The 48,868-nt window shown below is 33.7% G+C and carries 52 protein-coding genes and 3 pseudogenes; 13 read left to right on the top strand and 42 right to left on the bottom strand.

Annotated elements, in window-relative coordinates; translation table 11 throughout:
- Positions 1-55: 55 nt before the first annotated feature.
- The 7 genes and pseudogenes from esaA to ACODS7_RS15335 form a co-directional block, all read right to left on the bottom strand.
- Positions 56-1,996, bottom strand: a pseudogene (gene esaA, locus ACODS7_RS15365) (type VII secretion protein EsaA); the annotation flags it as partial.
- 126 nt (positions 1,997-2,122) lie between these two features.
- Positions 2,123-2,419 carry a WXG100 family type VII secretion target gene (locus ACODS7_RS15360; protein WP_000918601.1) on the bottom strand — a complete coding sequence of 99 codons (297 nt, stop codon included), beginning with the start codon at positions 2,417-2,419 and terminating at the stop codon, positions 2,123-2,125.
- Between the two features lie 304 nt (positions 2,420-2,723).
- On the bottom strand, positions 2,724-3,152 hold the full coding sequence (locus ACODS7_RS15355; protein WP_098138600.1) for a GNAT family N-acetyltransferase: 429 nt from the start codon (positions 3,150-3,152) through the stop codon (positions 2,724-2,726).
- A 3-nt stretch (positions 3,153-3,155) separates the two neighbouring features.
- Complete coding sequence (locus tag ACODS7_RS15350; protein ID WP_000846432.1) at positions 3,156-3,521, bottom strand: cupin domain-containing protein; 366 nt, start codon at positions 3,519-3,521, stop codon at positions 3,156-3,158.
- A 12-nt stretch (positions 3,522-3,533) separates the two neighbouring features.
- Positions 3,534-4,019 (bottom strand): GNAT family N-acetyltransferase, encoded by a 486-nt coding sequence (locus ACODS7_RS15345; RefSeq protein WP_000222835.1) that lies wholly within the window; start codon positions 4,017-4,019, stop codon positions 3,534-3,536.
- A complete protein-coding gene (locus tag ACODS7_RS15340; protein WP_098629213.1) occupies positions 4,016-4,576 on the bottom strand; it encodes a 2'-5' RNA ligase family protein in 561 nt (186 codons plus the stop codon). The genes ACODS7_RS15345 and ACODS7_RS15340 overlap by 4 nt, the downstream gene beginning before the upstream one ends.
- Positions 4,577-4,582: 6 nt before the next feature.
- On the bottom strand, positions 4,583-5,149 hold the full coding sequence (locus ACODS7_RS15335; protein WP_001181853.1) for a GNAT family N-acetyltransferase: 567 nt from the start codon (positions 5,147-5,149) through the stop codon (positions 4,583-4,585).
- A gap of 154 nt (positions 5,150-5,303) precedes the next feature.
- On the opposite strand from ACODS7_RS15335, the pseudogene ACODS7_RS15330 reads away from it, so the two are divergent.
- Positions 5,304-5,911: pseudogene (locus ACODS7_RS15330) on the top strand (DUF1648 domain-containing protein).
- A 36-nt stretch (positions 5,912-5,947) separates the two neighbouring features.
- Here ACODS7_RS15330 and ACODS7_RS15325 read toward each other — a convergent pair.
- Positions 5,948-7,075, bottom strand: a complete 1,128-nt coding sequence (locus tag ACODS7_RS15325; RefSeq protein ID WP_243168759.1) for a metallophosphoesterase — start codon at positions 7,073-7,075, stop codon at positions 5,948-5,950.
- 173 nt (positions 7,076-7,248) lie between these two features.
- Positions 7,249-7,671 carry a GNAT family N-acetyltransferase gene (locus ACODS7_RS15320; RefSeq protein ID WP_016081922.1) on the bottom strand — a complete coding sequence of 141 codons (423 nt, stop codon included), beginning with the start codon at positions 7,669-7,671 and terminating at the stop codon, positions 7,249-7,251.
- A 129-nt stretch (positions 7,672-7,800) separates the two neighbouring features.
- On the opposite strand from ACODS7_RS15320, the gene pdxR reads away from it, so the two are divergent.
- Positions 7,801-9,216 carry a MocR-like pyridoxine biosynthesis transcription factor PdxR gene (pdxR, locus tag ACODS7_RS15315; protein WP_088114943.1) on the top strand — a complete coding sequence of 472 codons (1,416 nt, stop codon included), beginning with the start codon at positions 7,801-7,803 and terminating at the stop codon, positions 9,214-9,216.
- Between the two features lie 90 nt (positions 9,217-9,306).
- On the opposite strand, the gene ACODS7_RS15310 is transcribed toward pdxR, so the two are convergent.
- Both ACODS7_RS15310 and ACODS7_RS15305 read right to left on the bottom strand, forming a co-directional pair.
- Positions 9,307-10,152 (bottom strand): YitT family protein, encoded by an 846-nt coding sequence (locus tag ACODS7_RS15310; RefSeq protein ID WP_000755126.1) that lies wholly within the window; start codon positions 10,150-10,152, stop codon positions 9,307-9,309.
- 180 nt (positions 10,153-10,332) lie between these two features.
- The gene (locus ACODS7_RS15305; RefSeq protein WP_243168758.1) at positions 10,333-11,541 is read right to left on the bottom strand and encodes a macrolide family glycosyltransferase; all 1,209 of its coding nucleotides are present in this window, start codon (positions 11,539-11,541) and stop codon (positions 10,333-10,335) included.
- A 552-nt stretch (positions 11,542-12,093) separates the two neighbouring features.
- On the opposite strand from ACODS7_RS15305, the gene ACODS7_RS15300 reads away from it, so the two are divergent.
- The 3 genes from ACODS7_RS15300 to ACODS7_RS15290 are packed head-to-tail and all read left to right on the top strand — an operon-like array spanning position 12,094 to position 14,589.
- A complete protein-coding gene (locus ACODS7_RS15300) occupies positions 12,094-12,972 on the top strand; it encodes a protein kinase family protein (RefSeq protein ID WP_098629215.1) in 879 nt (292 codons plus the stop codon).
- A gap of 23 nt (positions 12,973-12,995) precedes the next feature.
- Positions 12,996-13,883: a GNAT family N-acetyltransferase gene (locus ACODS7_RS15295; protein ID WP_016081927.1), complete on the top strand. Its 888-nt coding sequence runs from the start codon at positions 12,996-12,998 to the stop codon at positions 13,881-13,883.
- Entirely contained in the window at positions 13,876-14,589 is a 714-nt protein-coding gene (locus tag ACODS7_RS15290; protein ID WP_063547110.1) for a class I SAM-dependent methyltransferase, read from the top strand. Before ACODS7_RS15295 ends, ACODS7_RS15290 begins: the two co-directional genes overlap by 8 nt.
- A gap of 20 nt (positions 14,590-14,609) precedes the next feature.
- Here ACODS7_RS15290 and alr read toward each other — a convergent pair whose 3' ends face one another.
- On the bottom strand, positions 14,610-15,785 hold the full coding sequence (gene alr, locus ACODS7_RS15285) for an alanine racemase (protein ID WP_098629221.1): 1,176 nt from the start codon (positions 15,783-15,785) through the stop codon (positions 14,610-14,612).
- A gap of 171 nt (positions 15,786-15,956) precedes the next feature.
- Between alr and ACODS7_RS15280 the strand changes: the two genes are divergently transcribed.
- Positions 15,957-16,418, top strand: a complete 462-nt coding sequence (locus ACODS7_RS15280; protein WP_098629216.1) for a DinB family protein — start codon at positions 15,957-15,959, stop codon at positions 16,416-16,418.
- 8 nt (positions 16,419-16,426) lie between these two features.
- Here the strand turns inward: ACODS7_RS15280 and ACODS7_RS15275 are convergent, their stop codons facing one another.
- The 7 genes from ACODS7_RS15275 to ACODS7_RS15245 all read right to left on the bottom strand — a co-directional run bounded on the left by ACODS7_RS15275 (position 16,427) and on the right by ACODS7_RS15245 (position 22,587).
- Positions 16,427-17,608 carry an MFS transporter gene (locus tag ACODS7_RS15275; RefSeq protein WP_142333788.1) on the bottom strand — a complete coding sequence of 394 codons (1,182 nt, stop codon included), beginning with the start codon at positions 17,606-17,608 and terminating at the stop codon, positions 16,427-16,429.
- Between the two features lie 196 nt (positions 17,609-17,804).
- On the bottom strand, positions 17,805-18,350 hold the full coding sequence (locus ACODS7_RS15270; RefSeq protein ID WP_000378333.1) for a MarR family winged helix-turn-helix transcriptional regulator: 546 nt from the start codon (positions 18,348-18,350) through the stop codon (positions 17,805-17,807).
- Between the two features lie 149 nt (positions 18,351-18,499).
- Complete coding sequence (locus tag ACODS7_RS15265) at positions 18,500-19,276, bottom strand: Cof-type HAD-IIB family hydrolase (RefSeq protein ID WP_098629217.1); 777 nt, start codon at positions 19,274-19,276, stop codon at positions 18,500-18,502.
- Between the two features lie 6 nt (positions 19,277-19,282).
- Complete coding sequence (locus ACODS7_RS15260) at positions 19,283-19,873, bottom strand: histidine phosphatase family protein (protein WP_016081933.1); 591 nt, start codon at positions 19,871-19,873, stop codon at positions 19,283-19,285.
- An 89-nt stretch (positions 19,874-19,962) separates the two neighbouring features.
- Positions 19,963-21,210: a stage II sporulation protein P gene (gene spoIIP, locus ACODS7_RS15255; RefSeq protein WP_016081934.1), complete on the bottom strand. Its 1,248-nt coding sequence runs from the start codon at positions 21,208-21,210 to the stop codon at positions 19,963-19,965.
- Complete coding sequence (locus ACODS7_RS15250) at positions 21,188-22,156, bottom strand: SPFH domain-containing protein (protein ID WP_016081935.1); 969 nt, start codon at positions 22,154-22,156, stop codon at positions 21,188-21,190. The genes spoIIP (ACODS7_RS15255) and ACODS7_RS15250 overlap by 23 nt, the downstream gene beginning before the upstream one ends.
- Before the next feature lie 2 nt (positions 22,157-22,158).
- Positions 22,159-22,587, bottom strand: a complete 429-nt coding sequence (locus ACODS7_RS15245) for an NfeD family protein (protein WP_016081936.1) — start codon at positions 22,585-22,587, stop codon at positions 22,159-22,161.
- A gap of 276 nt (positions 22,588-22,863) precedes the next feature.
- Here ACODS7_RS15245 and ACODS7_RS15240 point away from each other — a divergent pair, with 276 nt between their 5' ends.
- Positions 22,864-24,081, top strand: coding sequence for an MFS transporter (locus tag ACODS7_RS15240; RefSeq protein ID WP_243168757.1), 1,218 nt, complete (start codon positions 22,864-22,866; stop codon positions 24,079-24,081).
- 50 nt (positions 24,082-24,131) lie between these two features.
- Here the strand turns inward: ACODS7_RS15240 and ACODS7_RS15235 are convergent, their stop codons facing one another.
- The 5 genes from ACODS7_RS15235 to spoIIP (ACODS7_RS15215) all read right to left on the bottom strand — a co-directional run bounded on the left by ACODS7_RS15235 (position 24,132) and on the right by spoIIP (ACODS7_RS15215) (position 28,930).
- Positions 24,132-25,607, bottom strand: coding sequence for an amidase family protein (locus tag ACODS7_RS15235; RefSeq protein ID WP_098629219.1), 1,476 nt, complete (start codon positions 25,605-25,607; stop codon positions 24,132-24,134).
- 180 nt (positions 25,608-25,787) lie between these two features.
- On the bottom strand, positions 25,788-26,234 hold the full coding sequence (locus tag ACODS7_RS15230; protein WP_043935065.1) for an NUDIX hydrolase: 447 nt from the start codon (positions 26,232-26,234) through the stop codon (positions 25,788-25,790).
- Positions 26,235-26,257: 23 nt separating this feature from the next.
- Positions 26,258-26,998: a M15 family metallopeptidase gene (locus ACODS7_RS15225; RefSeq protein WP_043935064.1), complete on the bottom strand. Its 741-nt coding sequence runs from the start codon at positions 26,996-26,998 to the stop codon at positions 26,258-26,260.
- 11 nt (positions 26,999-27,009) lie between these two features.
- Positions 27,010-27,507: a GNAT family N-acetyltransferase gene (locus ACODS7_RS15220; RefSeq protein ID WP_016081941.1), complete on the bottom strand. Its 498-nt coding sequence runs from the start codon at positions 27,505-27,507 to the stop codon at positions 27,010-27,012.
- Positions 27,508-27,775: 268 nt separating this feature from the next.
- Positions 27,776-28,930: a stage II sporulation protein P gene (gene spoIIP, locus ACODS7_RS15215; RefSeq protein ID WP_243168756.1), complete on the bottom strand. Its 1,155-nt coding sequence runs from the start codon at positions 28,928-28,930 to the stop codon at positions 27,776-27,778.
- 88 nt (positions 28,931-29,018) lie between these two features.
- Between spoIIP (ACODS7_RS15215) and ACODS7_RS15210 the strand changes: the two genes are divergently transcribed.
- Positions 29,019-29,315, top strand: a complete 297-nt coding sequence (locus ACODS7_RS15210) for a hypothetical protein (protein WP_043935063.1) — start codon at positions 29,019-29,021, stop codon at positions 29,313-29,315.
- A gap of 4 nt (positions 29,316-29,319) precedes the next feature.
- On the top strand, positions 29,320-29,637 hold the full coding sequence (locus ACODS7_RS15205) for a hypothetical protein (RefSeq protein ID WP_048565052.1): 318 nt from the start codon (positions 29,320-29,322) through the stop codon (positions 29,635-29,637).
- On the opposite strand, the gene ACODS7_RS15200 is transcribed toward ACODS7_RS15205, so the two are convergent.
- The 6 genes from ACODS7_RS15200 to ACODS7_RS15175 form a co-directional block, all read right to left on the bottom strand.
- Complete coding sequence (locus tag ACODS7_RS15200) at positions 29,598-30,164, bottom strand: DUF1572 domain-containing protein (protein WP_016081945.1); 567 nt, start codon at positions 30,162-30,164, stop codon at positions 29,598-29,600. The genes ACODS7_RS15205 and ACODS7_RS15200 overlap by 40 nt on opposite strands.
- Positions 30,145-30,474 carry a chaperone CsaA gene (gene csaA, locus ACODS7_RS15195; protein ID WP_048565053.1) on the bottom strand — a complete coding sequence of 110 codons (330 nt, stop codon included), beginning with the start codon at positions 30,472-30,474 and terminating at the stop codon, positions 30,145-30,147. The genes ACODS7_RS15200 and csaA overlap by 20 nt, the downstream gene beginning before the upstream one ends.
- Before the next feature lie 66 nt (positions 30,475-30,540).
- A complete protein-coding gene (brnQ4, locus tag ACODS7_RS15190; protein ID WP_444546500.1) occupies positions 30,541-31,878 on the bottom strand; it encodes a branched-chain amino acid transport system II carrier protein BrnQ4 in 1,338 nt (445 codons plus the stop codon).
- 456 nt (positions 31,879-32,334) lie between these two features.
- Complete coding sequence (gene cbpA, locus ACODS7_RS15185) at positions 32,335-32,982, bottom strand: cyclic di-AMP binding protein CbpA (protein ID WP_089170850.1); 648 nt, start codon at positions 32,980-32,982, stop codon at positions 32,335-32,337.
- 176 nt (positions 32,983-33,158) lie between these two features.
- On the bottom strand, positions 33,159-33,803 hold the full coding sequence (locus tag ACODS7_RS15180) for an HXXEE domain-containing protein (protein WP_016081948.1): 645 nt from the start codon (positions 33,801-33,803) through the stop codon (positions 33,159-33,161).
- Between the two features lie 8 nt (positions 33,804-33,811).
- Complete coding sequence (locus ACODS7_RS15175) at positions 33,812-34,399, bottom strand: TetR/AcrR family transcriptional regulator (RefSeq protein ID WP_048565055.1); 588 nt, start codon at positions 34,397-34,399, stop codon at positions 33,812-33,814.
- 345 nt (positions 34,400-34,744) lie between these two features.
- Here ACODS7_RS15175 and ACODS7_RS15170 point away from each other — a divergent pair, with 345 nt between their 5' ends.
- From ACODS7_RS15170 to ACODS7_RS15160, 3 genes are all read left to right on the top strand, one after another.
- Positions 34,745-35,614 carry a hypothetical protein gene (locus tag ACODS7_RS15170; RefSeq protein WP_000055272.1) on the top strand — a complete coding sequence of 290 codons (870 nt, stop codon included), beginning with the start codon at positions 34,745-34,747 and terminating at the stop codon, positions 35,612-35,614.
- A 207-nt stretch (positions 35,615-35,821) separates the two neighbouring features.
- Entirely contained in the window at positions 35,822-37,129 is a 1,308-nt protein-coding gene (locus ACODS7_RS15165) for a hemolysin family protein (protein ID WP_016081950.1), read from the top strand.
- Between the two features lies 1 nt (position 37,130).
- Entirely contained in the window at positions 37,131-37,613 is a 483-nt protein-coding gene (locus ACODS7_RS15160) for a DUF456 domain-containing protein (protein ID WP_016081951.1), read from the top strand.
- A 24-nt stretch (positions 37,614-37,637) separates the two neighbouring features.
- Here the strand turns inward: ACODS7_RS15160 and ACODS7_RS15155 are convergent.
- The 4 genes and pseudogenes from ACODS7_RS15155 to cls form a co-directional block, all read right to left on the bottom strand.
- Positions 37,638-38,248: pseudogene (locus tag ACODS7_RS15155) on the bottom strand (NAD(P)-dependent oxidoreductase).
- A 101-nt stretch (positions 38,249-38,349) separates the two neighbouring features.
- Positions 38,350-38,529 carry a hypothetical protein gene (locus ACODS7_RS15150; RefSeq protein WP_001045960.1) on the bottom strand — a complete coding sequence of 60 codons (180 nt, stop codon included), beginning with the start codon at positions 38,527-38,529 and terminating at the stop codon, positions 38,350-38,352.
- A 226-nt stretch (positions 38,530-38,755) separates the two neighbouring features.
- A complete protein-coding gene (locus ACODS7_RS15145) occupies positions 38,756-39,220 on the bottom strand; it encodes a spore coat protein (RefSeq protein WP_089170848.1) in 465 nt (154 codons plus the stop codon).
- Between the two features lie 31 nt (positions 39,221-39,251).
- Positions 39,252-40,436, bottom strand: a complete 1,185-nt coding sequence (cls, locus tag ACODS7_RS15140) for a cardiolipin synthase (RefSeq protein WP_243168753.1) — start codon at positions 40,434-40,436, stop codon at positions 39,252-39,254.
- 160 nt (positions 40,437-40,596) lie between these two features.
- On the opposite strand from cls, the gene ACODS7_RS15135 reads away from it, so the two are divergent.
- On the top strand, positions 40,597-40,683 hold the full coding sequence (locus tag ACODS7_RS15135) for a YjcZ family sporulation protein (protein ID WP_000505094.1): 87 nt from the start codon (positions 40,597-40,599) through the stop codon (positions 40,681-40,683).
- Positions 40,684-40,809: 126 nt separating this feature from the next.
- Here ACODS7_RS15135 and ACODS7_RS15130 read toward each other — a convergent pair whose 3' ends face one another.
- From ACODS7_RS15130 to cotH, 8 genes are all read right to left on the bottom strand, one after another.
- Complete coding sequence (locus tag ACODS7_RS15130) at positions 40,810-41,316, bottom strand: acyl-CoA thioesterase (RefSeq protein WP_000141164.1); 507 nt, start codon at positions 41,314-41,316, stop codon at positions 40,810-40,812.
- A 119-nt stretch (positions 41,317-41,435) separates the two neighbouring features.
- On the bottom strand, positions 41,436-42,305 hold the full coding sequence (locus tag ACODS7_RS15125) for a TIGR03943 family putative permease subunit (protein ID WP_243169179.1): 870 nt from the start codon (positions 42,303-42,305) through the stop codon (positions 41,436-41,438).
- Positions 42,306-42,308: 3 nt separating this feature from the next.
- Positions 42,309-43,205: a permease gene (locus ACODS7_RS15120; RefSeq protein WP_016081955.1), complete on the bottom strand. Its 897-nt coding sequence runs from the start codon at positions 43,203-43,205 to the stop codon at positions 42,309-42,311.
- Between the two features lie 198 nt (positions 43,206-43,403).
- Positions 43,404-44,345, bottom strand: coding sequence for a magnesium transporter CorA family protein (locus ACODS7_RS15115; protein ID WP_000932389.1), 942 nt, complete (start codon positions 44,343-44,345; stop codon positions 43,404-43,406).
- Positions 44,346-44,678: 333 nt separating this feature from the next.
- Positions 44,679-46,058, bottom strand: a complete 1,380-nt coding sequence (locus ACODS7_RS15110; RefSeq protein ID WP_016081956.1) for a putative polysaccharide biosynthesis protein — start codon at positions 46,056-46,058, stop codon at positions 44,679-44,681.
- A gap of 97 nt (positions 46,059-46,155) precedes the next feature.
- Positions 46,156-46,758: an undecaprenyl phosphate transporter UptA gene (gene uptA, locus ACODS7_RS15105; RefSeq protein ID WP_000880690.1), complete on the bottom strand. Its 603-nt coding sequence runs from the start codon at positions 46,756-46,758 to the stop codon at positions 46,156-46,158.
- A 104-nt stretch (positions 46,759-46,862) separates the two neighbouring features.
- Positions 46,863-47,480 carry an NUDIX hydrolase N-terminal domain-containing protein gene (locus ACODS7_RS15100; protein WP_016081957.1) on the bottom strand — a complete coding sequence of 206 codons (618 nt, stop codon included), beginning with the start codon at positions 47,478-47,480 and terminating at the stop codon, positions 46,863-46,865.
- Between the two features lie 104 nt (positions 47,481-47,584).
- Positions 47,585-48,661 (bottom strand): spore coat protein CotH, encoded by a 1,077-nt coding sequence (cotH, locus tag ACODS7_RS15095; protein ID WP_000937999.1) that lies wholly within the window; start codon positions 48,659-48,661, stop codon positions 47,585-47,587.
- Positions 48,662-48,868 lie beyond the last annotated feature (207 nt).

Genomic DNA, 48,868 nt, shown 5'->3' with positions numbered 1-48,868 from the left:
GAATAACGTTTTTTGACACTTGGGGGTAGTCTTATTTCTTAAGTTGATGGGCATGAGGTTTCCCCCCTGTGTCTGGATTTCCTCCTGTATCAGGTTTTCCTCCTGTATCAGGTTTTCCTCCCGTATCAGGTTTTCCTCCTGTATCAGGTTTTCCTCCTGTGTCTGGATTTCCTCCCGTATCAGGTTTTCCTCCTGCATCAGGCTTGACACTGTCACCATTATTACTCTGTTCTGTTTTTTGAATAATAGGCGTTTTAGCATTGTGTACTAACGGCATTATGCCATACTGTGATTTATGAACCACATTTTCCACCTTGCTATTTTCCGTTTGTGTTCCTTTATCTTCTTTGTTAGGTTTTTCTTTTTCAGGACTAGTTTCTTTTTTATGAGTCCCACTCAATTCCCATTGCCACATTACAGGAGAGAAAACATCTATATTGATGTTTGGATCTTTTAACTTCACATCCAAGCTAATCTTTATATCCCCTTCATTACGAGGAGCTATTGTAATTTCTCCTGCTTCGCTTTGAAGAAAGTCACTTGTACGATCCACATCATCAATATGTAAGAATCCTGTACTTCCATCTAGTTTAAATTCTTCTGGAATCTTTATCTTCAAAATTTGCGGAGATTCCATTTTAATTACTTTAGCAGTATCACTAAATGTAATTCCCTCTGTATAAAGTCTATCCTTTACTTCTTTAATAGCATTTCCTAAAGATATTTTATTTACAGGATCATAATAAAAATTATTTTCTTTATTATATTTTTTTGTAAATTGAATTACATTTTGCAGTTGTAATTTCGTTGTATCTGGCAAATCACTTTGAGCGATTTCTTCCATGTTTAAACTAGGTAATTTCGCAATTAAATTCTCGATTTGTTTCTTTATTCGAACATCTGGTTGTTTCATTAATGTATTTATGAAGATTTCTTGCTTTCCATCGTTCGACATAGATTGCTTTAACTTCCTAATTACCGTCTCTTGAATATCACTTTCTAACTTTCCTGCAAGTTCTGTATCATATTCAGACACTTGTTTTTTTACATCTGCTAAATATTTTTGAACTGCTGAAGCATCAGTTAAAATATTCGGTTCTTTCTCTGAAAACGTAAATTGATTTGAAATACTTTTATTAGCGGATTCCAATGTACTTAATTGCTTTAAAGCATCACCTGTATTCATATCATTCATATATTGATTGAATTGATTTGTGAAATTATTTGCTAACAAATTGTTATCAGTTTGCATTTTTTGAAAGTTATTAAAACCATCTAAGTACGTACTGTTAGATTTATTCCCTTCATCTAACGCTTGACCGAAACCTTTTAAAACATCCTGAAATCCTTTGAAACTATTAACAGAAACACCTGTATAATCTTGTACTGTTTTAAATTGATTTGTGTAATTTGCTAACGGACTATGTATATCTTTTTTATACATAGTTGTTTGAACGTTTCCTTTTTCAATTATTTTACCTATATTATCTTGTGCACCTTGTAGCTTACCGATAATACTCGCAAAATAAACATCGATTATTTGCTTATTGAAATCTTCTAAAATAACAGAAGCTGTATTTTCTGCCTCAGCTTTCAAATCCTTATTCCCAGTTGCATTTACTTTGTAGTTTAACGTTAATTTCTCTGGAATCTCTGAATCAATCGCAACTGCTTTCCTAGAAAAATCATTTGGAATAACAATCATCATATTGTAATTATTATTTTTCAATCCGTTTTCCGCTACCCCGCGACTAACTACGTACCATTCTTGTTTCGTATTTTTATTTACATTTTTAACAAATTGATCTCCAAACGCTATTTTATTGCCCTCAAATACAGTGCCCTGATCTTCATTTACCAACGCAACTGTCATTTTTGGTGTAGTATTCTCATTAGCTTTCTTAACATTTTGATTTAATGCTAAATAGGAGACCCCTGTTGATAGTACAAGAGCTAAAATAATAAACAACAAGATGCTCCATTTGAACTTTTTCACTACTTATCACTCCTGCGACTGCGAGTCTATCTAATGAAAGACTTCGTATCTTACTCTAGTTTTAAAGTAATTTAGCCATACAACGTATGGTTGCATGGCTAAATTATATATTTCTTTTTATCTGTCTTATTGTAGACCGAAATTACGAGAAAGATCTTCGTCATGTCTAGCAACAGCTTCTGCAGTTTTATTAAGCTGCATATTAATTTCTTGTAATAGCTGTGCGAAGTTTTGTACTTTTGGCTTTAATTGATTGAACTGTTGGTCAAAACCTTCAAAAGCACGACCTTCCCATTCTCCTCTTAATTCATTTTGTAAGTTTTGTAGTTGACGTAAAATGTCCTCAATTTGATTTGCACCTTGTCCATATCGAGTCGCTTTCGATTTAAGCTCCTCTGGTGACATACGAATTTGTCCTGCCATTATTAAATCCCCCTTAAAATTTAAAAATAGTAAAATTAACCAATAATCAATTCTACAAATTGATTATATCAATAATTTAAAAATTTCTAAACAAAAAAATGATATTTTTCCAAAATTTATCTTTTACTATAATAACGGTATATTGTATAATAATAATTTATCTGTTTTTAAGCATACTCTATAAATCTACTAAAAAATAAAGGCAAACCATCTATTTTATATATTTATAAGGACTTATTCACTTTAAATTTCAGCGATAAAGTAGCCACTAAATCATTATTTTCTCCCATTGAGACTATAATACTCACTTCAAAGTCATAATTACCTGCCTTTCAACAAACCCAAACTCTTCGTACATCTCTTTTGCAAAATTCCCAGCAAATACATTCAACCTAATTTCTGAATATTTCTCCTTTAATTCCTTAATACCAGCTTCCATCAGTTCTCGCGATAATCCTCTCCCGCGATATTTTGGGAAAACGTACAATTCATATATAAATCCAAGTTTTTCACGAGAAAAATAGTCTGTATTTTCCCCTATTAATATCCATCCCATTACTTTATTTGCTTCTTTAATGATTAAATAATATGCTCCTTTTTCTACAATCGGCATTGTAATTTCAATCGCTTTCTCGGTACTTAATTGACAATTCCCTCTCGTCCCTTCAAAAAGCGATTGAGCCGTATATTTTAATATTTCATTGGTATCTTCTTGATTCGCCTTAATTATCATTTTTCACAACTCCCCTTGAATAATAGGCATTACTATCCCTTGTTCAAGATTCTCTGCTTCCATAACAATTGCCGTTAATCCTTGTTCTGTACTTGTTTCATGAAGCTCTCCCTTCTCCCAAAACACAGCTTGTCCCGCCTCTACCTTTATCTTTTCTTTATTTGCCCCACATACATATCCTGCTCCGTCCACAATAAGAAGCAGTTGAGATACAACTGCTTCATGATTACCGATGATTCCATTCTCGTGTAAATGCATAGCACCGATATGTACATTTCCTTGATGGTTTACTATTTTCGACATGATGAAATTAGATTGAAATACTGATAAGTGCTTTCCTACTTTTTCACTAAAATCAAAAGTTTTCATTACTAGTCCTCCTCATACGTATAAAACCATCCTTACTGTCTGCATCATATGTCCTTCAAAGTCTTCTTCAAATTGCTCTAATTCAGCAAAACCTTTCGCTTCATAAAAGCGTTTTCCTTTTTCATTTGCAGCTTCTACATGTATGTACAATTTCCGTATCCCATTTAATGCCTTAATCCCTCTTTGTAATAAAGCACTTCCGATCCCTTTTCCTTGCTGATCTGGTAACAAATAAATTGCCCCTAATTCTGCTTCGTTTTGTAGTCTAACAGGTGAAAAGTTCGCAAATCCTATTACTTCACCCTCTTCTTCCGCAACGAATAAATGTGTATTTTTAAGGCGATATTTCATTTTTTCATCAGAATATGCCTCGTCTAAAAAACTATCTTGAATCTCTCTCGGAATAATGCCTTCATATGTATCATGCCAAGCTATTTTCGCTACTGATTGTACAGCCTGAATATCTTCTTGCTTCATTTCTCTAATTACATATGTCATCTCGATGTCTCCATTCTCTTTAAATTATATTCTGCTAATATACTAGAAGAAACGGCAGAACCATTTTCATAATTGACCTTAATTAATTTTAACTTTTCAATCGAAGCTGTTGTAACATCAAAATTCTCATATATATACTCCATCGCACTTAAAAAATGAGTTGAATTCAAATGATTCGCAATCGTACAATGCGGAACCCATTTTCCTGGTACATAATATGAATTTGAATTATCATGAAAAGTTTTGAAATGATCATGATAAAAATGATGAAGTCTCAATAAATCATCGGTAACAGTCGGCGCTAGAAAAACCGTACCGTTAGTAGGAAAAGTTCCAACAGAAGGAAAAGTGACTGCAGACATGTTTTCTTGAATAGCTACAAATTCCTTTAATTTTTCAATATACAAATTAACATCTAACTCATTATAATCCGCAATCGTTATATGAGGTTCTACTCCAGCTAATTGATTTGTTCCAATTACATTTGTTAATTTATTTTGTAAGTATGTAATTTTATTAGTAAACACACGATCAAATGTAGCTATGATAGCGTACAATCTTTCTCACCCCTTCGTTACACATAGCGCTTCCCATTCTTCACGAATCATGCCCATTCGAATAGAATCATAGTATGTTCCGTTATAATAACGACACTTTCGCATTCTACCTTCTAAGCTCATTCCTATTTTCTCTGCTACTTTCATCATTCGTTCATTGCCAGACCAAGTCGTGATTCCTACTCTACCAATCTCCATTTTTTCAAATAGCAAATCTCTATATAATGTCAATACTTCCGTACCGTAACCACCATTCCAGTATGTTGGGTCATAAATCACAAGCCCCATCTCTAACCAACGCGACGGTTTATATTCCCAATAAAACCCGACTGTCCCAATGATTTGACCGTTATTTTCTATAATTAAATTTGACAGTGGTTCTTCTTTTAAACGAGTTTGCATCTTCTCTTTATAGGAAGAGTATTCTTGCATTGAGAACGGGAAATATGGCGCATCCCATTTCTTCCATTCTGGGCTTTCTTCTTTAAATATGATATTCCATAATGTTTTTATATCTGATTCTTCTATTGTACGAATTGTAACTTTCTTCCCCTTTAATACAACGTTTTGCATAATTCCCTCCTGCATTTCTCTTTATTTCATATATAATTATAATATTTTTTCAGAAAAATCAAAACTAATATCATATATTATATTGTATAATTTTGTTATTAGATACCAATTATTGATTTAGAAAGCTGGTGATTCAGTGAATAATTGATTTAGTATTACTTTATTTCTCACTATTATTACGACAAATATTATTCTATATTTCTTCTTACCATCAAATATTGTTACGAAATGGGACTTCAATGGAACGCCTACATCAACAATGGATAAAAGCACTTTTGTAATCGTAAATATAATTATATGTTCCTTCTTATTCTTTGTATTTTTAGCTTTATCTAAAGCAGCGAGTAACCAGAAATTTCTCCATTGGATCGGCAACACAATGTTACTATTCTTATTTTTTGTCGATATTGTCATTGCCCTCATCGCTCTTGGCTTTTCACTTCCTCTTGATCATTTCATATTTTTAGCATTAGGGCTTTTATTTATATTAATAGGTTATTTCAGTTCCAAAATTGATACGACTAAATCAACCGTTTCATTAGAATGGAATGATAAGTACCTCGAAAAAAGAGCTTCAAATATTAGTAGTATTTCAATGATGATAGCAGGTATTTTTTTTCGATACTTCCGTTTATCGTTTCTGCTCCGTATAGAGGTTATGGTATACTAGCGATTATTTTAGGAATGACGCTTATCATTCTACCGAGTACGATTTATTTACTTATTAAAGACAGCAGGCAGTCCACTAATTTAAAAGGTTAATAGGTAATAAAAAATAGGAGGTTATCCCCTCCTATTTCAGCTCAATATATTATTTCCCTTTTTATTCACCTCAAGCAAAATCCCTTTCTCTATCCAACCCTCTACGCCACCTTTTTTAATTAAATCATATCCTGAACAGCTATCATCAATGAGAGAAACGATATCTCCTTTTCTAACGCTTATTTGCGCACAAGAAATATCAGTTTTCACTGTATATTCACCTGACTCAAGTTGTTTCATATATTCATTTTTTACAGTGAGTAATTTATTTGTTTCCTTTTGCTTACATATTGTGTAATCTTGCATCTTCTCGATAGGCTCTATGTAATAATACGGATATGTCACTCCGCCCTGCATTTCTGAATTCGCATTAAAATCCGCTATTACTTCATACTCTGGAAAATAGTCTACATATGTATAAGAAAACGTATCACTTGTTGGTTTCCTCTGAATAATAAATACATTTAATTGTCCTGCTTCTTTAATTGCATTTCCTCCATCAATTGCAATAATTTTTTTCTCCTTATCAATAACTGGATTGTTAGACGGTGCTTCTTCTGCATAGTTCACGACAGGCCAATGACCAACTATTACATACTTATTTGCTTTATGTGATTTATTAAAAAACTCTGGCATTGCTATCGCATTTTTGCGCTCTGTTTCTTTCCAATCTACTCTATCTTCTAGCCCGGCATGCACAAAAATATAATCTTCTGTTTCAATCGCTGTCGGCAACTCCGTTAGCCAATGTATTTCTTGTGAAAATTCACTTAGCAATGCTTCTCTCACTTCACGAATTGAAGTGCCTTCATGAACTGAAAAATCCAATTGCTCTAGCCATTCATTAAAAATCGAATGCTTTCTCGTACATAAATAATTAATAAGACGAGGATTTTCATTTAGAAGAGCATCAACTAAAACTTCACAATTCCCTTCAACAACGTGAACATTTGAATTGTTCTTTACAAGATTCATAACGTAGTTTACTACGCCTACGCTATCTCGTCCTTTCTCGCAAAGATCTCCATTAATAATTAAATAATCTTCATCTTTAAAGTTAACTTTATGTAGTGCTTCTTTTAAAAGATTTAATTCTCCATGAATATCAGATATGACGATAACTCTAGCATCATTAGGGATTGATAGTTCCTTTATTTTCTTCAAGTATAAGCGCTCCAATCATTCTCTTTATTAAATTAAAACAATTCGACAAAATACACTATATAACCTTTTCAAATACATATACCATAACTTACAACCTATTTACCGTTCAATAATAACTTAATAAATAAGAAGAAGCTGTTCCCAACTTTTGCGGGACAGCTTCTTCTTATTATTTATAATTCTTTATGAAAAGAATAACTCACTTTATCATACCCTTCTCTTTCATAAAAACGATGAGCATCAATTCTTGGAAATGCTGATGTGAGGACGATAGATTCACATCCGTTTTCCTTTCCCCAGTTCTCTATATACGAAAGTAATACATTTCCATGTCCTTTTGAACGATGTGCGTCTGCTGTTACAAGGTCATATACGAAAACGTGCTTCTTATTATAAAAGTTCGTACAAATCGCTACACCTGCAAGGCTAACAACTTCATCCTCCTCATTACGCAGCGAAAATAGTTTATAATTTTCTTCTTTCATATTTCGAAATAAAGAGCTTGTTTCCTCTTTTGAAAGTTTCGTTCTTAATTGCTGTAAAACAGGTAATACTTCATGTAATTGCTCTTCTGTTACTACTTCTTTAACATTCATTTTTAACTCTCCTCTAACTATTTATTTAATTTTCTAAATGTTATATCATTATTATAGAAAGTAACTGCCCTTTACTTAAGTGACAGTTTAAGTATTTTTTATAAGGCCAGTTTTAAAGGAGAGTTTTATATGGATTTTACTATCCCATTGCAATTACAAAGTAACACACCTATTTACTTGCAAATTTACGACTATATAAAAGCTGAAATTATACAAGGGAGTATTTCTGTTGGCACACGTCTACCCTCACACAGAAATTTAGCATCACAACTTAATATTAGCCGCATCACTGTTGAATCAGCTTATCAACAATTATTAGCTGAAGGTTATGTAGAAAGTAAACCGAAACGTGGTATTTTTGTAGCAAATTTCGATATTGACGTTATCCCAAATAAAAAACGAAATGCAGCAAAGAAGACGAACAATTTGATAGACGAAAAATTTGAATATGATTGTAGCCAAGGGCTTATTGATCAAAATGCATTTCCGATTACAAATTGGAAACGAGCATTACAAGAATCCATACTTACATACGAAAATGCACTATTTGCCAAAGAAGATCCTCAAGGTGAATTCGCTCTTCGAGAGCATATATCAACATATTTATATCATTCTCGCGGTGTACATTCTTCACCTGATCAAATTGTGATCGGCGCCGGAACACAGCCACTTCTCTGGCTACTACTTCAACTGCTTGGCCCTACAAAAGAATACGGCATTGAAAACCCTGGATTTCACCGTATACACGCAATTATTAAAAGCTGTGATAGACAAATTCATCCCATACCATTGGATGAAAAAGGGATTGATATTTCTAGTTTATACAATACAAATGCCAATGTCGCATACGTTACACCATCACACCAATTTCCACTCGGGATTATTATGCCTTTATCTAGAAGAACAGAATTGTTAAAGTGGGCTAATGATTGCAATGGATACATTATTGAAGATGACTATGACGGAGAGTTTCGCTACGCTGGTAAGCCAATTCCTTCTTTACAAAGTCTTGATTCAAATGAACGCGTTATTTATATGGGAACTTTCTCAAAATCTTTTTTACCTTCTTTACGAATGGGATATGTTGTTTTACCACCACATCTTTTTAAAACATATCAAGAACTGCATGGAATTTTCAAACAAACAGTCGCTACAATACAACAACTTGCTTTTGCTAACTTTATACAAAGCGGGAATTGGGAACGTCATCTTAACCGGAGTCGTACACTATATAAAAGAAAACATCATGCGTTAGTAAAATCCATTATGAAAGAAATGGGGGCTAATGTTCAAATTCTTGGCGAACAGTCCGGACTTCATATTGTTTTATGTGTCCATAACAGTATGAATGAAAACGAACTGATTGAATCCGCTAAAAAACAAAGCGTTAAATTATACCCGCTTTCTCCATATGATTTCGTGAATGATTTACGTAAGGAATCATACGTATTACTCGGTTTTGGTAGCATTCCAGAAAATAAAATTGAAACGTTGGCTATATTATTGAAAAACGCTTGGTTCCCTAGTTGCAAGGAAATTTGTTAACAGTGGGTTTAACTTGTAACATACTAACAATTCAACAAAATAAAAAAAGAAGGCTGTTCCAAAATAACTTTTTGGACAGCCTTCTTCTAGTTATTCACCCGACCTAGCTTTCCTTCCCGGACGTTTCACACCAGTCGTTTCTGTTGAATAGGAAGCTTCAATTATAGCGGTTGGATCTACAGAGAGAACGAGATCTTTCATTTTCGGATAAATGAATCGGTTTGTAATACAATAAATGATTCTCTTATGCTCCCCTAAAAAACCACCTTCTCCATGTAGATACGTAACAGATAGTTGCAATTCTTTCATAAGTAAATCGCCTATTTCTTTATTCTTACCAGAAATAATCATAACGCTCTTACCTTGATTAATACCATCTAATATAAAATCAATCATCTTCGTAACAATATAGAAAATTGCTAATGAGAACATCGCTTGTTCGATTGAAAATAAAATGGCAACAAAGATGAAAATAACTGCATTTACTGCAAGTAAAAATGTACTAATCGGTACATTAAAGTGTTTATTCATCCAAACTGCTAACATTTCCGAACCGTCAATTGCTCCACCCATTTTAACAACAATTCCAACACCAATTCCGAACAGCACTCCACCATAAAGTACAATTAATAACTCAGAAGTCGTAATTGCTGGAAATGGTTTTAAATAAATTAATCCGAGTGTTGTAACTACATTCGCATAAGATGTACGGATAAAAAATTTCTTTCCCATTACTTTTGCAGTAAATAATAAAATTGGGATATTAATTCCTAAGAAAACGCCATAAAGTGGCAATCCTGCAACTTTATTTGCCATAATAGCAATAGCCGTTACCCCGCCATCTACTAATCCATTAGGTGCTAAAATAAGCTCTAATGAACCTGCTACTATAATTGAGCCAATTGTTAATAATACGTATTCAAATACTTTCTTCATTCATTACCCCCAAAACTTATATATTTTCTTAGTATTATTTTAACGTAATTTTACTACTAATTCAAAGGTATCGATTTATATACACAAAAGTTTCACCTTTATCGCTATTTTTATGTAACACATGTAACGCGTAATACTAGAAACACACTTACAAATTAAAAGTAAGTGTGTTTTTAACATCTATTTAATCTTTACGTACGGCTTCATTTTTAATTCAAGTATTTCCTCAACTGCCCTTTGATATCCACCAGCATTTCTAAGCGACTCTCCCACTTTACGACTATTTCCCTTAAACGTCACATCATCCATTACTTTCATTACAGTCTCACGTAACAATTCAGAAGTTAACTCGTTACGATTAAGTCTTATGCCTGCCCCTACTTCAGTCAATCGTTTTGCAACGAATGGCTGATCTCCTGTTACCGGAATTACAACTAATGGAACACCGTAATATAACGCTTCACTCGAACTATTCATACCACCATGTGTCACGAATACATCAGCATGCTTTAAAACTTCTAATTGCGGGACATAATTATACAACTTAAAGTTTTTCGGGATATTTTCAAATTGACTTATATTTATCTTCTTACCAACGACTAATACGACTGTCGCATCTACATCTTTAAACGCTTCAAAACACTTTTCATACAGATCAGGTTGTTCATTAAAAACTGTTCCCATAGAAATGAAAATTACTTTTTCATTTTTTAAATCTTCAGTAGGAAAACTCGCCACTTCTTTTCGAGTAGCAATTGATGGACCTACAAATTTATACGATTCCTCAAATACATCTGAACGCGGCTGATATTCTTTTGAAGTATATACAATCGTAATATCACCAGGATGGTTCATAATATCATACATACTATTACATTTCATTCCATACTGCTTATTCCATCTTTCCATTCCCGCTAAACAAGATTGATATAATGGATTCATTTCATCTACTTGTCTCGATTCCTGCCCATCATGAAAATTAATGTACTGATTAACAGCAAACGTTGTACAAGATGAAACGCTTGGTAATTGTAAAATATTCGCTATAATACGTCCTACTGGAAAATGATTATCATATATTAAATAATCGTATTTTTCCTCTTTTGTTTCTTCTACAATTTGAGTAACAATACGCTCTGATGCTTCAATCATATGAGATAGCATCGTCAAAGGGCTCCCGCCTTCATTTACTCGTTCCATAATATTAATTTGAGAGAGAAAATTCTCAAACACTCGGAATTCCGCACCTGTTGCTTCAATCTTCTTTCTATAATCTTCAATACAATACGAAACAACTGTTTCTCCTCGCTGGATTAACTCACTTACAATAGCTAAAGTCGGATTAATATGACCTTCCCCAGGGAAATTTATTACGAGTACATTTGCCATAATATTCTCTCCTATCCAGTTAATATAATAAAGTTAACAATTAATTATATTAATTAATTTAAGTCTATTATAAATGAAAGCATTCTACTTCTTCATGCTTTTCTCTTCATTTTATTATTGAGAAATATTTTCTATAGTCTACATTATTGTGATTCACAATTTTATAAAGTAAAACTTTAATCAATAGGGGTTTTGTTCATCCCTCACTGATTATCAGCCCTCACCAATCGAGATTTTACGGACATCCCGCTCCCCCTAACTTCTTTGCTTTCACTGAATTTTGAGGTGGGGGTCTTACTGCACAGCGAATAGCGCGATAAATGAATGCTTAATTCTACTTTTACTCTTCATAGCTTTAAAGATACAAGCTTTACATTCAAATATTATCACTCTTATTTTTTGACAATTCATACAAAAATGGAGAAATATAATATTTTTAATGAGTTTTGACTATAAATATAACTATGATTTCAATCCTTTTATCTTTATCCCCATAACACATCATCTGTTATATAATAAATTTATAGAATTTACAGAAAAAGGAGTCTTTTCATGTTACAACAACTATTCAATTCCCTTATTCTATCCGTTCAAGCCTTGCACCCAGGTTATGAAGATCATGCAAGCGATGTTTTTCTCGTCCGAACAGAAGATAAAGAAGTTATCGTTCGTGCTTCTAAAATGTATGAAGAACCAAATAATGATTTTTGGTGGGGATGTAAAAATCTATTTGGAATTGATCCGAGGAATGTACATCATTTAGAAACGGTACATACATTGCTACAAGAACATACTAATCTTCCTATCCCAACAATATTAGAAAAACATATTTTAAATGACCGAGAATTCGTTGTTGCCGAAAAATTAGTAGGTAACACAGTTCAATCTTTTATCGAGCAACCAGATTCTATTTTATTCAGCCTAGGAAAAGGACTTGCAGAAATACATAAGTTTAAAGCCGATTTCATAGGAAATCCGTCAGGCACGTTCCAAATTCCACTAGATGAATTCCAATCACATATTTTAAACGTGAGTAAAGAGCTTATGAATATGTTTTATTCCGATGATGAAAGCGTACAAAATGCATTTCCTACCTTTGAATCACAGCTTTCTTCCCTGTCCGTACCAAAAGAAGCTACACTCGTCTTACTTGATATGGACCCTACCCAATTTTTATATGACGGTACAACTATTACGGGTTTAGTAGATACTGAAGCTTACGCGGTTGCCCCGCGAGAGTTTGATTTTATCGGACTAGAATATGTACTTACCGAAAAAGAAGCACATGCCTTTAAAAGTGGTTACGAAACAATTATGCCTATTCCTCATCTTGAAGAATGTAGACAACCATATCGTTATTTATACCGACTGTTATCTGTGCAAGGTAGTGTGGAATTAAAGGAATGGTTAAGTCACCCATCCTATTTTTAAATACAAATGAGAGGGAGTATACAATGGATATTCAGAAAAAGCGTTCTGTAACAGAAAGTGAAATACAGCAAATGAAGGATTTAGCTTATATTTGCGGACAACAAGACAACCTTGATTACTCTTCAGATTTACATATCAACTTTTTAAAAAATCGAAATGAAGATTATATAAACGATTTTCTTCTTTATAACGGCACTCAATTAATTGGCGCTTTAAATATGTATGATTTCGAAAGACCAACAAAGCTTGAACTAATAGGCTTTGTACATCCTCATTTTAGAAAACAACGTTTCGGAACTATCCTTTTACAAACTGCAATGAAAGAAATACAAAATAGAGAGACAGATGAAGCTCTTCTTATTATTAATGGGGATTCTATTTCTGGGAATGAATTTGTAAAACATATGAAGTTACCATATTTATATAGTGAATATAGTATGGAGTTCAAAACAAACGAAATTCAAAAAACAACAGATAATAATATACAGCTTACTCTTGCAACTTCAGAATCACTTCTTGATCTTATTGAAATTTCTAGTAAAGCTTTTGGTGATTCAGTAGAAAATACGGCTACATGGTTACAAAAAATGATGACTTCACCTTCTCATAAAGTTTACAGTGCTCTTATTAACGAAAAAGCTATTGGAACAATTACAGTTACTGAGCAAGATCATTCTACTATATTATCAGGATTCGCTGTCCACCCTTCCTATCAAGGTAAAGGATATGGAAAAGATATTCTTAGTTATATGGTACATACCCTTATTACAGAAGGAGCTTCAACAATTGAATTAGACGTCGAAACGAAAAATAACCATGCTTTAAAACTATATACACAATGTGGTTTTAAAATTAAAACGAAGCATGACTATTATAATTTAATGAATAGCACGGAGAATATTTATGTCTAAAAAACTTATTTATTCTGATTATGATATTTTCGCATCTATTTATAATAAACATTGGGGACATTTTGCCGAACACTCCTATCTTGCTTTTGAAAAACTCGTTTTACAATATGCACAACCACATTCTCATATTTTAGATCTTTGTTGCGGGACTGGTCATCTTACTAGGAAACTACTTGATAACAATTTTGTAGTAACTGGTATAGATGGTTCTACTCAAATGATTGAATATGCACGTGAAAATGCGCCAGATGCAACCTTTTTCGTCGATGACGCTCGCTATTTCAATATAAATGAGCAATTCCACTACGTCATCTCTGCCGGTGATAGTTTAAACCATATTATGAATTTAGATGAACTAAAAAGTGTGTTTCACAACGTTTACTCCGTATTACATAACGAGGGTATATTCGCATTTGATATGAATATGGAAAAAGGATTTCTTGAAAACTGGATTGCTTCGTTTCATATTTCAGAGAAAGAATATGTTTGTACGATTGACTCTACATTTGATAATAAAAACAAAAAAGCAGAAATGAATTTCATATTATTTACACGTGATACAAATGATATTTGGAAAAGAAGTGACTTTTCTTTTAAAGAAACATGTTACACTAAAGACGAAATTACTCATGCATTACAATCTGTAGGTTTTAAAAATATTCAATCGTACGGTACAAATAGAGCATTTTTCACTTGCCAAAAATAAAAAAACTGAATCTAAATGATTCAGTTTTTTCTTAATATATTTACAACTGCAGTTGTTTCGTCATTTTCTTTATAAACACGTGGAATTCTTCTATCTAGCATACATGTAACTTCATAGTTTATTGTACTTAACATATCCGCTATTTCTTCTACTGTGATATTTTCTTCACCTTGTTTACCGTAGAATACTACTTCGTCTCCTACTTGTACTGGCATCGCTTTTGAAACATCCAACATTAACTGATCCATACAAACACGGCCAATTACAGGTACTCGAACCCCGTTAATTAACGCATAGCCTTTATTAGATAATTGACGATTATAACCATCAGCATAACCAATTGGTACAGTCGCAATCCATTCTTCACCAGTTGTTACATACGTATTCCCATAACTTACACCACGATTTTTCTTCGCATGTTTAATATGAGCCACTTTTGATTTTAACGACAACGCAGGCTGTAAAGAAACGACTGAATGATCCACCTCTTTTGATGGATACATACCGTACACTCCTATTCCAACGCGCACCATATTTTGAAATGTGTTACTTAATTCCATTGATCCTGCACTATTTGAACTATGAATATATGGTATTTGAATTCCTAATTCTTTCGCTGTATTAACAGCTTTTTCAAATAAACTTGTTTGCATATTCGTATATGATTTATCGATTTCATCTGCCGTAGAGTAATGCGTAAATATCCCTACTACTTCTACATACTCCATACGGTTTAATTCTTCTAAAAATGGCTTAACTTCTTCTTCTTGTAAACCGATACGACTCATTCCTGTATCAATTTTCACTTGAATTTGTACTTTCTTTTGAAGACGGTTTGCAATTTCATTTATACCATGTAAATCTTCTACTCTATAAACAGTCATCATAACGTCATATTGAATTACATCTTCTACAGCCGCTACTGGTGTGTATCCTAAAATTAAAATCGGCACAGTAATTCCTGCTTCTCTTAATTCTATTGCTTCATCTACAAATGCAACTGCAAGTTGATTTATTCCAGCTTCAATTGCAGCTTTGGCAACTTCAACTGCCCCATGGCCATACCCATTCGCTTTTACAGCAGCCATCATCTTAATTTCTTCATCATTTACATGTTTTTTAAATTCTTTTACATTATGTTTTACAGCATTTAAGTCAATTTCTACAATTGTATCTCTTCCATATTTCAAACTCATTGGTCTAACTCCTAACTCAATAATTGCATTCCATTCTATTTCACGTTTCATATGACCTTTTACAATATAATACTTTTCATTATGCTAGTCAAACTACTAGAATTTTCGGAATTTTGAGTATGATATAATATCCTCAAGAAACTATTATATACGGAGACGAGGAGAATTACAATGTTTGTTCAATCTGCATTACATCAACTAAAAGTTGCTATTGATACTTCTATTTATATGCTTAACCAATATAGTGAAAACGATTTAAAAATAAAACCGATTCACTCAAAACGATCATTATTTGAAATGTGTACACATCTTTCTCTTATTTGTCATGCTGATTTGCTCATTTTAAATGGTATTCCAGAAAAAGAATTACATACCTTTTATATAGAACATACGCCCGTAACAGTTGCTCAAATGCAACAAACGATGATTGAAGGATACAACCTTCTCTCTAAAACATTTCTTTCCTACTCCCAAATAGAATTAGCAGAAGTTATGACTGCCTATTGGGGTATTTCTTATTCGCGCTTTGAATGGTTACTTGAAATCGTTGCACACTTTTATCATCATCGTGGACAAATTCATCTTTTATTATGTGAGCATATGAAAGATCCTCGCATTCCTTTATTTGAGTGATTTTCCACTCATTCATTAATTATAAATAGAGAAGCTACAAAACCAATAAAAAGTAGCATTCCTAATAAAATAAATGTTTGAGCATACCCTCCTATTTTCATAAGATAAATAGAAATGATAGGTCCTATACTAGTACCTAAAAATAAAATAAAAGTATAAATAGATACTGCTATTCCCCTCGCTTTCCCTCCTAATTGACCTACAAGAGAAACTAAAGACGGAACGGATATAGCAATACCTATTACAAAACAGACACTCATCATTACAAGTAGAGATAGATACGAAACAAAGCCCATTGAACTTAGACCGAAAATAGCGATCAACAATCCTCCCTGAAGAACTTTTCTTACTTCAAACCTCTTTGTTAAACGACCTGCAAGCGGTGACAGCAACATACCAAATAGCCCCGCTAAGCGAAAATAAAGAATTTGTTCTGCAGTTAAATTGTAAGTAGGAGAGCTCAAATAATTCCCTAAAACAGTATACATATTAACAAAAGCCATTAATAAAACAAATGCAATTATATAGCTTAATACTAAGCTTTTATTTGTAAAAACTTTACCCATCTGTTTAATTGGCCCCAAAATATCAGTATAGGATTGAGACGTCTCTCCTTTCGGAAGAGAATAATAAACCCATATAGCAGTACTTATATAGACAATGCTAAGAAGAAAGAAAACCATATGCCATCCAAAATGCTGACTAACAGCAGTACTTATTACCTGCCCTACAATTCCAGCTACTAAAAAACCAGTACTAACAAATCCTATTGTTGTAACCCTTCTTTCTACTGGGAACATTTCTACAACGTAGGCTAGCGCTACTGGAGAAAATGTAGCCGCTGCTATCCCTTGTATACCTCTAAAAATAACAAGCCAAAATAAACTATCTACAAACCCTAAGCAAAAAGAAACAATCGACAGTGCAAGCAATCCAATAAAAATCACTTTTTTTCGTCCATATTTATCAGAAATTGCCCCAAATAACAAACACCCTATAGCAAAGCCAACAGAAAATATACTTCCTGTAGCTGCCGATTGTGCTAATGACGTATTAAAAATGTTTGAAAATAGAGAGATTAAAGGTATTGTTACATATAGGCTAGACATAACTACCATACCCGACCAACATAATACTGCTGTCATTATTGTATAATTCTTTTCACTATTTACTTCCTTTCCTATTTCCATCATAAACTCTCTCCCTTATTACGATTTGTTTTTATTAGTTTAAACTCTCTAAATTACTAAAATAGCATTCCTTTAACTCTTATTTATTTTAATTACATAGCAAAAATTATCACCGTTCATAAAGTTAGTTAAGCATATAATAAGGTAAGCTAATTATATGTCCAAATAAATAAGTTGATCTTCATAATCAACTTATTTACCTACCTTCTCCTAATTTCACCTGCATAGTTGTTTGCATTTTATTTAATAACTTTTCTAAAACTTGACGCTCTTCTTGATTAAAGCCATCAACTAACGAAGCGCAAGATAACCAAAAAGTTGGTAAAGAATGTGTAACTAGTTCTTTTCCTTTCGGAGTAATTTTCACCTTTAATCTTCTTCGATCTTCAGAATGGTGGAATCTTACGATTAACTCTCGTTTCTCCATCCAATCTAATAAGCCAGTGACAGAAGCACGTGTAATCCCTAATCGACTCGCAATATCCGAAGGACTCATGTTCACCTCTTCCCCATTCGCTTCCATTTCACGCAAAATAAACAATAGTAAAAAATCTAATTTACTCTCTGAAATACCAAGCGGAGCTAAATCTACGTCAACCGCATCAAGAACATTATCAGACGTCCATAACATTAACAAACCAAGTTTTGCTGCGATTGGATCCGTTTCCGCTGATGCTGTCTTTTTGATTAACTCTGCGTACGGCTCAATCCCTAAAGGAAGAGAATCTTTTCTTGAATCCATTCATCTTCACTCTCCTTTCTCATTAAATAATTAGCTTACCTAATTACTTTCTCATTATACTCATATTTTTCCTTTTATTGCAAACACATTGTTGAACAAAAAAATCCTATTATTAAAACAGGATTTTTCACACTGACTAGCTATCAGTTTTAAATAATGTGCAACTTCTTTAAGGCATAAGAAATTCCGCCTTCACTCGCCTTCGTTGTAACGAGATCAGCCCTTCTCTTCAGCTCCTCTCCACCATTTCCCATCGCAACTCCTAATCCTACATACTGCAACATCTCAATATCATTTCCACCATCACCAAAAGCAATGGCTTCTGATTTACTAATATTTAAATGTTCCAATACTTTTTGAATTGCAGTTAGCTTCGATACTTTACTATCTTCCAATACATTCATAACGTAACCATGAAAACGGTCAAACGTAAGTGCTGGATACCTTTCAATGAATTTTTGAGCTTCTGTTTCATCAGCATACAGACATATGCAATACATCTCATCTGACAAGTTTCTAACTTTGTCAGGATACCGCTCTAAATTTAAAGTTTCATTTAACGCTCGTATGACACGTTCATCTTTGGAGGCAATATTATTCATTGCAAATTCTTCTGTAAAATAAGAAACACTGTGACCATGTAATTCAGCAAAATTTGAAATATCATGAACGATTTCGCTTGAAAGTACTGATTTATGTATAACTTCTTCCCTACATTTTATATGTGCACCATTTGCTGAAATAAACGTATTTATGCCTAGTTCCTTAAATTGTGAGCATAAACTATATGGTCTTCCAGTTGTAACAACTACGTGAATCCCCTTATCTATTAATCTTTGTACCGCTTCTTTTGTACTTTCGTGCATACTTCTATCAATCTCGCTTAAAAGCGTACCGTCAACATCAAAAAATGCAACTTTGTACATAAGTCTTTACATCCCGTCCAAATGATTCGTATCATTAATGAAATGTACCGTTTTTTGTTCACCCTCAATTTCAATTAAACTTATTCCCGTATCTCCCATTTTGAAATAGTAGTCCATTGAAATTGGCATATTGAAAAATGCACGTAATAGACTATTAATTACGCCTCCATGGGCAACAATCGCAATTCGATTATATGTATTCTCTGTCACAATTTTAGAAAAAATCCCTTCTATTCTCATTCGAAACTCAATAAATGACTCTCCGTTTTCAAAACGGTCATGAAGAAATTTTGGCTCTGGATATTTCTTTGCTTCTTCAAATGATAAACCAGCTTGTATTCCATTATTAAACTCCATTAATTCCTCTTCTAATTGAATTGGACAACCAATTGCTTCTGCTAATGTTTCACCCGTTTCACGAGCGCGTTTTAATGTACTTGCCCAAATGAAATCTGGTGAAAAATCTTTTTTCACTTTCTGTACAAGTCTTTGTACTTGTTGTCTCCCTTTGTCAGTCAACTCAAAATCAGCACGGCCTTCATGTACATGTAAAATATCAGCTTCTGATTCTCCGTGGCGTATTAGTAGTATTTGCATGTTTCTCTCTCCCTTTATTTAACATTCATAAAATTCCATTATATCACATTTTAAGATTTCAAAATAAAAAAGGAACGGTCTCCCGTCCCTCATCCATTCACTTTTTCCGCATCATTCCAATAATATTTACTAAACGCTTCTGTTAACACATCAATTGTGTTATATAATTCATCTAACGTATTATCAACACCACCAACTTCAATTAACATCGCATTTTTCGATAAATCTTGGTTATAAACGCCATTTCCATCTTTTTTATACTTTGGAAAAATCCCTCTACTTAAACCGTAATAGTTTTCATCTAAATAACTATTGATGGCTCTTGCAATTTTTTCATTTTCAGCACGGCCTTCATTTTCCATCCCAATAATAAAATATAATCTTGCATACGATTTCCCGTTAATTACTTTTGTTGTTACTTTCTTACGCTGATCATCACGATGTATATCAATCGGAAACGCAATTTTATTATTTTGTGCTAATGCTCCTTTTACATATTCATGAGATGCTTTATATGACTGATACCATACCCACTTTTTACTCGCTAATAAATCACCCATATTCGTTTTATCGTGAATTACTGGAATTCCTTGCCCCTCAAGTTGTTCCTTCATACGTTTTCCTAGTAAGGACACATTTACATCTGGGCTAGATGGATCAGTTGCCCCTGGTAATAATGGAAAGAAGGATTCCCAGCTATGTGTATGATAAATATATACTGCACTTTCACCTTTTTTCGCTCCGTTCTTTTTCTGAACCGGATTATTCTTTTCCGCTTCTGTAACTTTATCTTTTGCTACTTCCCGTTCTTTCGTTACTTCTTCAATCGGTACACTAGATTCATTTGGGATATTCGTCAAGTTTGTCCCTTCCCCAGCTACGATAATATTAGAATAATACTTTGACATACCAGGTACTTCTTTACCGACGAATGTTCTTAAATCTTTAATTTTCAAATCTGTCGCAATAGAGAACATTAAATTCCCAACTGACTCTCTTTTATTCTGCTTAAAATAATCAAATCCGTAATAGCGATTCTCACTTTCTATCATTTGAACAAAACCTTGCATCGATACTTTTCCAAACCATTGATTTGCATAATTCGATTTCATTGTATGTAAAAGTGACGTCAAAATCGACGCTATTATAATTACTATTAGCGCATATAAAAGGAGTAACGAAATTAGTTTCTTCCCATGTATTCGAGTTGCATACTTTTTCACTGCATCACCTTCTTTATACATGGATATGTACAAGCTTTTCGGAATATACGCACAAAAAAGAGAAATGGTATCCCATTTCTCTTCCTCACTTTTATTGTTCTTTTTCTGTATCATTTGAAGGTAGTTTCTTCGCTTGTTTTTCTTTAAATATTTCTCCAATTGCCCCAAGAGTACCAAGTGTTTCAATTGCATTAGACGGAATAAAGACTTTATTTGCTGGTCCTTTTGCAACTTCAGCTAATGATTCGAATGATTTGTAAGCAAGTATGCGCTCATCCAAATTCGCTTCACGAAGCAATTCAATACGATTTTGTTCTGCTTTTGCGATTTCTTCAATTGCTCGCGCTTCCCCTTGTGCCTCTAATTCTTTTGCTTCTCTTATACCTTCGGCTTCGCGAATACGCGCTTCTTTATCCCCTTCAGCCATCAAGATTTTACTTTGCTTTTCCCCTTCAGCACGAAGAACTTTATCTTGTTTTGCTGCTTCAGCTTCTAAAATAATCGCACGTTTATTACGCTCAGCCTTCATTTGTTTTTCCATTGATGCTTGCACATCTTTTGGCGGGTTAATATCAACAACTTCGACACGTTCAATACGTACGCCCCATTTTTCTGTTGCTTCATCAAGCGCTAAGCGGATTTCTGTTGAAATTTTTTCACGACCAGATAACGTTTCATCCAGTTCCATTTTACCGATGATTTGACGCATCGTTGCTGAAGTAATATTACGCACACCATATTCATAGTTTGAAATACCATATGTCGCAAGTTCTGGTTCAACAATTTGATAGAAAATAATTGTATCTATTTCTACTTGAACATTATCTTTCGTAATTACCTTTTGCGGTGGTACATTCGTTTGTTGAATACGTAAGTCGTGATATACACGAACGCGATCCACAATCGGGATTAAAATATTTAATCCTGGGTGCATTATACGTTGAAACTTACCAAATCTTTCAACAACCCCAACTTTTTGCTGAGGAATAATTTTAATTGTTAATGCGATAAATGTAACTACAATTAGCGCGAATATAATCGTTAACGTTAATGCTACCATATTTATTCACTCTCCTTTTTCACTTGTAATATAGTACTATGCCTCTTTATAACAACGACTCTTTCTCCAGCATCAATTGAAGAATCTGCAATAGCTGTCCAAGTATCTCCATCCACCTTCACAATACCATTCGCCTCATTTGTAATCGCTTGCATAACAATCCCTTTTTTACCAACAAGCATATCTACTGTATCAGTAAAACCTTTTGCTTCTCGAAAGTTTTTTGAAATTCTTTTCGTAAAGAATGTCAAAGTTAAACTTACAATTGCCCCAACAGTAACTTGTAACAGTAGTGCATCAGGAGCAAACAAAGCAATAAGACCTCCGACAACAGCTCCAATTCCAAGCCAAAGCATGTAAAACGTAATCGACAACATTTCTGCAATAAATAAAATACCAGCTATTATAAACCAAATTACCCAAGCAGCCATATGCAACCCTCACTTTCTTTCTCATTTTCTATATGTATATGAAGAAAAGAATGGTTTATCCGCCCTTTCTTACACTTGGGCGTTTGCTACAAGCTATTGTACATATTCACTGTTACAATGGATTATTAATATAATACTATATCAATATATTCTTCATTATACATGAAAATTCCTTTCAAAAAGTGACAAAAAATTAAATTCTTTAAAAATTTTATTTTTTAAATTACAATTATTCTAATTACTAAATACTATTTTTTTATAGAGGTGGTATTCTTATTGAAAAACCTGTCACTAACCTACTATTTAGGTTGCAAAATATGCATTACTCTCGCTGACATCGTATATGTAATGATTATTACAACTCATATTTATATAGCCACTAAATCAGCTACTATTACTGCTCTTTTTCCATTATTACAAGTTATCACAAATCTAATTGCTAACACCTCTGCACCGCTTATGATAAATCGTTTTCCACCTTATACGTTGTTATATACGCTACAATGGCTAAAAACAGTCTTTTTACTATTATTAATGATTTTGTTCCCGGTCTTATCCACAAACATTATAGCTCTATTAACTTTTATTTTTTTCATTTCATTATGTAGTGGGTGGAGTGCTCCATTATTATACGGCATTCTTCCGCGCCTTACACCGAAAGAAAAATTAGTAAAAGTAAATAGTATCTTTTCCTTTTCAACACAAATTGTGCAAACCGTTGCTTATTCATTTACGAGTGTTATCGTTCTTCTCATTGGCGCTACTTCTACACTCATGATTAATAACATTTTGATGATTTTCGGATGCATTGCATTACATTTTTCATTACGTACCATACATACTGAACGAATAGCAGATCCTCCCTCTTCAAAAAGTACTATTTTATTGGAAGGTTGGAAACTCTTATTTCAAAATCCTTCTCTCCGTACCGTTACATATATGGACTTAATTGAAACTTTCGCAGGGACAATATGGATTGGTGCTATTACGATGGCATATGTTACGACTATCCTTCATAAAGGCGAGGAATGGTGGGGATATATTAATACAAGTTATTATGTTGGCACGTTAATCGGTGGTCTATTGGCATGGAAAATGAGTTCCTATATTCAAAACAATTTAATACGCTCCATGTCGATAGGCTCTCTTATGTTTAGCATTCTTACATTTTTATATGGTATGACGAGCAGCGGATTTATTGCGCTTTTCCTATGTGTTCTAATGGGACCATGTTATCAAATTAGAGATATTTCTCAAACGACAGTTTTACAATCAAGTGTCGCCCCTTCTTTATTATCAAAAATGTATACAGCACATGGTGCCCTTCTTTCAACAGCTTCTGGTCTTTCTATGCTTAGCGTTGGCATTATTACTGATATGCTCGGTGTTCGTACAATTTATATCATCGCTTCTATTCTTATTTTATGTTCCGCTTGTTTATCTTTTAGTTTATTAAAATATCATAAAGCAGAGCAGAACGATATTTCACTTTAATCACTAAAACAAAAAGGACAGGCATTCCCTGTCCTTTTTGTTTATTCTATTCATGACAAGTTTGGGATTTTTCTATGTTTTGTCGCCTGTTCAAAAGCGTAAGCTAGCTTAATTAATATCCCTTCACTAAAGGCAGTACTTGTAATCGTAATTCCAAAAGGTCTCCCGCTTTCCATATACCCAGCTGGTATTGCTATAGACGGATAACCCGCTTTCGCACATATAGTAGAACCTATATAGGAAGGAAACAGTATCGCATCAAGATTATATTTTTCCAATGCAAAATCAATGCCTTGTTCTTGAGAAAAATATATATCTTCTAATCTCGCATTTAAATATTCTGGATTTCGTAACGTATTAGGAAAATCTTTTCTTCCCTCTAACTTAGTTTGTCCATATTTTAAAGCTCTTTCTGCCATATTTTTATTAAACTCCATTAACTCCGAAATAGAATGTACCGGAATAATAGAACGTAATTTAGAAAGATAGTTATCTAAACTATGCTTCAGTTCATAAAGCGGAACTCCCCAACTCCATTCTCTATGAAAAGAAGGAATATCAATATTTTCTACTACTGTCGCTCCTTCATTACGTAATACTTGGATCGTTTCTTTAAATAATTTTTCATCGTACTCACCATTTTCGTAATAATCTTTTGGTGCGTCGTTAAACACACCAATTTTCGCTCCATTTAAACCATTAGCAGCAAGGTAAGATGTATAATCCTGATATGCCCTACCTTCACTTTTATGAGTTGCTACATCTTTCTCATCCACTCCAGTTAAGCTCCCTAGTAAAATAGTGGCATCTGTTACTGTTCTAGCAAATGGTCCAGCTGTATCTTGCGAATAAGTGAATGGAATAATTCCTCTACGACTAATTAAACCGACAGTCGGTTTAATGCCAACTACAGAGTTTTGAACAGCCGGACTCAAAATAGAAGCGTCTGTTTCTGTCCCAATAGATACTACTGTAAAGTTAGCAGCAACTGCTATCGCAGAGCCTGTGCTTGAGCCACCAACAAACATGTCATCCTTACCTGTTCCGTATGGATTGATTGTTTGACCACCTCTTGCACTATATCCAGCCCACATTTCAAAAGACATTGCATTTGCTAATTCTGTCATATTTGTTTTTCCTATTATTACTGCTCCGGCTTCTCGTAATTTTGTAACGAGAAATGCATCTTCACTACTTATATTTTGTTCTAGAGCAATCGTACCTGCACTTGTATGCATGGAGTCATTCGTTTCAATATTGTCTTTAAGCAAAACAGGTATACCATGTAATGGACCCCTTATACCTTTTGTCTTTCTTTCATAATCTAACGCTTCTGCAATAAAAATAGCATCTGGATTGATTTCTAAAATAGAATTAATTTCCGGTCCGTCTTGGTCATACTTTGCGATTCTATGAAGATAATACATCACTAATTCCTTTGAAGTTAACTGCCCAGATTCCATTTCGGTTTGTATATCATGAATTGTTAATTCTTTTTTTAATACTGAATTAAACTGAATCTCCATTTATATTCTCCCTTATAGCAACTTTTTTGCGTATACCCCTTACTTTTTCATCTTTTCACCCCAACTATTCCAAACTAATATTCCTTTAAAGAAATTCAATTTATCTATTCAAAAAGCCTTTAATTTCCCGAAAAATAAAAAGAGTCTGAAACGAGTGAACTTTCGCTCCAGACTCTTTTATTACTTTACATATATCTCATCTAATAAGTGTAAAAACTCTCCTTGTTTCCCTGCTAATTCAGGGCATTTTGCAATATTAACCCATTCGTAGCTAAACGCTAAACCTTGATCTTTCTCACCAGCACTTACTATATGCTCCCATGTATCTTTTACATCAGTTAGTAAAGTTACATGAAAAAAGTGACGTTTTTCATATTCCTGTTTTTCCTTCACATGTATAATGTAATCTGCTAGGAAACGCTCTATGCATAAATGGCGCAATCCGGATTCTTCCTGTACTTCACGCAATATAGCAGCTTCTAGCGTTTCACCTTCATCAACCGTTCCCCCTGGCACTTGAATACCAGCTTCATGTATATCACGATGTTTAAAAACAAGTAATTGCATAACCCCCTCTTTTTCTCTTGTAATATATGCATATACTTTTTTCTTATATAACATCGTCATTGTACGTCTCTCCCCTCAATTGTTCAATCTGTTACTTCTTCAAGCGTCAGTTGATTATCATACAAATATGTAGCTTGTGGATTTCCCACATACCTTACGTGCCACGGTTCATACCGATAGCCCGTAATCGTTTCTTTCGCTTTTGTGTATCGAATCACAAAACCAAATTTATGGGCATTTTCAGAAAGCCACTGACCTTCTTTCATCTCCCCAAAAACCGTCTCTAACTGAAATTTAGCAGATTGAGACGTAATATCCATAGCTAGTCCAGTTTGATGCTCACTTGTGCCAGGAACCGCACTAGACATTGCTGTTTTTGCTTCCCCGTCTTGTTTTTTATACATCGTATTTAATGCTTTTTGTCGATCAAAAGATCTAAATCCAGAAACTGCAAAAAGGAAAATACGCTCGTTGTCAGCCTGCTGAAACATATCCTCAAGCGCCCTCGCTGCCTCTTTTCTCATCTTTTTCTTTTCTTGATCACCTTCACTAGAGTAGCGCACTTTCGGAATAACTAAATCTGGCGGTCTATACCCATCTGGTAAACGCCTACTTTTATTCACAAGTACAAGCATTGAATTCGGATTATTAATTACCGCAATATCCCCATCCATATTAGCAATCGTTTCTTTCGCTTTCGGAAATATGTTATTTACACTTACTTCTCGCGCCTGCTTATCCTTATACATTTTATAATTAATTCCTGCTACTCCAACAATAAGTATCACCGCTACGATACCAAGTAGTGCCCATCTTTTTTTCATATAACGACCTCTTATTTTAATAATTTGGCCATTTCATACTCATCGATGCCCTTTCCATCGATAATAAGAGCAGCTTTTTTGACACCTTCTTTCTCAAATCCAGCTTTTTTATATAGTGCCTGAGCTCTTGTATTGTGGGCCATTACTGTTAATTCTAAACGCCATACATCATGTAATTTTGCCCACTTCTCAACCTCTTTAAACAATCTCGTCCCAATACCTCGCCCGTTATACTCTTGCAAAATACCAATTACAATGGTTGCCACATGCCTCTTTCTTTGAATGTTATTTCCATTCACTAATATAAAACCTACTATCCTCTCATCTTCAACTGCTACAAATATTGTTGCATATTCATTTTCTATAAATCGCTGGATCATTTTTTCTTGTTGCTCAGCTGTAGTTTTCCTTTCTCCTGGTTCATATAACATAAACTTCGTTTCTTCATCTAATTGCTTACTTAATTGCAAAAATGATGCTGCATCTTCTACTTTGATCTCCCTAATCACCTAAATCACCCTATCAATTTCATATTATAAAAATTTTCCTTGTAAAAAGATTTTCTCTGCCATTTCAAAAATCCCTTTCTAATTCTCCTATTATAATTAGACAAATTTCGATATTGCTATAATAATTATTAATCATGTCCATTTTGTGACATCTTGCTATCCACATTTCAAACCAACACAAAAAACGTAAGTATTACACTTACGCTTTTCCAAGATTGAAGTGAGCTAATAATTATCGATAGATACCCTGGCTAATTCAAGTTTCACTTTATCCATTCACTTTTTCTGCCTGCCAAAAATATTCACCAAATGCTTTAGCAAGTGCATCAATTGATCGATTTAGTTCTTCCTCTGTATTATCTACACCGCCAGCTTCAATTAATATCGCTTGTCCTGATAAATCTTGATTATATATTCCATTTCCTGTTTGGAACCCTTTTTGAATGACACCACGACTTACTCCTGGATATTTCTTATTAATCGCCTCATGTAAGGCGGTTGCTAATTGTAAGTTTTTTCCATAGTTTTTGTTGCCTTTCCCTACTACAAATGCAAGCTTCGCATATGATTTATCTCCAATTGTTTTTGTCGTGACATTCTTCCGAGCACTATCACGATGCAAATCAAAAAAGTATTGAAGATCTTTATTGCCAGCCATAGCTTGCTGCACAATTTCTCGAGACATCTTATACGAACTATTACTGTTTAAACCTTTACTTATTAACTTTTGACCAACATCACTCTTATCGTTAGTAGCTCCAATTCCTTCACCTTCTAGTTGTTCACGGAAACGATCTCCTAATATAGAAATATTCGATACAGAACTTGTTGCTTTATTCGGATCTGGGTCATTCGTTAAGTTAAGTAAAGGTAAATAAGATTCCCAGCTATGTGTATGATAAATAAACGCAACTTGTCTTTTCCCGGTCGTTTGGGACGGCTGTTTTTTCTCTTTATTCGTATCTTGTTTAGGTGCTTGTCCAGTTCCACTAGTCCGTTCTTTCACTACTTCTTCAAGAGGTACACTCGATTCTATCGGTAAGTTAGAATAGTTTGTCCCCTCACCCGCAATAACAATTTCTGTATCGTACTTACCAAACCCGGGAAGCTCTTTCCCGACAAAACTGCGTACATCATTAAAGCGAATATTTGTAGCCATAGAAAAGAGAAAAGAAGAAATTGAAAAATCTTGATTCAAATTTCGATACTCCTGTGTAAAATAATGATTCTCTTTTCCAAGTACGTACATGTAACCATTCATCGATAACTCATTTAACCAATTATATAAATACGTTGACTTCGTCTCTTTCATAGAGGTTACCATCATACTAATAAGAAAAAAAGTCGCTAGCACTGTAGTAATAACAAATAAAACTAACTTACGCATACTTGTAAACTTCATAAAAAAAAAGCCCCGATTCATACTATCACCTCTCTATTTCAAGTTATGTACAAGCCCTAGAGAATAGACCGTTAAAATTTCGGCTATATTGTTAATGAGGTGAAATGAATTGAAACTATTAATAGGAATATTACCAATCGCTCTATCATTCATTTTTTATTTGTCCGCTAAGCATCCAAAAGTCTCTATTGTGCTACATATTTCTGCGTACTTGGCACTGTATGTACTCGGTACAATTATTTCCATTAATATATACGATGTTTTAATACAAGATTTAGTTTTCATGACGAGCATTCATGGGATTTTACTGAATCCACTTTTCCTTATTGCAGGAGCGTATATAGGAACATACACGTTGTACCTACTTATGTCTCACATTATTATAAAAATAAAAAATGGAGCGTAATGAAATGCAACCACCATTTATCTGTCATACATGCAAAAAAAGAATTGTAAGAAAGAAAGATCTTATTACCGCCACATGGTACTTCCGCTTTTATTTATTTCACAGTGATTGTTTTAAACGACAGCAAGTGTTCATCTCACGATTTATCCCAGTAAATACACTTTTCAATTTCTTTCTTATTATGTATGGACTTATTTTTGGCAGCATTCTTATGATTACAGAACCATCTATTATTTGGCTGATTTTCTTATTTCCCATTTTTTATCGGTTTCTTTCTTATTATTATATTGAACGTTTTTTCTCTACATATCGTGCAGACTGACCTCTCGGAATACTTAAACATTCCCACTCATTTTCTTTTAACATCTTCCCAATGTAAATAATCTGACCAATATGCAATGCATAATGAGAAATTTGCCTTTCAATTGATTGCATGACAGTATGTGCTTCACCGCGAATGTATACCGTCTTCAATAAGTGCTCCGGCGCTAAAGTATTCATCGTATTAAAAACACATTTCCATCCTTCTTGCCAAGCTATAAGGGCTTCTTCTTTTGAATGATAGCATCCCTCAAATTCACCATCTCGATTACGATCGGTTTTTTCACCATCAGACGTTAAAAAATCCGTCCATCTAGAACGCATATTACCGTGCAGATGCTTTATAATAATCGCTATACTATTTGTTTCTTCATGAGAAGACCATTGTATTTGTTCATATGATAATTGAGAAAGTGCCCGTTCCCCTTGCTTCTTTGTTGCTTTAAAGTTCGAAATCGCACATTGTAAATATTCTCGTCCGATATCCATATTAGCCCCTACCTTCACCCTAGCTAATTTTTGTTCCATTTGGCAATTCCATATTAGGCTGAAGTAACACAACATCATCAGCTTCAGGAACGCCGCCAAGCACAAGCACTTCTGATTTGAATCCAGCTATACGCTTCGGTGGAAAGTTTACAACAGCAACAATTTGTTGACCGACTAAATCTTCTAGACTATACCTTTTCGTAATTTGAGCACTTGACTGCTTTATTCCAATTTCCCCAAAATCAATTGCTAGTTTAATCGCTGGAACTCTCGCTTCTTTAAATTCCTCTGCATGTATTACAGTTCCAATTCGCAAATCCAAGTTTAAAAAATCTTCAAAATTAGCCATTTTATCATTCCTCCCAATTATTACTTAGACAAAATACAAAAATCCTCTTCAAAAAAAGAAAGGCGCCTAAGCACCTTTCTTTTGTAATTCACTTGATTCATTTGATTTATAGAAGAAGAAACCGAGAATCCCACCAATACATGATGGAATTAACCATCCAATTCCTTCGTTATATAACGGTAACATTTGTAGTACATTAGAAATCGCGTCAATTTTAATTTTCGCACTTTCTAAACCGTTAAAGAAACTAATTAACAATGCACCTAAAATAGCTCCAATATAAATTGTATTACGCTTCCCAATCCACTTATGGAAATACGAAAGTACAATTAATACAATTGCAACGGGATAAATGATCATTAACACAGGTAATGTTACTGCGATTAATTGTGTTAAACCTAGGTTAGATACAATTAAACTAAATACACATACCATTGTTACAATCGTTTTATGCGAAAGTTTTGGGAATAAGTTTGTAAAGAAACCCGCACACGCAGATGTTAACCCAACAGAAGTGGTTAAACAAGCGAGTATAATAACAAGCCCTAATAAAATTTTACCACTCGTCCCATATAGCTCATTTACAACATTCGTTAAAATAAGACCACCGTTTTCTGAGACACCAAGTGATGTACTTGTTGAACCAAGATAAGCAAGTGATAAATAGATTAACGTTAAACCAAGTACAGCAATAATACCTGATACTACTGTTATTTTTGCAATTTGGCTACTCTCTTTTATCCCTTTAGAGCGAATAACTTGTACAACGACAATTCCAAATACGAGAGCACTAATTGCATCCATCGTTAAATACCCTTGAATAAATCCACCAAAGAAAGCATTCTCTTGGTAAGCAGCTAACGGCGCAGCCGGCTCTCCAATTGGATTAATAATTGCCTTTCCGACAATAACAGCAACAATTAATACTAATAATGGAGTAAGAAACTTCCCAAACCAATCCACTAATTTAGATGGATTTAATGATAAATACCACGTTATTCCGAAGAAAACTATCGTGAAAAGAAATAGCATGTACCACTCTGAAACCATTGCGTCTGATAAAAACGGCTTCATACCCATTTCAAACGAAACAGCTCCAGTACGCGGAATCGCGAAAAATGGTCCAATTGCTAAATAACTAATCAATGGGAAAATAAACGCAAATATAGGGTGGACTCTAGAAGATAGCGCTTTCAAGTCCCCCTCTACAAACGCGACAGCTGTTACAGCTAGTAGGGGTAATCCGACTCCCGTTACAAGGAATCCTATTGTAGCAATCCAAACATTCTCTCCTGCTTGTTGACCTAAAACTGGCGGGAAAATTAAATTTCCTGCTCCTAAAAATAATGCAAATAGCATTAAACCAATTGCTACCGTATCACCTGGCCTTAAACGTCCCTTCATGCTCTTCATTTGCATAGCACTTTTTCATTGTTTATCTCTATATTTTACAATATGCTATGCATCCTCCTCTCTGCTCAAGATGATAAAATATGCCCCTTACAAAGCAGTGTCTTTCTCCATAATTTCTCCATTCCCCTTATTTTTACTCTAATCATTAATACAATTGTTATTTTTGAATTTTGAGTTTTTTGAATTTTTAAATCATTAGAGTGTTATTACGTGGAGTATAGTTGTCAGACCTCTTTGTTTTTATCACACATATAGTAACATATTTAGTTGCAAAATAAAAACATATTTTCAAATTGATTTTTTTGAAAATCGAAATTATCTACATTTTTTATTCTCTTACACAAATATTGTTATAATCTCACCTATTACCCTGTCGTTATTTTAAAATAATTTTATACACGTAACATAACAAAAGCCATCTAAGATAATTAGATGGCTTTTGTTATGTTACTCTATCGTTTCAACTTCACGTGGATTTTTCATCTCTTCCACATATACAACTCTAAATCCGTGATCTTCTAAATCTTTCAATAATGTCTCTAATTCACCGTCGTTAAACTCTTCTCCTAATGTAAACATAATTCTACGAACTAATAAGGCATCATTATCAAAAGTCATCAAACTTTGAATACCAGTGTATTTCTTTAAAACTGTCGATAACTTTTGGATTGCTCCATTATAGTCTTGCGTTCCAATCATGACAGAGTATTTACTAGAGTGAACGCCCCATGCATCCTCTAATAACTCAAAAACTTTTTTATGCGTTAAAATTCCAAGGAAAACCCCTTTTTCGTCAACTACTGATAAATAAGGCAGTTTTTTTATTGTAAAAAATACTTTAAAGAAAGAAGAATCTTCTCTCACAAACCCTTCTTTATCGTTTAATAATTGCATTACACTCTCGTCAAGTGATCCTTTATATTCTAAAATATCTACTTTATATATATTTCCTAAAAATTCCTCTTTTTTTTCATCTAAAACTGGTACACAACGATACCCCGTTTTATTTAAATGCTCTAACGCTTCCCCTATCGTAATCGAACTTGAGCACAGTAAAACTTCCCTTTTCGGCACGTAATTCCCTTTAATCCTCATAAAAAGCCTCCTTATGTTAAAATACTTTCTGTGCCATAACTATATTATATTTTCAGAAAAAAATAAATGATTTATTTTATTTTTCTGAAAATTATTCATTTTCTTGTCATAATTTATTCATGAATCCTTCACTTGCACTTTCTTCAGCATCCAAAACCCTCCTTTTGAATTCTGAATCACTTCAATGTATCATTGTACGGACCTAATTGTTTTTTAGAAAAGTAATGATTTGTCTCCTTACTTTTCATTAACATATTTCCTTTTATAATTAAAAAATAGGTAGCTATTAGAAAGTAGATCCCCCCAAATAACCAATCCAAATTTGTAGCCAGATTGTGTAAAAGAATATATCTCATATATACATAACCAATTGGAACATGTAGTAATACAACCGCACCTAATCCCGGATTATATATTGTTTTAGCTTTTATATTCGCAAAAATACCATGCCATATGAATTGAAAAAATCCCATTAAAATAGGTGCCAACCCAAGCCATATTATATTTTGAAAGAAAACCGGGAGTAAATAAAAAACATACGCAATCAAAATATTTATTACCATAGCAGATTGCGTATTTAATGGATAGCGATCTGGTATATCACTTTTAAATATAACTACATTAAACAGACCAGCAAAATAACCTGGCCAACGATACTCTTCAAATTGATGCACTAAAATGGCCACAAAACTTAACCCTAACAGTACTTTTATTTCACTCATTTCTCCCAAATTCGCGACTAAACAAACAACGACAACAATAGCAACAACTAACCCTATATCACACCAATGCTTTCTAAAGAAACTAGCCACCTCTATCACCCACTATCTCAATTTTTATAAAAATAGCGTTCAAATAGGAAATCAATCTGTTTTTCTACAGATGGTACTTTTATATCTGCCCCTGATTCGAGAATTGGCATCATTAATGTAGGAAGAAAAATGGATCCAAATATTTGCACCGTCATCATCATTAAAATTTCCTGATCCGTTTCATTTGTTATCTCGCTCAAAATATTCTTCACTTTACTGAAACCTAGCCTCTTCAAAAAATTCCCATATTCGTATTGAGATATAAATACCGTAGTTCCCATTGCAATAATCTTCCTAACTAACTCCGGATATTGCCGAATTACTAGTACATAATCCAATAAGAATATTTTTAATCTTTCTTTTGCTGGCACTGTAATATTATCCAAAATAGAAAAAGTGCCTTGAAAGCTAATTAATAAAACTCTAATCGTCTCACTAATCAACTTTTCTTTTGAACCAAAATGGTAATTTACAAGCGCGATATTTACATCTGACAATGCTGCAATTTTTCTTATCGTTACCCTTTCAAAACCTTCTTTTTTAATTAATTCCAATGTTGTATTTAAAATCTTTTCTTTTGTAGATACGTTTTCATTTCCCACCAATTTATCTCTCCCTCTAGAATTTATCAGTTAAACAACGATTTAAACATTGTTTAACTTTATGGTATCACTTTCCAATTTTAAAAATCTATTTAATCCTTTCGACATTTTCCTACATTCTCTTCATCCCATACAAAAAGCGTGAAAATACAAAACTGTTCACGCTTTTTGTATTTGTACTTTTACATACCAGCTTCTGCTTTATATTCCACACATAAAATAAATTTCTAAATACAATTTAAAATTATCCATATGCCAATACATGAAGAAAAAAATATTGTAACTTGCTCTAAAAACGGCTAAAATAAGAATAAGAATTTTCTGAACATTCTAAGAGTAGGTGGTTATATGTCCTTATTACGCTCACATATATGTAAATTTATAATTGGTGTTATTGTTATTTTTGCCATAAGTCCTATTCCAGCTCTTTTTATTACACACAATTACTCTTATCAAAATGGATTTATTAGCATTTTTCAAAACTTCGCACAGCTTTCTTCTATATCAATTCCAAAGGTTGATTGGATGCATGAATCTATCTTTTTCTCAGCAAATCAAATGATACATACTTCTAATCATTCAACACCATTATTCCCTTACATATGGGAAATATATTTTATATCGATTGTTCGTTTTACTTTTACCCTTGCGATCGGATTTTTCATAAGTTTGGGTATCGGCCATTTATTTTTCAAAGTACCTAACTCGTTTAAAAAGTTTACTACTGTATTGAATTGGATACCTTACTCTTTTTGCACTGTAGTATTACAATGTTCAGTCTTATTACTACTTCTATACGTCGCACAATTTATAAACCTTCCTTACTACTCATCTTTTATCATCGTATGTAGTACTTCCATGATTATCGTTATGCAAGCAGTAAAAAAATGGATTCCTTTCTTGAAAAACACAAATGAATATGAAATAAAACATGATTCTTTTCTTGTGGATACATTGTTTTTGGCGCTTACTTCGAATCATAAATCAATTTTAGGTTCCATTATTCTTTCATTCGTTTTTATGGAATGCGTTTTTCATGCAAGTGGACTGTTACAATTTATCGTTCAATTTGGCGGAAATTCACCCATAATTGTTACAATCGGCTTATTACTACTCTATATCCCATATAGCATACTTTCTTTCCTTCAAACACTATGGACCACAAACTACTCCAAGCAACAGTCATACACTTTAACGAGAAGTGTTCCAAAACCTTAATTGAAATAACCCTCTATAATCTAAAAGTAGGGGGTTATTCCTTTTGTATAGCGGACAAAATAACAGCAAATTCAAAAACTATTACAGAAACATACCAATATTTACCCTTTTCCTTTGACTATTCTTTTCATTTGGATTTATTATAAAAGTATAACATAATTGCAGGAGGTGACATCTTTATTCCAAACTTTGGAATGGAGAACACACTTGGACATATTAAATATTTTTCTCATCTTTGTACTTATTCTTATTTCTGGCTTTTTCGTTGCATCAGAATTCGCTGTTGTAAAAGTACGAAAAAGTCGAATTGACCAACTTGCAAATGAAGGTAATAAACAAGCTTTAGCTGCAAGAAGTGTCCTATCTAATTTAGATGTTTATTTATCAGCTTGTCAGCTCGGAATTACGATTACTTCTTTAGGGCTTGGTTGGCTTGGTGAACCGACTGTGGAACATATACTACGACCGCTCTTTGAAAAAATTAATATTACTGGAACAATGGCTAACACTTTATCTTTTGTTATTGCTTTTAGTGTTATTACATTTTTCCACGTTGTATTAGGTGAGTTAGTTCCAAAGTCTTTCGCAATTCAAAAAGCAGAAGCAATCACACTCAAATTTGCAAAACCACTTATTTTATTTGATAAAATTATGTATCCATTTATTTGGTTACTCAATAGTGCAGCTATATTTTTCACAAAACTACTCGGATTAGAACCTGCCAAAGAAAATGAACTTGCTCATTCTGAAGAGGAATTGCGACTCATTTTAGGTGAAAGTTTTAAAAGCGGTGAAATAAACCAAACCGAATATAAATATGTAAATAACATTTTTGAATTTGATGATCGAGTTGCGAAAGAAATTATGGTTCCTCGTACCGAAATGATTTGCTTATCTACTGAAAATACGTTAGAAGAAAATATGGATATCGTCGCAACTGAAAAATATACACGCTATCCAATCATTGAAAAAGATAAAGATGATATCATCGGGATGATCAATACGAAAGAAGTATTCCATGATCAAACGAAAGGTATTTATAAACCACTTGAATCTTATATACATCCTGTTTTAACAGTATTTGAAACAGTTCCAATTCGTAAAACGTTAGTCCATCTTCAAAAAAATCGCGTTCAGATGGCAATCGTTATGGATGAATATGGTGGCACTGCCGGACTTTTAACGATGGAAGATATTCTTGAAGAAATCATTGGAGAAATTCAAGATGAATTCGATGCGGATGAATCACCTATGATTGAAAAGCGTACACCTAAGCTTACTGTTTTAGATGGAAAGGTGCTCATTTCTGAAGTAAATGATATGTTTGGCCTACATATTGATGATAGTGATTTAGATACAATTGGAGGATGGCTTCTCTCTCAAGCAGTTGACTTAAATATTGAAGCTGGTTATTCCATTGAATATGCTGGTTTTCAATTTAAAGTATTAGAACTTGATGGACATCAAGTCAAAAAAGTTGCTGTACATAAACTAGATATTAAAAAGGAGCTATAAAGTGACTGTTTTATTAACAATTTGTATCATTGCCTGTTTCGTTGTTTCATTTCTCGCCTTTATTTATCCCATTATCCCTGGCATACTAGCTGTCTGGGCTGGATATTTAATTTACCATTTCGGTATAAATGGAGGAGAATTAACAACTTCTTTTTGGATTATTCAAGGCATTTTCACTCTTTTCATTTTCGTTGCTGATTTTATTGCAAATGGATATTTCTTAAAAAAATACGGTAGTTCTAAATGGGGCGAACGTGTCGGAATGATTTCTATCATTGTCGGATCGTTCTTCTTCCCACCATTCGGACTTATTATCATACCGTTCTTGTCAGTATTTATAACAGAACTAGTGCATAAAAAAGCGCCAAAAGATGCCTTTCTAGTTGGAGTCGCTACTGTAGTTGGTTTTTTAAGCAGTACAGTAGCGAAAGCAATTCTCCAAATCATTATGATTGTCATCTTCTTGTGTTATATCATCTTTTAACCATCCCGACTTCGGGATGGTTTTTTAATATGCAATACCTACTCGACTATTTTCATATATGTTTTTCTTACATAGATCCCATGCAAAGTGTGCTGTATCACCCACTGTAATTTTTGATCCACCTTCTGGCAATATATCTTTTTCAGTTCGATATACCTCTGTCGCCTCACCGTCTATTAAATGTGTCGGACAAACAACTGTCCAACATAAATTATTACTATTACTTAGTACCTTATATGCAGCCAAATGATCTTCTGCTGCTGTTGTCGTTTTCCTTTTTGATTCCGTTGATTGAAAACGATATAAATTTAGATCCGTTCTTGCTTGTAAAATACCAGCTGTTCCTATTGTTATGATCTTATGAATCCCTTCTTCTTCCATTTGGTTAATAATTTGTGGCATACTCTTCGCTAATGTTCCATTTTGATCCGTTCCAAGTGCACTAATTACTATATCGCTTTTTTTATATCATTTTCGTTCAGTACATTACCTTCTATCACTCGTAACCTTTCATGTTGTATTTCTATTCTATTTAAATCACGCGCTAATGCAGTCACTTCAGCTGAATCCTTTAATGCTAAATTAATTATGTTTGAACCTACTCGTCCTGTTGCTCCCAATATACATACTTTCATTTGTTTTCCCCCTCTTTCATTCTCTTTCTATTTTTCAATATTATCAATCAATTTACAACAAAAAAGCTTCCTCATATATGAGAGGAAGCTTTATTATTACTTTATTTCTTCTCTTTAGAATCAGTAGACTTCTCGGTTCCACTTGTTTCTTTATCCTTTTTGTCCTCTTGTTGTGTTGTTGTGTCGTCTTCTTTCTTCTTGTCCTCACCTTTACTACAACCTACCATTAATAAAGAACTTGCAAGTGCCATAGCAGTTAATGATTTAACCCATTTGTTCATTTGCGTTTCCTCCCTGTGATAGAATATGTACAACCTCATATTACTCTCTATTTTTAAAGGAGAGATTGAAAAACAGTAAATATACGGTAAATTTTTGTAAATTTTCTGATAACAAAACCTAATTTAAATTTATATATTTCATTTCCAATCGATACACAATAAAACTAGTTTTTTTCTCTAAATGGACATAAAAAAACTAAGGCGCATACCATTCCGCCTTAGTTTCTCATGCAAACTTTTCATTTTCATTTTCATATAGATGTGTAATCTTATATTCCTTCTTCATAACATATTGCCACACACTATAAGCGTAACGGTTCATTTTCAGGAAACAATTTTCCAAAAATGAGCGGAACTCCGGATTAGCAACTTCCACTGCAACTTGAGCAAACTTTAGAGCTAATCGTTTTAAGTGCGCAATATAACATGTTGCAATATGAATATCCCCTGTATATTTACTAACTGTTTCCTTTTCCATTTCATGCAAACCAAACTCCGTTGTTTCACAGGTTATATGCTGCACATTCTCTCCTTCTTGAAAATTTACTTGTTCATTATATGCTTGTAACATATATGGTAAATGGTGCTGTAATAGATTTTTTAATTCTTCGTCTCTGACCTTTCCAGCATACTCTCCAACCTTGTATATTAGCATATAACTATATCTCATTAATTCTTTCATACAATCCATGAAAGTGCCTCCCTTCTCTAGGGTCTATATGTTATAAATATGATGCTAAAACATTCGCTATTCTTGCTAAAAACCAATCCCATCTACTAATTTTCTCAAAATCTTCTTCAGAAAATCGTTTTGATTTATGAAAGTCTACCTTTAATCGACTCCATACTTCATCAACAACTGTTTTATCATATATGATACAGTTAGACTCACAATTTAAATAAAAACTTCTATTATCAAAATTCGCTGTCCCAATATCAACAATTTCTCCATCAATGATTGTTACTTTCCCATGAAAAAATCCATTTCGATATTGATAAATCTCCGCTCCAGCATGTAATATATCTTTCAAATATGGATAGGCAGCTTGTTTTAACAATATGGCATCACTTTTAAATGGCACGAGAATTTTCACATTAACACCACGATTTAATGCAGCTTTTAACTCTTTCACCATTTCTTTACTTGGTACAAAATATGGTGTAGCAATAATTAAAGACTTTTTAGCCTTTTTTAAAAGTGCCCCATACTTTTCCCATAAGCCTTTTCCATTTGAAAATAAATATTGATATTTTACATTCCCTAATGTCGGTATACTTTCATGTATAGGCATTTTTTCTCCTGTATCTTCTTTCCAATCTTCGGCGAACTTTCTTTCCATATCCGCTGCACCCTCACCATGGATGCGCACGTGATAATCACGCCATGGCCCAAACTTCGGATCTTGTCCAAGGTACTCCTTCCCGATATTAAAACCACCGACGTATGATACCTTTCCATCTATCGTAACAATACGTCTATGATTTCGTTGATGCAAAGAATAGAAAACATTTTTCAGTTTCGGTTTTTTACTAAATGTAAACTTCACACCGTTTTCCTTTAATCGGCTAATTACCTTTTTCTTCAGCTTATATCCACCTATCCGATCGACTGACAATTTCACTTCTACTCCACTAGATGCTTTTTTCTCTAATAACTGTAAAAACTCTTGGCTTATTTCATCTTTTCCTACAATATAAAAATGGATATATATATACTTTTCTGCTTCGTTTATATCCTCAAATAATTTTCTATATAACTCTTCACCGTTCGTATATAGTTGAAATTCACCTAATCGAACTTGTCCTAATTCATATTCACTAGCCATTTCCTTCCCCATTTCCACATCGATGTTCATCCAAATGAATACACCTATTAAACAAAGGATTATAGCGAAAAAGTGCTTCATGGATAAATTCCTTTCTCCACTTACTGTTATTTCTATATCTTCCCTTTTTTATTACATTATCATTCAAGAAAATATGTCATTGCATGATATATGTCCATATCAAACAATAGCTCATTTGCATATTGTATGTTGTATCTTAAAATAAAAGGAGGAAATAACAATGGGCTTCGCACATGGTAATGGATTTGCGCTATTAGTCGTATTATTTATCCTCTTAATCATCGTCGGTGCTGCTTGCTTCTGCTAAGTAGCTACTGTCATATGATATGTGGATGAAAAAACTATAAAAGCGGACACCTATTTTTAGGTGTCCGCTTTTCATTTTAAAACCATTTCCGCCTGCTATTGTAACTTAAATGGCTAAACATTCATCTCAAAAGGTTAACAATGTAGCTACTTTCTTACTCTCTGCCTTACGTATATGACGCTGTTCTGCACGTAACACAGCAATACGATGTAATTCTTTCTCTTCTTCTGTTTCAGGGATAACACGCGGTACAGGAACTGGATTATTTTCCTTACTAAGTGCCACAAAAGTAACGAATGACGTTGCCGCTATACGCTTCTCACCTGAAATTAAATCTTCAGCCACTACCTTCACAAACACTTCCATCGAAGTTCTTCCCGTCCAAATTACGAAAGATTCATAACTTACACAATCTGAAGAACGAACAGGATGTAAGAAATCGACCCAGTCCATAGATGCTGTGACACATTCCTTTCTCGAATGTCTGGATGCTGAAATAGAAGCAACCATATCCATCTCCGCTAATATCTTCCCACCAAATAGCGTGTTATGATCATTTAAATCTGTTGGGAAGACTCGGCTCGTTTTGAACACCCTTGACTCATTGGCTGTTTTCCCCTTTACTTCTGTCATTGTTATCACCCCTTTAATGATTTATCCCTAATACTTCAATAATCACTATACTAAATGAACTACACGTTTAATATTAACAACATTCAGAACTTTTAGTCCACAAAAAAGAACCGATTTTATCAATCGGCTCCTCTAAATACATATTGTTCTTTCGGCTGTTCAACTTTATTCCATTTTGTTACTTCTAATACAGGAATATTCGCATGAAACGGCTGATAAAACTCAGTAGTTATCTCTCCTTCTACTTGAATCCAGTCATCATTATTCCACTCTACACCTTCTGGTTTTTTCACTAACATACCATACACACCAGAATCTGCTACGCAATGTATAATACCGAAACGGAATAAGAAGTATTGTTCTTTTTTAGAAGAATCATCTCTAAAAACAAACCCTTTAAAAGATAATTTTTTCCCAGTAAACTCGCCAGGATAATTATAAAGTGTTTCCATACCCTTTAGGAAGTCTTCGTCTTTCAAATTAATATTATCCTTCGTAACAAACTCTTTCTTCCCTTTTTCCATTACACCGCGGTATCCTTCTTTCCCGTAATAAATGCTCGTATCAGGTCTTAGGAATTGTCTTGTCATAAATGGATCCTTACTTTCTGCTTGTGCAACAGGAAAGTGAAATCCTTTCGCTTTAACAATATCCGAATCTAACGTCGCAATTGGGAAAAATAACCCTGAGATAATTGGAAAACAAAACAATGAGTACGAAAATGCTTTTTTCCACCATGTATTCTCATCTTTTGAATGATCATGCCCACAATGGCTATGGTCACAACTACAATCATTTTTCTCTTTTTCCTTTTGATGCTCTTTTTGGAAAACGACGATAATTTGTACAATCGTTAAGAAACCTAAAATAATTGCTGCTGTTGTTGATAAATAGGCATACTTCATATTGATATACTTCGTAATGTTCCCGGAAATATGAAGCTGCGCAATTAATATTGTAAAACCTAATAATATATATGCTCGAAACATAACCTACCACCCCATCGCATAAATGAGTAGTGAGCTTGCATAAACAACAAGAGTAACTGTAACTGTAACAACAATTACAAATTTCGTTTTAAATGTCGCAAGCATCATAAACATATTTTTAATATCCACCATCGGTCCGTAAACGAGGAACGCGACAAGTGAAGCTGTTGAAAACGTACTTTGGAACGAAGAAGCGATAAATGCATCTGCCTCTGAACAAAGTGATAAAATGTAAGCAAGTCCCATCATAACAGCTGATGAAGAAAACGGACCTTGTCCAATAGCAAGAAGTGTTGAAGTTTGTACAAACGTTTGTACCGCTGCTGCAATTAACGCACCTAGTACTAAATATTTTCCCATCGAGAAAAATTCCTCAACAGCGTGTGTACATACATCCCACATTTTTTTACGTAACGGACGCTTATTATTCACTTCTGGGAAGTGATTATCTCTTAATTGATGTTCTTTAAACATAAAGGATAATATAATTCCAACGATAATTGCTACGATAATCGCTACAATAGAACGATACCATACCATGTGCATACTACTCCCAAAGGCAACGTATGTTGCAAATAAAACAACTGGATTAATGATTGGCCCAGTTAACATAAATGCAATACCCGCATATGGCGGAACCCCTTTTCCGATTAATCGTCTTACAATCGGAACAATTCCACATTCACAACCTGGAAACAACATGCCTAAAAAAGTAGCTAATAAAACAGACAGAAATCGGTTCTTCGGCATCCATTTAGCCACCATATCTTCTGTCACGAACATTTGAATGAATCCTGAAATAAATACACCAATTAGCACAAACGGAAGTGCTTCGATCAATATGGAGATAAAAATTGTATTCATTTGCAGGAATGCTTTCGGTAATTGAAACAATTCCATGATGTATTTCCTCCAACTTTTCATTAACAATATGTAATTTTAACCCCATTTCATTAATTGGACAAGGATTATATGGCATACATACCCTTTATATACATTACATTGTACAAGTTATATTCTATTCAAAATTTGAGATTTCATAGCAAAAAAGCTGCTCTAGCGTAGTTATATAACTATGCTAGAGCAGCTTTCTTATCGTTAAAAGTAACGTTTCTTCCAAAAAACAAAAGCTAACGTGAAAGATAGTGTTACACATATGATGAGTACAATTACAAAACCATGGGCTTCCCCTTCAAACGGAACCTTCACGTTCATTCCAAAGAAACTAGAAACCATCGTCGGTAAAGATAAAATGATCGTAATTGACGTTAACAATTTCATAACACTATTTAAATTATTTGATATAACGGAGCTAAAAGTATTCATCATTCCGCTTAAAATGTGACTATATATTTCCGCCATTTCAATAGCCTGTTTATTTTCAATTAATACATCTTCTAATAAATCTTGATCGTCTTCATACATTTTTAAAAATGTACTATTACGCATTAACTTTTGAATTACAATTTTATTAGCCTTTAATGACGTTGTAAAGTATACTAAACTTTTCTCAAGGCCCAATAATGTGAAAATCTCTTTATTTTTCATTGACTGATTTAATTGATGCTCTAAATCAATTGTTTTTCGATTTATTTGCTTTAAGTATCTTAAATAATAAGTAGAAATCGTATATAAGAGCTGAAGTGCAAAGCGTGTCTTCTTAAACGTATAAAATTCTTTAATACGTTGATTAATAAAACGTTCAAAAATTGGATTTTCTTCTAAGCAGATTGTAACAAAACAATCCGGCATCACAATCATACCTATTGGGATCGTGTCATAAATCGAATTTCCTTCTTCGTCATGTCTAACTGTCGGAATATCCACGATAATTAAAGTATTATTGTCTTCCTTTTCAATACGAGAGCGTTCTTCATCATCCAAAGGGTCTTTAATGAAATCTAAGTCTACATTTAAAGTTTGTACTAGATATTGAATTTCTTCTTCTGTTGGATGAAGTACATTAATCCAGCACCCCTTTTGCATTTCCTCAATCTCTTGTAGTTTTCCGTTTCGGTCTGTTAAATATATATTTAACATACTATCACCCCGATTCTTTTTACATGTAGGAATCTACCTCTCTTAAATAACAGTTTTTAAACCGCCATTCTCAGCATATGAAACATACGTTTAAATTTCAATAGAAAAATTATTTTGAAAACGTTTTTATAAGAAAAAAATTATAAAATGAAACTTTAATCAGTGGGGGCTTCATCCCCACTGATTATCAGCCCTCATCAATCGGGCTTTTACGGGCTGCCCGACCCCGACCTAACTTATTTGCTTTCGCTGAATTTTGAAGTCGGGATCTTACTGCGCGGAAAATAGCGAGATAAACATAGAAAAAGACAGAGTGCTCTCTGCCTTAAAAGCTTATGTTGCCTTTATAACATATTTAGAAAGCATCCACAAGTTAAACCCGACTGAAATCGTATAGCCCGCGTATGTTGAAATGATAAAACTTACATAATCGAAATACGGAAGCAATACAATATTTAAAACTATCTTCACAATAATTCCAATCACTAATCCTAGTACCGTCTTCTGCTGTTGATTGATTCCTTGTAGCATAGCAGCCGTTACTGTAAAAAGAGAAAATAGTATGCAAGCAGGAGCATAATACTGTAAAATGATTCTCCCCATCTCTGGATCATTTCCAGCACCGAATAAAAGAGTATATACAGGCTTGGCTAACACCATCATTCCAATTGCCGCCGGTACCGTAATCGCTACTACTAATACATTTGTTCTCGTAAAATGTTTGTACAATAGTTTCGTATTTCCTGCTGTGTAAGCTTTCGTCATCTCTGGTACAAGAGACATACTAAAAGCTGTCGCAACGGATACCGGGATGAGCACAACCATTTGAACAAGACCAATTATCGCATTAATTTTTTCCGCTTCTCCTTGCATATACCCTATTTGTATAAGTAGCTTATTAATTGTAAATGTATCAATCGTCTGATACAACGGAATTGCTAAGCCCACCACAACAAAGGGAATAGAATATGTAAAGAGCTCCTTATACAATGAGAAAAAAGATTTTGTTGTTTGTGGTATACTTTCGATCTCTTTTTTCTTTAAGTGCCTTCTCCTTCTTATATAATACGCACTTAGAACGGTTAATCCACCTATAGCACCCATAAATGCCCCAAACGTTGAAATACCAACCGCTAGCGAGACAGAAGCTTTTAAAACATATAAAACGGCAAAGCTTCCTATTAGAATAGTTAAGACTCGAAAAAATTGCTCTACAACGACACTTAATGCAGAAGGTCCCATCGACTGGAACCCTTGAAAGAAGCCCCTTAATAAACTCATTACCGGTACAAGTATCAACGCAAAACTTACAATTTGAATATTATTTGTGACCGCTACTACACTATTTCCCGTTTGATCATTTCCATCGATTACAAGTTTAGCTAAATGTGGAGCTAGCATATATAAAGCAAAACACGAAATTACTCCCATTATAAACATAAACACAATTCCACTTTTCAATACTCTCTTAACCGTATGATAGTCATTCAGTTGATCATATTTTGATACCATCTTTGAAACAGCTAGCGGTAATCCCATCGTTGCTATGCTGAGCATGATGGTATAAGGGCGATATGCATATGTGTATAGAACGTAACCACTCGTACCGACCATCGCTGTAAATGGTATAACATATATAAACCCTAACATTTTTGATATCATCGTTGCCATCGTTAAAAATATCGTTCCACGTATAAACGGTGACCCTTTCATCACATTCCTCCGCTACGCTTTATTATTACACATTATGGACAACTCCTTTTCTTTAGAACCGAAACAAACAAAAAAAGCCAATGAACTATCATTGACTTTAGCGTGTTGTTTTTTTCTTTTTCAAATATTTTAAACCGAAGTATAGAGCAATAAAAAGAACCGCTCCTATAATTATGTAATGTGTGTAATCAGATGCATACTCTTTAATTTGTCGCCAATTCCCACCAAGTTTTTCACCTAAGTATATAAATAGAATTGACCATGGAATGATCGCTACAACCGTATAAAGTGTAAATAGTTTTAATGGCATCTTAGCTAGTCCTGCTGGAATAGAGATCGCATGACGTACTACTGGGATAAAGCGCGCAGAAAATATTACGCCTGCTCCATAACGCTTAAACCAACCTTCCGCTATGTCTAAATGGTGTTTATTAATAAGTAGATATTTCCCATATTTCTCTACAACCGGACGCCCTCCGTAGTATCCAAGCCAGTATAAAAAGATTTGCGCTAAAGTACCACCAATAGTTCCGGCGATAACTGCACCAACAAAACTAATTTTACCATCCGCTACTAAAAACCCAGCATAAGAAAGTACAATTTCACTTGGGATTACTTCAATCATTAAAGCAAGAGCTACTCCAAAGTACCCTAAGCTTGCAAAAAATTGCAATAACTGATCTATTATGTTTGCTAACATGTTCTTTTTTATCTCCTTTTTTCTTCACATACCATCCCATTATTACATAAAGGCTGCAATCTGCCAATATCTTCATTTTAACAATATGTACAATTCAAGCAGGATCAATCTATTAATTTCTCTTTCTGCGGGTCTTTCATGTAGGCAAACATCTCTTTAATTTGGTCTTCTGTATTTCTAGCAATTGATAAATTAGGCAATTCATTTTCACAAAAAAACTCCACCTCTTCTGTTTCGATGCTAGTTTTCTTTTCTCCACCAATAATCTCGCATCCAATGAAAATCTTATATACATGCGTCGCCGATGGAGATGGTTGATGTTTTTCTTTATCAAATATAGATAATAACTTAAAACGATCTACTTCATATCCTGTCTCTTCTAAAACTTCTTTCGCTGCAACTTCGGTTGGCGTATAACCGACATCAGCCCATCCACCTGGCAATGCCCATTTCCCATCACTTTTTTCTTTCACGAATAATAGCTTTTCATTTTGAAAAACAACTGCTCTTATATCAACTTTAGGTGTTTGATAGCCTGTCTCACTTGCAAATAATTTCTCTACGACTTCCCAATCTGTTTTCGTGTAATGTGACATCATTGAAATAGAAATATCTCGTAATTGCTGGAAACGCTCAATATCATACACATCCTTAGAATACGTTAAACCCGCTTGAGCTATAGATTGTATTTGTTTTACCCAATCAATCCATTTAATCGTCATATATCCGCATCCCCATTCTCTATCAAAGATATTATTTCATTTTTATTGATACATCTTTATTATACAAAAAAAAGAGATTGATAACGTTTCAATCTCTTTCAAAATTAATCCAATTCATGTAAGTGGTCTTGTATATACTTTCTTCTTTTATTTATATATTCATAAATCATATCAGCCTCTTGATCAAATGTTTCTAATTTTTCTTTCATATATGGATCTTGTAGTAAATATGGACGAATCAATTCACACAACCCTTCTACTTTCGGTCTCATAAACGAAACTGTAAATTGGTCTTCTAATATTTCTTCTAAAATACTTCGATACTGCTTTCTAAATACAGGTATGTCTAACAATCTTGCACTTAACGTGTTATACCCTTGAATACGAATATATTCATGATTAAGTGGTCTCCCTTGTACATCTCGCCCCCAAGTCGCATCATAATCCCACGGTATAACTTCAAATAAATTTGTTTCATCATTATGATATAGTGCATAGTTATGAACGAAACCATCAAAGTTTTGCGTAAAAATAACTCCTGCTAACCATCGTAAATATTTATCGACATGTAGAAACTTCCCAATCTCTTTTTCATAGGCTTCCCTCGTCAAAGTATTCGCTTGAAATACAAATTCACTCAGTTGTTCTTCACTATTTTTATTCGAATATTTAAATTCATAACCCGCAAAGAGCTCTGTCTTAACATCTTTATCTCGCTCACTCATTAATGAAAAATTTGCATCATCATCTATCGCATAATAAATAGAACCACTCGGTAATCCTCTATTTTTCAAAAAGTTTTCATCAACCGATTCCAACTGTAAATATACACCTTGAATTTGACCATTAATTTTTATAAATACATGTTGTGACTTTGGTGAAAGTACACCAATGTCATGAAAAAAGTCTAGCGATAATTTATTTCGTATGAGAGACGGATCCATAAACTCAGAATTCAAATGAAACTCTTTCGCGCCTTGAAATTTTTTTGGTTTATAAAACATAACATGATAAGACTTTTTCTCAAATTCACGAATATGAGCCCCACGGTATACGATATCAATGTCATACTTCTTTTTTCCATAAGTTAATTTTGCTGGCACTGGACTATCTGACCAAATGTCCTTTTTCAATTCCACTAAGTACATTGGATGAACAAAAAAATCATATGAAGGCAGCATGTTTTCTCATCCCTTCTCAGTTCTCTTCCTTCAATGTATGCGCCTTGTCTTGTCCATACATCCGCTATCATCTATTTATAGAAAATTACACTCTTGTCCTGTTCAGAAAGACTTCATCTCTCATATCATGTTAAGGAAAAAGAATACCTTTTTGATGCTAGTCTAAATGATAGACACATCGAACAGAGAGTTTATACTAAAAACAAA

The organism is Bacillus sp. FG16 (assembly GCF_057809515.1).
This window is presented reverse-complemented; position numbering and strand designations above follow the sequence as displayed.

What these genes read in the sequence shown, in the direction of transcription:
- ACODS7_RS15360 (WP_000918601.1), bottom strand. Translation starts at nt 2,419, where the DNA reads ATGGCAGGACAAATTCGTATGTCACCAGAGGAGCTTAAATCGAAAGCG.
- ACODS7_RS15355 (WP_098138600.1), bottom strand. Translation starts at nt 3,152, where the DNA reads ATGATAATTAAGGCGAATCAAGAAGATACCAATGAAATATTAAAATAT.
- ACODS7_RS15350 (WP_000846432.1), bottom strand. Translation starts at nt 3,521, where the DNA reads ATGAAAACTTTTGATTTTAGTGAAAAAGTAGGAAAGCACTTATCAGTA.
- ACODS7_RS15345 (WP_000222835.1), bottom strand. Translation starts at nt 4,019, where the DNA reads ATGACATATGTAATTAGAGAAATGAAGCAAGAAGATATTCAGGCTGTA.
- ACODS7_RS15335 (WP_001181853.1), bottom strand. Translation starts at nt 5,149, where the DNA reads ATGCAAAACGTTGTATTAAAGGGGAAGAAAGTTACAATTCGTACAATA.
- ACODS7_RS15320 (WP_016081922.1), bottom strand. Translation starts at nt 7,671, where the DNA reads ATGAATGTTAAAGAAGTAGTAACAGAAGAGCAATTACATGAAGTATTA.
- pdxR (WP_088114943.1), top strand. Translation starts at nt 7,801, where the DNA reads ATGGATTTTACTATCCCATTGCAATTACAAAGTAACACACCTATTTAC.
- ACODS7_RS15310 (WP_000755126.1), bottom strand. Translation starts at nt 10,152, where the DNA reads ATGAAGAAAGTATTTGAATACGTATTATTAACAATTGGCTCAATTATA.
- ACODS7_RS15305 (WP_243168758.1), bottom strand. Translation starts at nt 11,541, where the DNA reads ATGGCAAATGTACTCGTAATAAATTTCCCTGGGGAAGGTCATATTAAT.
- ACODS7_RS15300 (WP_098629215.1), top strand. Translation starts at nt 12,094, where the DNA reads ATGTTACAACAACTATTCAATTCCCTTATTCTATCCGTTCAAGCCTTG.
- ACODS7_RS15295 (WP_016081927.1), top strand. Translation starts at nt 12,996, where the DNA reads ATGGATATTCAGAAAAAGCGTTCTGTAACAGAAAGTGAAATACAGCAA.
- ACODS7_RS15290 (WP_063547110.1), top strand. Translation starts at nt 13,876, where the DNA reads ATGTCTAAAAAACTTATTTATTCTGATTATGATATTTTCGCATCTATT.
- alr (WP_098629221.1), bottom strand. Translation starts at nt 15,785, where the DNA reads ATGAGTTTGAAATATGGAAGAGATACAATTGTAGAAATTGACTTAAAT.
- ACODS7_RS15280 (WP_098629216.1), top strand. Translation starts at nt 15,957, where the DNA reads ATGTTTGTTCAATCTGCATTACATCAACTAAAAGTTGCTATTGATACT.
- ACODS7_RS15275 (WP_142333788.1), bottom strand. Translation starts at nt 17,608, where the DNA reads ATGGAAATAGGAAAGGAAGTAAATAGTGAAAAGAATTATACAATAATG.
- ACODS7_RS15270 (WP_000378333.1), bottom strand. Translation starts at nt 18,350, where the DNA reads ATGGATTCAAGAAAAGATTCTCTTCCTTTAGGGATTGAGCCGTACGCA.
- ACODS7_RS15265 (WP_098629217.1), bottom strand. Translation starts at nt 19,276, where the DNA reads ATGTACAAAGTTGCATTTTTTGATGTTGACGGTACGCTTTTAAGCGAG.
- ACODS7_RS15260 (WP_016081933.1), bottom strand. Translation starts at nt 19,873, where the DNA reads ATGCAAATACTACTAATACGCCACGGAGAATCAGAAGCTGATATTTTA.
- spoIIP (WP_016081934.1), bottom strand. Translation starts at nt 21,210, where the DNA reads ATGATACAGAAAAAGAACAATAAAAGTGAGGAAGAGAAATGGGATACC.
- ACODS7_RS15250 (WP_016081935.1), bottom strand. Translation starts at nt 22,156, where the DNA reads ATGGTAGCATTAACGTTAACGATTATATTCGCGCTAATTGTAGTTACA.
- ACODS7_RS15245 (WP_016081936.1), bottom strand. Translation starts at nt 22,587, where the DNA reads ATGGCTGCTTGGGTAATTTGGTTTATAATAGCTGGTATTTTATTTATT.
- ACODS7_RS15235 (WP_098629219.1), bottom strand. Translation starts at nt 25,607, where the DNA reads ATGGAGATTCAGTTTAATTCAGTATTAAAAAAAGAATTAACAATTCAT.
- ACODS7_RS15230 (WP_043935065.1), bottom strand. Translation starts at nt 26,234, where the DNA reads ATGACGATGTTATATAAGAAAAAAGTATATGCATATATTACAAGAGAA.
- ACODS7_RS15225 (WP_043935064.1), bottom strand. Translation starts at nt 26,998, where the DNA reads ATGAAAAAAAGATGGGCACTACTTGGTATCGTAGCGGTGATACTTATT.
- spoIIP (WP_243168756.1), bottom strand. Translation starts at nt 28,930, where the DNA reads ATGAATCGGGGCTTTTTTTTTATGAAGTTTACAAGTATGCGTAAGTTA.
- ACODS7_RS15205 (WP_048565052.1), top strand. Translation starts at nt 29,320, where the DNA reads ATGCAACCACCATTTATCTGTCATACATGCAAAAAAAGAATTGTAAGA.
- ACODS7_RS15200 (WP_016081945.1), bottom strand. Translation starts at nt 30,164, where the DNA reads ATGGAACAAAAATTAGCTAGGGTGAAGGTAGGGGCTAATATGGATATC.
- csaA (WP_048565053.1), bottom strand. Translation starts at nt 30,474, where the DNA reads ATGGCTAATTTTGAAGATTTTTTAAACTTGGATTTGCGAATTGGAACT.
- brnQ4 (WP_444546500.1), bottom strand. Translation starts at nt 31,878, where the DNA reads ATGAAGGGACGTTTAAGGCCAGGTGATACGGTAGCAATTGGTTTAATG.
- cbpA (WP_089170850.1), bottom strand. Translation starts at nt 32,982, where the DNA reads ATGAGGATTAAAGGGAATTACGTGCCGAAAAGGGAAGTTTTACTGTGC.
- ACODS7_RS15170 (WP_000055272.1), top strand. Translation starts at nt 34,745, where the DNA reads ATGTCCTTATTACGCTCACATATATGTAAATTTATAATTGGTGTTATT.
- ACODS7_RS15150 (WP_001045960.1), bottom strand. Translation starts at nt 38,529, where the DNA reads ATGAACAAATGGGTTAAATCATTAACTGCTATGGCACTTGCAAGTTCT.
- ACODS7_RS15145 (WP_089170848.1), bottom strand. Translation starts at nt 39,220, where the DNA reads ATGGATTGTATGAAAGAATTAATGAGATATAGTTATATGCTAATATAC.
- cls (WP_243168753.1), bottom strand. Translation starts at nt 40,436, where the DNA reads ATGAAGCACTTTTTCGCTATAATCCTTTGTTTAATAGGTGTATTCATT.
- ACODS7_RS15135 (WP_000505094.1), top strand. Translation starts at nt 40,597, where the DNA reads ATGGGCTTCGCACATGGTAATGGATTTGCGCTATTAGTCGTATTATTT.
- ACODS7_RS15130 (WP_000141164.1), bottom strand. Translation starts at nt 41,316, where the DNA reads ATGACAGAAGTAAAGGGGAAAACAGCCAATGAGTCAAGGGTGTTCAAA.
- ACODS7_RS15125 (WP_243169179.1), bottom strand. Translation starts at nt 42,305, where the DNA reads ATGTTTCGAGCATATATATTATTAGGTTTTACAATATTAATTGCGCAG.
- ACODS7_RS15120 (WP_016081955.1), bottom strand. Translation starts at nt 43,205, where the DNA reads ATGGAATTGTTTCAATTACCGAAAGCATTCCTGCAAATGAATACAATT.
- ACODS7_RS15115 (WP_000932389.1), bottom strand. Translation starts at nt 44,345, where the DNA reads ATGTTAAATATATATTTAACAGACCGAAACGGAAAACTACAAGAGATT.
- ACODS7_RS15110 (WP_016081956.1), bottom strand. Translation starts at nt 46,058, where the DNA reads ATGAAAGGGTCACCGTTTATACGTGGAACGATATTTTTAACGATGGCA.
- uptA (WP_000880690.1), bottom strand. Translation starts at nt 46,758, where the DNA reads ATGTTAGCAAACATAATAGATCAGTTATTGCAATTTTTTGCAAGCTTA.
- ACODS7_RS15100 (WP_016081957.1), bottom strand. Translation starts at nt 47,480, where the DNA reads ATGACGATTAAATGGATTGATTGGGTAAAACAAATACAATCTATAGCT.
- cotH (WP_000937999.1), bottom strand. Translation starts at nt 48,661, where the DNA reads ATGCTGCCTTCATATGATTTTTTTGTTCATCCAATGTACTTAGTGGAA.